The 50977-nt window shown below is 62.7% G+C and carries 75 protein-coding genes (2 of these 75 cut by a window edge); 53 read left to right on the forward strand and 22 right to left on the reverse strand.

Features of this window, described 5'->3' with window-relative positions; genetic code table 11:
• Positions 1-620: the 5' portion of a LexA family transcriptional regulator gene (locus AC3ANW_RS08595; RefSeq protein ID WP_488344765.1), read on the reverse strand. The gene continues 97 nt to the left of window position 1, outside the view; the window shows 620 of its 717 coding nt (coding positions 1-620); the start codon lies at positions 618-620; its stop codon lies off the left edge, out of view.
• Positions 621-706: 86 nt separating this feature from the next.
• On the opposite strand from AC3ANW_RS08595, the gene AC3ANW_RS08600 reads away from it, so the two are divergent.
• Positions 707-949, forward strand: a complete 243-nt coding sequence (locus AC3ANW_RS08600) for a helix-turn-helix domain-containing protein (RefSeq protein ID WP_488344766.1) — start codon at positions 707-709, stop codon at positions 947-949.
• A 128-nt stretch (positions 950-1077) separates the two neighbouring features.
• Here AC3ANW_RS08600 and AC3ANW_RS08605 read toward each other — a convergent pair whose 3' ends face one another.
• Both AC3ANW_RS08605 and AC3ANW_RS08610 read right to left on the reverse strand, forming a co-directional pair.
• Positions 1078-1317, reverse strand: coding sequence for a hypothetical protein (locus AC3ANW_RS08605; protein ID WP_488344767.1), 240 nt, complete (start codon positions 1315-1317; stop codon positions 1078-1080).
• A gap of 180 nt (positions 1318-1497) precedes the next feature.
• Complete coding sequence (locus tag AC3ANW_RS08610) at positions 1498-1722, reverse strand: hypothetical protein (RefSeq protein ID WP_488344768.1); 225 nt, start codon at positions 1720-1722, stop codon at positions 1498-1500.
• Between the two features lie 187 nt (positions 1723-1909).
• Here AC3ANW_RS08610 and AC3ANW_RS08615 point away from each other — a divergent pair, with 187 nt between their 5' ends.
• Genes AC3ANW_RS08615 through AC3ANW_RS08645 form a run of 7 tightly spaced genes read left to right on the forward strand, consistent with a single transcriptional unit; the run spans position 1910 to position 5010 of the window.
• Positions 1910-2116, forward strand: coding sequence for a hypothetical protein (locus tag AC3ANW_RS08615; RefSeq protein ID WP_488344769.1), 207 nt, complete (start codon positions 1910-1912; stop codon positions 2114-2116).
• Positions 2117-2142: 26 nt separating this feature from the next.
• Positions 2143-2340, forward strand: coding sequence for a hypothetical protein (locus AC3ANW_RS08620; protein WP_488344770.1), 198 nt, complete (start codon positions 2143-2145; stop codon positions 2338-2340).
• Positions 2341-2370: 30 nt separating this feature from the next.
• Positions 2371-2640: a hypothetical protein gene (locus tag AC3ANW_RS08625; protein ID WP_488344771.1), complete on the forward strand. Its 270-nt coding sequence runs from the start codon at positions 2371-2373 to the stop codon at positions 2638-2640.
• On the forward strand, positions 2630-3016 hold the full coding sequence (locus AC3ANW_RS08630; protein ID WP_488344772.1) for a hypothetical protein: 387 nt from the start codon (positions 2630-2632) through the stop codon (positions 3014-3016). Before AC3ANW_RS08625 ends, AC3ANW_RS08630 begins: the two co-directional genes overlap by 11 nt.
• Positions 3013-3378, forward strand: a complete 366-nt coding sequence (locus AC3ANW_RS08635; RefSeq protein ID WP_488344773.1) for a hypothetical protein — start codon at positions 3013-3015, stop codon at positions 3376-3378. Before AC3ANW_RS08630 ends, AC3ANW_RS08635 begins: the two co-directional genes overlap by 4 nt.
• Positions 3375-4373 carry a DUF1376 domain-containing protein gene (locus AC3ANW_RS08640; RefSeq protein WP_488344774.1) on the forward strand — a complete coding sequence of 333 codons (999 nt, stop codon included), beginning with the start codon at positions 3375-3377 and terminating at the stop codon, positions 4371-4373. The genes AC3ANW_RS08635 and AC3ANW_RS08640 overlap by 4 nt, the downstream gene beginning before the upstream one ends.
• The gene (locus AC3ANW_RS08645) at positions 4360-5010 is read left to right on the forward strand and encodes a DUF6475 domain-containing protein (RefSeq protein WP_488344775.1); all 651 of its coding nucleotides are present in this window, start codon (positions 4360-4362) and stop codon (positions 5008-5010) included. The genes AC3ANW_RS08640 and AC3ANW_RS08645 overlap by 14 nt, the downstream gene beginning before the upstream one ends.
• 1 nt (position 5011) lies before the next feature.
• Here the strand turns inward: AC3ANW_RS08645 and AC3ANW_RS08650 are convergent, their stop codons facing one another.
• The gene (locus tag AC3ANW_RS08650; protein WP_488344776.1) at positions 5012-5224 is read right to left on the reverse strand and encodes a hypothetical protein; all 213 of its coding nucleotides are present in this window, start codon (positions 5222-5224) and stop codon (positions 5012-5014) included.
• A gap of 81 nt (positions 5225-5305) precedes the next feature.
• Between AC3ANW_RS08650 and AC3ANW_RS08655 the strand changes: the two genes are divergently transcribed.
• The 9 genes from AC3ANW_RS08655 (at position 5306) to terL (ending at position 10206) form a co-directional block, all read left to right on the forward strand.
• Positions 5306-5644 carry a hypothetical protein gene (locus tag AC3ANW_RS08655; RefSeq protein ID WP_488344777.1) on the forward strand — a complete coding sequence of 113 codons (339 nt, stop codon included), beginning with the start codon at positions 5306-5308 and terminating at the stop codon, positions 5642-5644.
• Positions 5641-6162 carry a DUF1367 family protein gene (locus AC3ANW_RS08660; RefSeq protein ID WP_488344778.1) on the forward strand — a complete coding sequence of 174 codons (522 nt, stop codon included), beginning with the start codon at positions 5641-5643 and terminating at the stop codon, positions 6160-6162. The genes AC3ANW_RS08655 and AC3ANW_RS08660 overlap by 4 nt, the downstream gene beginning before the upstream one ends.
• The gene (locus AC3ANW_RS08665) at positions 6159-6668 is read left to right on the forward strand and encodes a nuclease domain-containing protein (RefSeq protein ID WP_488344779.1); all 510 of its coding nucleotides are present in this window, start codon (positions 6159-6161) and stop codon (positions 6666-6668) included. Before AC3ANW_RS08660 ends, AC3ANW_RS08665 begins: the two co-directional genes overlap by 4 nt.
• Positions 6665-7069 carry a hypothetical protein gene (locus AC3ANW_RS08670; RefSeq protein WP_488344780.1) on the forward strand — a complete coding sequence of 135 codons (405 nt, stop codon included), beginning with the start codon at positions 6665-6667 and terminating at the stop codon, positions 7067-7069. Before AC3ANW_RS08665 ends, AC3ANW_RS08670 begins: the two co-directional genes overlap by 4 nt.
• Positions 7069-7212 (forward strand): hypothetical protein, encoded by a 144-nt coding sequence (locus AC3ANW_RS08675; RefSeq protein ID WP_488344781.1) that lies wholly within the window; start codon positions 7069-7071, stop codon positions 7210-7212. The genes AC3ANW_RS08670 and AC3ANW_RS08675 overlap by 1 nt, the downstream gene beginning before the upstream one ends.
• Before the next feature lie 68 nt (positions 7213-7280).
• A complete protein-coding gene (locus tag AC3ANW_RS08680; RefSeq protein WP_488344782.1) occupies positions 7281-7694 on the forward strand; it encodes a hypothetical protein in 414 nt (137 codons plus the stop codon).
• Between the two features lie 38 nt (positions 7695-7732).
• Positions 7733-8320: a putative metallopeptidase gene (locus AC3ANW_RS08685; RefSeq protein ID WP_488344783.1), complete on the forward strand. Its 588-nt coding sequence runs from the start codon at positions 7733-7735 to the stop codon at positions 8318-8320.
• 42 nt (positions 8321-8362) lie between these two features.
• Entirely contained in the window at positions 8363-8809 is a 447-nt protein-coding gene (locus tag AC3ANW_RS08690; protein WP_488344784.1) for a DUF2280 domain-containing protein, read from the forward strand.
• Positions 8810-8835: 26 nt separating this feature from the next.
• Positions 8836-10206, forward strand: coding sequence for a phage terminase large subunit (terL, locus tag AC3ANW_RS08695; protein WP_488344785.1), 1371 nt, complete (start codon positions 8836-8838; stop codon positions 10204-10206).
• Positions 10207-10213: 7 nt separating this feature from the next.
• Here terL and AC3ANW_RS08700 read toward each other — a convergent pair whose 3' ends face one another.
• Together AC3ANW_RS08700 and AC3ANW_RS08705 are read right to left on the reverse strand one after the other, a co-directional pair.
• Entirely contained in the window at positions 10214-10576 is a 363-nt protein-coding gene (locus AC3ANW_RS08700; protein WP_488344786.1) for a hypothetical protein, read from the reverse strand.
• Entirely contained in the window at positions 10573-10989 is a 417-nt protein-coding gene (locus AC3ANW_RS08705; RefSeq protein ID WP_488344787.1) for a hypothetical protein, read from the reverse strand. Before AC3ANW_RS08705 ends, AC3ANW_RS08700 begins: the two co-directional genes overlap by 4 nt.
• Here AC3ANW_RS08705 and AC3ANW_RS08710 point away from each other — a divergent pair.
• Together AC3ANW_RS08710 and AC3ANW_RS08715 are read left to right on the forward strand one after the other, a co-directional pair.
• On the forward strand, positions 10988-12385 hold the full coding sequence (locus AC3ANW_RS08710; RefSeq protein WP_488344788.1) for an anti-CBASS protein Acb1 family protein: 1398 nt from the start codon (positions 10988-10990) through the stop codon (positions 12383-12385). The two genes, AC3ANW_RS08705 and AC3ANW_RS08710, sit on opposite strands and share 2 nt — an antisense overlap.
• The gene (locus AC3ANW_RS08715; protein WP_488344789.1) at positions 12382-13311 is read left to right on the forward strand and encodes a phage minor head protein; all 930 of its coding nucleotides are present in this window, start codon (positions 12382-12384) and stop codon (positions 13309-13311) included. Before AC3ANW_RS08710 ends, AC3ANW_RS08715 begins: the two co-directional genes overlap by 4 nt.
• 8 nt (positions 13312-13319) lie before the next feature.
• Here AC3ANW_RS08715 and AC3ANW_RS08720 read toward each other — a convergent pair whose 3' ends face one another.
• A complete protein-coding gene (locus AC3ANW_RS08720; protein WP_488344790.1) occupies positions 13320-14108 on the reverse strand; it encodes a hypothetical protein in 789 nt (262 codons plus the stop codon).
• 68 nt (positions 14109-14176) lie between these two features.
• Here AC3ANW_RS08720 and AC3ANW_RS08725 point away from each other — a divergent pair, with 68 nt between their 5' ends.
• The 7 genes from AC3ANW_RS08725 to AC3ANW_RS08755 are packed head-to-tail and all read left to right on the forward strand — an operon-like array spanning position 14177 to position 19453.
• A complete protein-coding gene (locus AC3ANW_RS08725; protein WP_488344791.1) occupies positions 14177-15490 on the forward strand; it encodes a hypothetical protein in 1314 nt (437 codons plus the stop codon).
• Between the two features lie 3 nt (positions 15491-15493).
• A complete protein-coding gene (locus AC3ANW_RS08730) occupies positions 15494-15952 on the forward strand; it encodes a hypothetical protein (RefSeq protein WP_488344792.1) in 459 nt (152 codons plus the stop codon).
• A gap of 9 nt (positions 15953-15961) precedes the next feature.
• Positions 15962-16960 carry a major capsid protein gene (locus AC3ANW_RS08735; RefSeq protein ID WP_488344793.1) on the forward strand — a complete coding sequence of 333 codons (999 nt, stop codon included), beginning with the start codon at positions 15962-15964 and terminating at the stop codon, positions 16958-16960.
• 10 nt (positions 16961-16970) lie between these two features.
• Positions 16971-17417: a hypothetical protein gene (locus AC3ANW_RS08740; RefSeq protein ID WP_488344794.1), complete on the forward strand. Its 447-nt coding sequence runs from the start codon at positions 16971-16973 to the stop codon at positions 17415-17417.
• Positions 17414-17782 carry a DUF7370 family protein gene (locus AC3ANW_RS08745; protein WP_488344795.1) on the forward strand — a complete coding sequence of 123 codons (369 nt, stop codon included), beginning with the start codon at positions 17414-17416 and terminating at the stop codon, positions 17780-17782. Before AC3ANW_RS08740 ends, AC3ANW_RS08745 begins: the two co-directional genes overlap by 4 nt.
• A 16-nt stretch (positions 17783-17798) precedes the next feature.
• Positions 17799-18101, forward strand: coding sequence for a hypothetical protein (locus tag AC3ANW_RS08750; RefSeq protein WP_488344796.1), 303 nt, complete (start codon positions 17799-17801; stop codon positions 18099-18101).
• Positions 18101-19453, forward strand: coding sequence for a hypothetical protein (locus AC3ANW_RS08755; protein ID WP_488344797.1), 1353 nt, complete (start codon positions 18101-18103; stop codon positions 19451-19453). The genes AC3ANW_RS08750 and AC3ANW_RS08755 overlap by 1 nt, the downstream gene beginning before the upstream one ends.
• Positions 19454-19589: 136 nt before the next feature.
• Here AC3ANW_RS08755 and AC3ANW_RS08760 read toward each other — a convergent pair whose 3' ends face one another.
• Positions 19590-20378: an HNH endonuclease signature motif containing protein gene (locus AC3ANW_RS08760; protein ID WP_488344798.1), complete on the reverse strand. Its 789-nt coding sequence runs from the start codon at positions 20376-20378 to the stop codon at positions 19590-19592.
• Between the two features lie 105 nt (positions 20379-20483).
• Here AC3ANW_RS08760 and AC3ANW_RS08765 point away from each other — a divergent pair, with 105 nt between their 5' ends.
• The 7 genes from AC3ANW_RS08765 to AC3ANW_RS08795 are packed head-to-tail and all read left to right on the forward strand — an operon-like array spanning position 20484 to position 25505.
• Positions 20484-20825 (forward strand): hypothetical protein, encoded by a 342-nt coding sequence (locus AC3ANW_RS08765; protein WP_488344799.1) that lies wholly within the window; start codon positions 20484-20486, stop codon positions 20823-20825.
• A 24-nt stretch (positions 20826-20849) separates the two neighbouring features.
• Positions 20850-21221 (forward strand): hypothetical protein, encoded by a 372-nt coding sequence (locus AC3ANW_RS08770; protein ID WP_488344800.1) that lies wholly within the window; start codon positions 20850-20852, stop codon positions 21219-21221.
• The gene (locus AC3ANW_RS08775; protein WP_488344801.1) at positions 21218-21565 is read left to right on the forward strand and encodes a phage tail termination protein; all 348 of its coding nucleotides are present in this window, start codon (positions 21218-21220) and stop codon (positions 21563-21565) included. Before AC3ANW_RS08770 ends, AC3ANW_RS08775 begins: the two co-directional genes overlap by 4 nt.
• Before the next feature lie 9 nt (positions 21566-21574).
• The gene (locus AC3ANW_RS08780; RefSeq protein ID WP_488344802.1) at positions 21575-22033 is read left to right on the forward strand and encodes a phage tail tube protein; all 459 of its coding nucleotides are present in this window, start codon (positions 21575-21577) and stop codon (positions 22031-22033) included.
• Between the two features lie 9 nt (positions 22034-22042).
• Complete coding sequence (locus tag AC3ANW_RS08785) at positions 22043-22387, forward strand: hypothetical protein (RefSeq protein WP_488344803.1); 345 nt, start codon at positions 22043-22045, stop codon at positions 22385-22387.
• A gap of 3 nt (positions 22388-22390) precedes the next feature.
• Positions 22391-22951, forward strand: a complete 561-nt coding sequence (locus tag AC3ANW_RS08790) for a DUF6246 family protein (protein ID WP_488344804.1) — start codon at positions 22391-22393, stop codon at positions 22949-22951.
• Complete coding sequence (locus AC3ANW_RS08795; protein ID WP_488344805.1) at positions 22944-25505, forward strand: tape measure protein; 2562 nt, start codon at positions 22944-22946, stop codon at positions 25503-25505. Before AC3ANW_RS08790 ends, AC3ANW_RS08795 begins: the two co-directional genes overlap by 8 nt.
• Before the next feature lie 3 nt (positions 25506-25508).
• Here the strand turns inward: AC3ANW_RS08795 and bamE are convergent, their stop codons facing one another.
• Positions 25509-25910, reverse strand: a complete 402-nt coding sequence (gene bamE, locus AC3ANW_RS08800; RefSeq protein ID WP_488344806.1) for an outer membrane protein assembly factor BamE domain-containing protein — start codon at positions 25908-25910, stop codon at positions 25509-25511.
• Positions 25911-26044: 134 nt separating this feature from the next.
• Here bamE and AC3ANW_RS08805 point away from each other — a divergent pair, with 134 nt between their 5' ends.
• The 11 genes from AC3ANW_RS08805 (at position 26045) to AC3ANW_RS08855 (ending at position 34763) form a co-directional block, all read left to right on the forward strand.
• Positions 26045-26440 carry a hypothetical protein gene (locus AC3ANW_RS08805; protein WP_488344391.1) on the forward strand — a complete coding sequence of 132 codons (396 nt, stop codon included), beginning with the start codon at positions 26045-26047 and terminating at the stop codon, positions 26438-26440.
• The gene (locus AC3ANW_RS08810; RefSeq protein ID WP_488344392.1) at positions 26440-26922 is read left to right on the forward strand and encodes a DUF1833 family protein; all 483 of its coding nucleotides are present in this window, start codon (positions 26440-26442) and stop codon (positions 26920-26922) included. The genes AC3ANW_RS08805 and AC3ANW_RS08810 overlap by 1 nt, the downstream gene beginning before the upstream one ends.
• Before the next feature lie 20 nt (positions 26923-26942).
• Positions 26943-27356, forward strand: coding sequence for an NlpC/P60 family protein (locus tag AC3ANW_RS08815; RefSeq protein ID WP_488344393.1), 414 nt, complete (start codon positions 26943-26945; stop codon positions 27354-27356).
• On the forward strand, positions 27341-29800 hold the full coding sequence (locus AC3ANW_RS08820) for a host specificity factor TipJ family phage tail protein (RefSeq protein ID WP_488344394.1): 2460 nt from the start codon (positions 27341-27343) through the stop codon (positions 29798-29800). Before AC3ANW_RS08815 ends, AC3ANW_RS08820 begins: the two co-directional genes overlap by 16 nt.
• Before the next feature lie 85 nt (positions 29801-29885).
• Positions 29886-31745, forward strand: a complete 1860-nt coding sequence (locus AC3ANW_RS08825) for a hypothetical protein (protein ID WP_488344395.1) — start codon at positions 29886-29888, stop codon at positions 31743-31745.
• A gap of 8 nt (positions 31746-31753) precedes the next feature.
• Positions 31754-32083, forward strand: a complete 330-nt coding sequence (locus tag AC3ANW_RS08830) for a hypothetical protein (RefSeq protein ID WP_488344396.1) — start codon at positions 31754-31756, stop codon at positions 32081-32083.
• The gene (locus AC3ANW_RS08835) at positions 32080-32289 is read left to right on the forward strand and encodes a DUF7940 domain-containing protein (RefSeq protein ID WP_488344397.1); all 210 of its coding nucleotides are present in this window, start codon (positions 32080-32082) and stop codon (positions 32287-32289) included. Before AC3ANW_RS08830 ends, AC3ANW_RS08835 begins: the two co-directional genes overlap by 4 nt.
• Positions 32282-32785 carry a lysozyme gene (locus tag AC3ANW_RS08840; protein WP_488344807.1) on the forward strand — a complete coding sequence of 168 codons (504 nt, stop codon included), beginning with the start codon at positions 32282-32284 and terminating at the stop codon, positions 32783-32785. The genes AC3ANW_RS08835 and AC3ANW_RS08840 overlap by 8 nt, the downstream gene beginning before the upstream one ends.
• Positions 32782-33141: a hypothetical protein gene (locus AC3ANW_RS08845; protein ID WP_488344399.1), complete on the forward strand. Its 360-nt coding sequence runs from the start codon at positions 32782-32784 to the stop codon at positions 33139-33141. The genes AC3ANW_RS08840 and AC3ANW_RS08845 overlap by 4 nt, the downstream gene beginning before the upstream one ends.
• Before the next feature lie 360 nt (positions 33142-33501).
• Positions 33502-33876, forward strand: a complete 375-nt coding sequence (locus AC3ANW_RS08850; protein ID WP_488344400.1) for a hypothetical protein — start codon at positions 33502-33504, stop codon at positions 33874-33876.
• Complete coding sequence (locus tag AC3ANW_RS08855; RefSeq protein ID WP_488344401.1) at positions 33873-34763, forward strand: hypothetical protein; 891 nt, start codon at positions 33873-33875, stop codon at positions 34761-34763. Before AC3ANW_RS08850 ends, AC3ANW_RS08855 begins: the two co-directional genes overlap by 4 nt.
• A 37-nt stretch (positions 34764-34800) precedes the next feature.
• On the opposite strand, the gene AC3ANW_RS08860 is transcribed toward AC3ANW_RS08855, so the two are convergent.
• Genes AC3ANW_RS08860 through AC3ANW_RS08870 form a run of 3 tightly spaced genes read right to left on the reverse strand, consistent with a single transcriptional unit; the run spans position 34801 to position 35671 of the window.
• Positions 34801-35262, reverse strand: coding sequence for a hypothetical protein (locus AC3ANW_RS08860; protein WP_488344808.1), 462 nt, complete (start codon positions 35260-35262; stop codon positions 34801-34803).
• Positions 35244-35477 (reverse strand): hypothetical protein, encoded by a 234-nt coding sequence (locus tag AC3ANW_RS08865; RefSeq protein ID WP_488344809.1) that lies wholly within the window; start codon positions 35475-35477, stop codon positions 35244-35246. Before AC3ANW_RS08865 ends, AC3ANW_RS08860 begins: the two co-directional genes overlap by 19 nt.
• Positions 35474-35671: a hypothetical protein gene (locus AC3ANW_RS08870; protein WP_488344810.1), complete on the reverse strand. Its 198-nt coding sequence runs from the start codon at positions 35669-35671 to the stop codon at positions 35474-35476. Before AC3ANW_RS08870 ends, AC3ANW_RS08865 begins: the two co-directional genes overlap by 4 nt.
• A 268-nt stretch (positions 35672-35939) precedes the next feature.
• Between AC3ANW_RS08870 and AC3ANW_RS08875 the strand changes: the two genes are divergently transcribed.
• The 3 genes from AC3ANW_RS08875 (at position 35940) to AC3ANW_RS08885 (ending at position 37856) form a co-directional block, all read left to right on the forward strand.
• Positions 35940-36179 (forward strand): hypothetical protein, encoded by a 240-nt coding sequence (locus AC3ANW_RS08875; protein WP_488344811.1) that lies wholly within the window; start codon positions 35940-35942, stop codon positions 36177-36179.
• A 25-nt stretch (positions 36180-36204) separates the two neighbouring features.
• Complete coding sequence (locus AC3ANW_RS08880) at positions 36205-36879, forward strand: SOS response-associated peptidase (protein WP_488344812.1); 675 nt, start codon at positions 36205-36207, stop codon at positions 36877-36879.
• Between the two features lie 812 nt (positions 36880-37691).
• A complete protein-coding gene (locus tag AC3ANW_RS08885; protein WP_488344813.1) occupies positions 37692-37856 on the forward strand; it encodes a hypothetical protein in 165 nt (54 codons plus the stop codon).
• Positions 37857-38358: 502 nt separating this feature from the next.
• Here AC3ANW_RS08885 and AC3ANW_RS08890 read toward each other — a convergent pair.
• Together AC3ANW_RS08890 and AC3ANW_RS08895 are read right to left on the reverse strand one after the other, a co-directional pair.
• On the reverse strand, positions 38359-38526 hold the full coding sequence (locus AC3ANW_RS08890; RefSeq protein WP_488344814.1) for a hypothetical protein: 168 nt from the start codon (positions 38524-38526) through the stop codon (positions 38359-38361).
• Between the two features lie 167 nt (positions 38527-38693).
• Complete coding sequence (locus AC3ANW_RS08895) at positions 38694-38843, reverse strand: hypothetical protein (protein ID WP_488344815.1); 150 nt, start codon at positions 38841-38843, stop codon at positions 38694-38696.
• Between the two features lie 132 nt (positions 38844-38975).
• Between AC3ANW_RS08895 and AC3ANW_RS08900 the strand changes: the two genes are divergently transcribed.
• Both AC3ANW_RS08900 and AC3ANW_RS08905 read left to right on the forward strand, forming a co-directional pair.
• Positions 38976-39686 (forward strand): phosphatase PAP2 family protein, encoded by a 711-nt coding sequence (locus AC3ANW_RS08900; protein ID WP_488344816.1) that lies wholly within the window; start codon positions 38976-38978, stop codon positions 39684-39686.
• 57 nt (positions 39687-39743) lie between these two features.
• Positions 39744-40427, forward strand: coding sequence for a GntR family transcriptional regulator (locus tag AC3ANW_RS08905; protein WP_488344817.1), 684 nt, complete (start codon positions 39744-39746; stop codon positions 40425-40427).
• Positions 40428-40477: 50 nt separating this feature from the next.
• Here AC3ANW_RS08905 and AC3ANW_RS08910 read toward each other — a convergent pair whose 3' ends face one another.
• On the reverse strand, positions 40478-41461 hold the full coding sequence (locus AC3ANW_RS08910) for a Bug family tripartite tricarboxylate transporter substrate binding protein (protein ID WP_488344818.1): 984 nt from the start codon (positions 41459-41461) through the stop codon (positions 40478-40480).
• Positions 41462-41650: 189 nt separating this feature from the next.
• Between AC3ANW_RS08910 and AC3ANW_RS08915 the strand changes: the two genes are divergently transcribed.
• From AC3ANW_RS08915 to AC3ANW_RS08925, 3 genes are read left to right on the forward strand one after another with little or no spacing between them, the layout of a single operon-like run.
• Positions 41651-42583 (forward strand): NAD(P)-dependent oxidoreductase, encoded by a 933-nt coding sequence (locus AC3ANW_RS08915; RefSeq protein ID WP_488344819.1) that lies wholly within the window; start codon positions 41651-41653, stop codon positions 42581-42583.
• Positions 42584-42596: 13 nt separating this feature from the next.
• Positions 42597-42950: a RidA family protein gene (locus AC3ANW_RS08920; RefSeq protein WP_488344820.1), complete on the forward strand. Its 354-nt coding sequence runs from the start codon at positions 42597-42599 to the stop codon at positions 42948-42950.
• 8 nt (positions 42951-42958) lie between these two features.
• Positions 42959-43741 (forward strand): class II aldolase/adducin family protein, encoded by a 783-nt coding sequence (locus AC3ANW_RS08925; protein WP_488344821.1) that lies wholly within the window; start codon positions 42959-42961, stop codon positions 43739-43741.
• Positions 43742-43756: 15 nt separating this feature from the next.
• Here the strand turns inward: AC3ANW_RS08925 and glgC are convergent, their stop codons facing one another.
• Complete coding sequence (glgC, locus tag AC3ANW_RS08930) at positions 43757-45061, reverse strand: glucose-1-phosphate adenylyltransferase (RefSeq protein WP_488344822.1); 1305 nt, start codon at positions 45059-45061, stop codon at positions 43757-43759.
• A 153-nt stretch (positions 45062-45214) separates the two neighbouring features.
• Here glgC and AC3ANW_RS08935 point away from each other — a divergent pair, with 153 nt between their 5' ends.
• Positions 45215-46528, forward strand: a complete 1314-nt coding sequence (locus AC3ANW_RS08935) for a M16 family metallopeptidase (RefSeq protein WP_488344823.1) — start codon at positions 45215-45217, stop codon at positions 46526-46528.
• Positions 46529-46552: 24 nt separating this feature from the next.
• Here the strand turns inward: AC3ANW_RS08935 and AC3ANW_RS08940 are convergent, their stop codons facing one another.
• From AC3ANW_RS08940 to AC3ANW_RS08965, 6 genes are all read right to left on the reverse strand, one after another.
• Positions 46553-47536: a Bug family tripartite tricarboxylate transporter substrate binding protein gene (locus AC3ANW_RS08940; RefSeq protein WP_488344824.1), complete on the reverse strand. Its 984-nt coding sequence runs from the start codon at positions 47534-47536 to the stop codon at positions 46553-46555.
• A gap of 85 nt (positions 47537-47621) precedes the next feature.
• Positions 47622-48305: an AroM family protein gene (locus AC3ANW_RS08945; RefSeq protein WP_488344825.1), complete on the reverse strand. Its 684-nt coding sequence runs from the start codon at positions 48303-48305 to the stop codon at positions 47622-47624.
• Positions 48302-49231: a DUF1177 domain-containing protein gene (locus AC3ANW_RS08950; RefSeq protein WP_488344826.1), complete on the reverse strand. Its 930-nt coding sequence runs from the start codon at positions 49229-49231 to the stop codon at positions 48302-48304. Before AC3ANW_RS08950 ends, AC3ANW_RS08945 begins: the two co-directional genes overlap by 4 nt.
• A complete protein-coding gene (gene pepE / locus AC3ANW_RS08955; RefSeq protein WP_488344827.1) occupies positions 49228-49950 on the reverse strand; it encodes a dipeptidase PepE in 723 nt (240 codons plus the stop codon). The genes AC3ANW_RS08950 and pepE overlap by 4 nt, the downstream gene beginning before the upstream one ends.
• Positions 49951-49975: 25 nt before the next feature.
• Complete coding sequence (locus tag AC3ANW_RS08960; protein WP_488344828.1) at positions 49976-50755, reverse strand: IclR family transcriptional regulator; 780 nt, start codon at positions 50753-50755, stop codon at positions 49976-49978.
• Between the two features lie 92 nt (positions 50756-50847).
• Positions 50848-50977 carry the final stretch of an aspartate/glutamate racemase family protein gene (locus tag AC3ANW_RS08965; protein ID WP_488344829.1) on the reverse strand. It continues 542 nt past the right edge of the window, so the window shows 130 of its 672 coding nt (coding positions 543-672); the start codon falls outside the window, past its right edge — the gene reads right to left on this strand; the stop codon is at positions 50848-50850.

Raw genomic sequence — 50977 nt, forward strand, 5'->3', positions numbered from 1 at the left:
TTGTCCGACACCGCCAAAATTGACCCGTCTTGCCGGCGGCTCAGCCTCTTCACCAGCAGTTGACCGTCGCAGCGGAATGCATAAAAGCGGCCGTTGATGACCTCCTGAGAAGCCTTGTTGACGAGCAAGATGGCGCCATCATCGATGGTGGGCTCATTGCTGCGTCCGGCCGCCTGCACGATCACCGCATTCTTTTGGCTAACACCGATGCTGCGTAGGTAATCACGGCGAAATGAGAGGCTCGATTTTCGGCCTTCCACAAATACCAGTCGGCCGTGGCCATTCGAGAATGAGACATCTGCGCGCTCAATCGCCACGAAATCGTCATCGTCGTTGTCCGAGGCGACTGCAATTAGTTCGTCAGCTATCGACGCCAGGCGCGGGCTGAAGTCCGCAATGCTGCAGTTCAGTCCCTTCGCGAAGCCCTTGGCGGCCTTCATGCTGAGCGCTGATTTTCCATTCAAGAAAAAGCCGACGGCAGATTGCGAGCCCACGTCGAAGGCCTCGCCAAAGGTGGCCTGGGTGTAAGGGCCCTTGTTCTTGTCCCAGAGCGCTCTTAGGCGTCCTGCTTCCGCCAAGTGTTCAGCCGTGATGGTTGCGGCGCGGGTACTTGTTTTCATAGGGCGCGGATGATTGCCGCCCGCATCCGAATAACAAACAAGCGGCACTCTTGACGCGCAGAACAAGTGCCGCTAGTATTTGGCGCATGCATAACCTCAAAGCCATCCGAGATCGCCTCGAAGTCACCCAGCAGGCCATGGCTGATGGTCTGGGGTGCACGCAAGCGAACGTCTCCTTGTACGAGCGCGGTCAAACGCTTCCGCCGGTTGTCGGCCAGCGGTTGATCGACTACGCCAAAGCGCGAGGCTTGGAGATCACTTTCGATCACCTCTACGGCACCACGCAACTCCCCGCTGCCGAGCCCTCCCTGGCGAAAGAGGGGGTGTGAGATGCGCGTACTGATCGTCCGCTGGCTGCTGCCGGCAATTGACAAATTATTGGCCGAGCGCATGGCAGATAGCTCTGGGGCGCTCCACCAGGCCGCCAGAAAGGCTGCTTGGAAGCGGGATACCGGCCCTATCCCAGCAGACGTCCTAGCAATGACGTCATCGCAAATTGTTGCCCGCGCTGAAAGTCTTCGGCGCCAAGCGCTTCGAGAGGCTCTCGACCAAACGCCGGCATTGCGCGATGGAGTTCCGCTTTGAAGTCGTCCTGCACTTCTATCGGCAGGCAGCGAAGCAGTGCTGCCAATGCGATCTCCAGTGCTTCTGCGCGACCTTGTTCGAAAGTCCGCTGGAATGAGTCGTGCGCTTCCATTTTGTCCACGCCTCGCGGCGTCCGTGTTGTGGTAACCGGACTCTACGCCGCGGGTGCGTGGGCACCAATCGTTGGAGGGGCCTGACCCATGGCTGCCTTCCTCGGCCTCACCGCCATCGTTGCCTGCACCGCCGCAGTCCTGGCCGGTGCAGCCTGGAAGCCCTAAGCCATGGACCTCGTTCAGTCCGCCGGCACCGGTGGCGGCCGTGGATACGCCATTGCACGCAGCCGCAAGTTCTCGTCGTGTCGGCGCTTGTCCCACACCTCGATGCGGGCTTGGTCGTTTGCCGTCAGCTGCAGAAAGGCCATGTCCGCCTGCCTGGCTGTCAGGTCGTTCTGCCGCTCCAGCGCGACCGCGATTCGTTCGAGGTTGTGGCAGATCAGCGTTTCTTCGTGCGGAGTCATCGGCGTACTTCGGAATGCGCGACAGATTGCCGCCGACCCATTCTGCGCCGCGCCATTTGCCGTCTTGGCCAAGCAGCCAATCAAGCGCTTCGACCCGCTCTTCGTGAGCGCTGAGTCTTTTCTGTTTTCCGCCGGCGGGGCCGCATCGGTCCGCCCCGCTTACCCCACCAATTTTTGAGGCCCTGACATGTACGCCGACCCCACCCACATCCGCGCAAAGCGCGTGAATCTCTCGCTGAACGAAACCGAGGACCGCTTGGCCGAAGCCGCGGCAGAGTTCAACGGCATGCAGAAAAGCGCGTTCCTGCGGGAGTTGGTGCTGGAGGGTTTGCGTCGTGTCCACGGTGGCAATTCTCAGCAGGGCAGTTCCGAATTGCGAGCGCTTGCTTCGTGACTCCTGCGTAACGGAAATGATCCGCAGTGCGTCAGTCCCCACCACCGAAAACGAGCGCCGTCGACCTGACGGACGCAGAAGCCGCAGCGCTGTCGCAGTACGCAGTCGCCCGCGGCATCACGGTCGACCAAGCCGCAACCGAACTTGCCCAGGAAACGCTGGAGCGCCGGTATCGCCGTGCGCCTGTGCCGGGCGCTCGCGTGCTGCCAATTCGGCGGCGTTGAGTACTTTTGCGTAACGGAAAAGCGTCAAACATGAACACGCTCACCACCGCCGGGCAACGCCTGGACAGCTGCGCGCCTACCGAATGCCCGGTGTGTGTGCGTGACTTCTACATGCCGAATGACGACGAGGACGACGTTTACGGCGACTCGCTCAACGACCCGGCAGACCAGATCCACGCGGCGGCGCATTGCTGCCTTTGGAAAGACCGCGATCACGCCGCCCGCGTGCGTATTGCAGCACGGGTGGAGGCTGGATCGACCTGGGCCGAAGCCATTGAAGGAGAAAACCATGCCGATTGAGCACGTAAATATCCACGGCAAGGCGTGGAGCCCCTCGGCCGCATCCACCACCCCCACCAAGAAACCAAAGGCCGAAGCCCCAGCAGAGTTTCACAAAGGCTGGCTGGTCGAAGGTATTCCGCCCGGCGCCAAGGAGGAGGCCGAGCAATTGCATAGCAAGGCAGCGGCGTCGACTCGAGCCAATGGCGGTATCGCGCAGGATTTTGACGCTGAGGCTTGGCTCATAAATGCCAAGGTCAAGCGCGTGCGCTCAAAGCCTTATGAAACAGCTGATGGCGCCGCTGCTTGCCGGTCACTGGCTGAGAAAAGCGGCTGGCTGCGTGTGCGAGTAGTCGAGTCAAAGAAGGTTGCTGCCAAGGCTGTGGCATTCGCATGACCCTGACCAGTCACCAGTATCAACTGGGCATGCCGCTGCCCATCCCGATGGACGCCGCGCGTGCCGCTGGTGTCGTCGGCGCCACCCTAGCAGCGGAGGAGGCCGAGGGCGTCTGCCCGAACTTCGCCGAGCGCGCCTACCGATTCGTCCTCGACTACATCGCCCAGCACGGCCCGATCTCCGGTGAACTGGTGACCCTGGCCTGCGTGGCGGCCGGCATTGATCCTGGCGAGCGGCGGGCCTTCGGCTCCATCTATGCCCGCGCCTTGCGCGAGAAAGAAGTGCGTGTTGTGGGCTCTGTCCCGCGCATGTTCGGCCACGGCACGGCCGGCGGCAGCATTCACGCGAGGAACGCCGCTTGAGCGATCACCCCGCGCCGCTGACGCCTGCCGGCTGCGACCTCCAAGACTTCCCGTTTATGCCGCTGGACGTTGCGCGCCTGCGCGACTCCGACCTGGCATCGGATGAAACGCCGGAGGCTTGCTGGGCAGCGGTGCTGTTGTGGGCCGCATCGTGGCATCAGGTGCCCGCCGCATCCATACCGGACAACGACAACTGGATCGCCAAGCAGGCGGGCTATGCCCAGCGCGGAAAGATCGACAAGGGCTGGAAAGACGTGCGGCCTGGTGCGCTGCGCGGCTGGGTGCTTTGCGCCGATGGCCGCCTGTACCACCCCGTCGTGGCGGAGAAAGCCCGGGACGCATGGCAGGCGAAGTTGGAGCAGCGGTGGCGCACTGAGTGTGGCCGCATCAAAAAACACAACGACCGCCACGAAGGCGCGAACGTGGACAAGCCCACCTTCGAGGAATGGCTGTATCTCGGCTGTCCCACGGGACAACCTCTGTATGTCCCTAGGGACAAGCCCCCCGTGTCCCAGAAAAGTCCCGCAGAAACGCCCTCCAAGAGACAGGGAGAGGGACAGGGACAGGGACAGGGAGACTCTTATTCCGTACCTGACGGTACGGACGGCGGGGCGCCGTCACCGACACCCCCGGCACCGCCTCCACCAGCCCCAACACCGGCACCCAAGCCGGCCAAGACGCCCGAGGAGTTGGCGAAGGCGGAACTCTGGCGCGCCGCCGTCTCGCTGCTGGACGGGCAGGGTATGCCGGAGCCACAGGCCCGCGCCTTCATCGGAAAGCTGGTCAAGGACCACCCCCACGGCGACACGGTGATGACGGCCATCCGCAATGCCGTTGCCGAACAGCCGGCCGATGCCCGCTCATGGCTCACCGCGACCTGCCAGCACCTCGCCGGCCAACGCCGCCAACCCAACAAACAGGAGGCCCTGGAGTCTCGCGGCCAAGCCGTGGTCGACGCCTGGGCGGCCCAAGGAGAAGCTGATGCAACAGCGTGAAAAGGCCGCGTTCGGCCAACTGGTCAAAGACGTCATGGCGTACTACCGCCAGGACACGAGCGGCTTCCTGCTCGACACATGGTGGGGCGCCTGCCAAGGCTTCGCGCTGGAGCAGGTGAAGACCGCCATGCAGCGGCATGCCACCGATGCGGAACACGGCCAGTTTGCCCCGAAGGTGGCGGACGTCGTTCGCATCCTGTCCGGCACGGCGACAGACCGCGCCGCACTTGCCTGGGGCAAGACGCACGACGCCATGGCCCGTGTCGGCGCGTACACCGATGTCGTGTTCGATGACCCGGCGATCCATGCAGCGGTAGAGGACCTGGGGGGCTGGCCGAAGCTGTGCCGCACAGAGATTGCCGAACTGAGCTACCTGCAGCACCGGTTCCAGCAGTCCCACCGCGCATACACCGAGCGCCGCGATTTCGACTACCCGCGCCGACTGCCGGGTGACCGCTCGCCGGACCACGAATACGAAAAGAAGGGCGTTCCGTTGCCGCGCCCAGCGCTGATCGGCGACCCGGATCGATGCCGTGCGGTCTATCACGGTGGCGGGTCTGCCAAGACCGCGATCACCTACACCTCGGTCGCGGACCTGGCTATGCGCGGCTTGCCGACGTTGGGAGGTCGCCAGTGAATCAAAGTTTTGTGAACCAGCTCACCACGCCTGGGAAGCCAGCCATGACAACCAGGATTGCCGCGGCAATGACCAAGCCGGCGACCATCCACCAGCCATATCCACGCCCAGATCCATTACGGTCATACGAGTCGCCCCACGCGTCCAAAACGGCCAGCGTTTCGTCGCGTTCCTTCAGCGGATTGCCATGCAGGGTGGGCTTGGTTTCGGACATCGATGTTTGTGACTGTGTCGTCTGTTTGGCACCCGATGTTAGTGCACACGTAAATTTTGATGAATTCGGCGAGGCGACGGCATGAAAATCGTCGTCCCACTCAAAACCGGCACAGGCCAGAACGACCGCGAGCATTTCCGCGCCCGGGCCCGCCGCGTGAAGCACGAACGTCTGGCCGTGGCATGGATGCTGGCTGTGCACAAGCCGCCCACCGGCCCTGTCACTGTGACGCTGTGCCGCGTCTCGCCCGGCAACGGCCTGGATGCACATGACAACCTGCGTGCCAGCCTGAAAGGACCGGTTGACCAGGTGGCCGAATGGCTCGGCCGCGACGACCGCGATCCATCCATCACCTGGAAATACGACCAACGCCGCGGCAAGCCGGGCGAATGGAAAGTGGAAATCGAGGTGACGCCGTGAGCGACATCACTCTGGTCCGCCAGGAAGCAATCGAAATCAGCGAGGAGGAACGCGCTATCGCCCGCCGGGTGATCTTCGGAATCATCGACGGGCTGGGCGAGACCGGCCGGCGCCAGTGGCGAGGCCTTTGGAATCGCATCTTCAAGCTCGAGCCCGGCGAGATGGTCGATATCAAGACCCACCAGGCCAGGCTGGGCTGGTTCCACCGCAAGCACATGGCTCTGGAGCAGGCCGTATTCGAGGGACAGGAAAAGTTCGAGGCCTTCGAATCTTTCCGCACATGGCTGAAGGTCGGCAGCGGTTTCGTGGACTGGTTCCCGGGCCCGAAGGGCGGCGTCATTCCCGTGCCGAGGTCGATCAGCTATTCGAAGTTGGAGCAGGGCGAGATGGAGGCCTTCCACCGGGCTGCCGTCGAGTTTCTCCGCACCGAGCACGCCGGCAAGACGCTGTGGCGCCACCTCACGCCGGCGCAACGGATCGAGTCCATCGAAACCATCCTGGGGAGTTTCCGCGAATGAGCTTCAAACGCCCATCAGCCCGTGTGCGCCAGGTCGATGAACCCGGGCGCCTATCCATCGCTTTCACGCCCACCCAGCGGCGCGCCGTTTTTGGCCCCGCAACGCTGCGGGCTCAGCCCAAGACCGTCGCGCGCCGCAACTCGCATCTCCTGGCCATGGCACGCGGCCGCGCGTGTCTGCTGCAGGTGCCCGGCGTCTGCAACGGTGACCGCGAAACCACCGTCGCGTGCCATTCCAACCTGGCCGAGCACGAGAAGGGCGGCCACCGCAAGGCCGACGACTGCTACTCGGTCTGGGGCTGCGCCCGCTGCCACACCTGGCTCGACAGCAGCTACAGCGCCACCGGCGAAGCGCGCGAAGCCGCCTTTATGACCGCCCACCTTCGCCAGGTGAACGTCTGGCGGCTGCTGGTAACCCTTCAAACCATCCCCGAAGCCGACCGCCGCGCCGCGCAGTGGGCGCTGGACAACCTCAACGCCACGCCCGTGGCCCTGGACCTCCCATGACCACCGCTCGCACCATGTCCTTCGCATCGGACAGCGCACAGGAAAAGCTGTGCACGATCCTGGCCGCGTTAGAGTCGCGCGACCTCGAGGCTCTGGAGTTGGCCACGACTCTCGGCGTGAGCCGCAGGTTGATCTACCTCTACCTGCATCACCTGCAAGACACCAAGCGCATACGAGTTGCCAGAACGCTAACGCGGCAGGGTCGCGTGACCGCCGTCTACGCGCTTCTCGATGCTCCACGCGAGGCTGTGCAATCGCCCGCGGTGCAGCCTTGGCAGATGCCTACCCCAGAGGCGGTGGCTGCCGTGCGCCGGCGCCTACTCGCGCAGCACAGCGCCAAGCCGCGGCCGGCACAACGGCACGCCTTTGACAGGATGCTGTTCGGTGAGGCCGGCGCCTGATGGATTGCGAAGACTGCACTCAGGCCGCCCGCGAGCAGTGGGACTGTTATTCCAACGGCTGCGCCGGCTGCGAAAAACGCATGGTCGACGCCATAGCGGCGGCACGCGCGGACGAAGGTCCAGCAGAAGAATGCCCGTCATGAAAGTCCGCGGCAGGATGGTTATGCGCGTCTCTCTAGCATCTGCGTTGCTCCGCAAAAGGACGGGCAGGATGTTCTTTGATAGCCGGCAACTCGCATTCGACTTCGTCGTCCCAGTAGACGAGGAACGCGCGCCGGCTGCCCCAACGCACACGCACGACGACAGCCACGACGAATGGCCGGTGCAGAGGAGCATCGTCAGCGCAGCGGCAGTGAAACGCGAGAAATGCAGGGCGCCTGCATCGGTGTTCGATCTGGCCCACCGCCCCGTTACCGTGAAGCTGGAGGGCCACGACACCAGGGCCGCGATCTACCGCACCACCACCCACGACGGTGTGACCCGCTGCGTCAGCGTCCGCGAGCAGGACACCCAGGAGTGGCAGGAGAAGGAGCAGGCCCGCCGGGCCCGCCAGCGCCCACCGCGCCCCACAAAACAACGATTCAAGATGAGGAACAGCCGGGTATGGGCCGACGAACCGAAGTGAGGGTAGGGCAGAGCCGCCCGCTTCCTCCTGCATCCTTAATGGACAACCCGTGCACCGCGTTGGCGCCGGCTCCCGAGGTGTTGGAGTGGATCACCCGCGAGGTGTTGAACGAAGGAGGTTCTATCTACAACCCGGACCACCGCCACATCCTCGACGCCGACCTGCAGGTGCTGTGGGCCAACGGCGGCTTCGCCAAGCAAGGCCGCTCCGTCATCGGCCAGACCGAACAGGTGATGTTCCGCGCCGGGGGCTGGCAGAAGGCCCGCCAGGAGCAGCAGATGCGGGAATGGTTCGGCGACACGCCCACCTTCTTGATCACCTTCGACGGCCGGTACGCCCAGGAATGCACCGACACCGACTGGTGCGCGCTGGTCGAGCATGAGCTGTTCCACCTGGCTCACCTGAAGGATGCGTTCGGAGCGCCGTCGTTCACGAAGGACGGTCTTCCTAAGATCGGGCTTCAGGGCCACGATGTCGAAGAATTCGTTGCGGTGGTTCGCCGGTACGGTGCGGGCGATCCCAACGGCGCGATCGCACAGCTGGCAGCCGCAGCCAGGGGAGTGCCGGAAGTCAGCCGCTCATCCGTCGCCGGGGCGTGCGGGACTTGCCTGCTGCGGGCCGCGTAACCCAGACCCGGCCCGTACCAAATGGCACAGCTCACTGAACCCATGAAGATGGCCATCGTCCAAGGACTGGCCTGCTTTGACACGCCCTCCGAGGTCGCCACCACCGTAAAGGAAGAATTCGGAGTCACGGTCACCCGGCAGCAGGTGGCCGGCTACGACCCTACGAAGGGTTCGTGCAAGGGTATGGCGAAGAAGCTGCGAGAGATATTTGCAGCCACTCGCAAGGCGTTCCTCGATGATGTTTCAACTATCCCGATCGCGCAGCAGGCCGTACGCCTCCGCGCGCTACAGCGTGAGTTCGAGCGGGCCAAGTCGCGCGGAAACTCGGCGATGGTGGCGCAGCTGCTGGAGCAGGCAGCGAAGGAGTGCGGCGGCGCGCTGACAAACCGGCGCGAACACACCGGGAAGAACGGCGGCCCCATCCAGCAGGCCAACCTTACGCCGGCCGAGTTCGCCGAGACAGCGCGCCGCATCGCTGCCGAGGTGTGAGGCGCGAATTCACGGCCGGGGAGGCGATGGCCGCCGCCGAGATGGCGCGACAGGACCTGTATTTCTTCAGCAGGTGGATGTTCCTACGCCGCAAAGGCTTCACCTGGCAGCGGGCTCGGCACCACAAGCTGATCTGCGATGCGCTCATGCGGGTCTACCGCGGCGAGTGCAAACGCTTGGTGATCAACGTCCCGCCGCGTTACTCCAAGACCGAGCTCGCGGTGGTGAACTTCATCGCCTGGGCGTTCGGCAAGGTGCCTGACTCGGAATTCATCCATGCCAGCTACAGCGCCGACCTGGCTATCAACAACAGCGCGGGCGTGCGCGGCGTGGTGCAGCACGAGGTCTACGGCGAAATCTTCCCTGAGGTGGAACTGGCCACCGATGCACGTCACCACTGGAAGACGACCAAGGGCGGCGTGATGTACGCGGCCGGCACCGGCGGCACCATCACCGGCTTCGGCGCCGGCAAGCACCGCGAAGGCTTCGGAGGCGCGATCATCATCGATGACCCGCACAAGGCCGATGAAGCGCGCTCGGACGTCATGCGGCAGAACGTCATCGACTGGTTTCAGAACACGCTGGAGAGCCGGAAAAACAGCCCCGAGACGCCCATCATCGTGATCATGCAGCGGCTGCACGAGAGCGACTTGGCCGGCTGGCTGCTGGGCGAGGAACCAGGGGTGAAGCCGGGCGGCAATGGCGAGGTGTGGGAGCACGTCTGTCTGCCAGTGTGGAACGAGGACGGCACGCCGCTCTGGCCCGAGAAGCACAGCGCCGACGTACTGCGCGCGATGGAGAAGGCGGCGCCCTACGTGTTCGCCGGCCAGTACCGTCAGAGCCCGGCGCCACCGGAGGGTGGGGTGATCAAGCCCGACCTGATGACCGTGGTCGACGTCATACCGCCCGGCGTGGTCGAGTGGTGCCGGGGCTGGGACTTGGGTGCATCAGCATCCGGCGACTTCACCGCAGGGGTGAAGGTGGGAAGAATGCAGGATGGTCGGTATGTGATCGGCCATGCCGTGCGCGAGCAATTCGAGACCCACCAGCGGGACATGCTCATGAAGAACACTGCTATGTCCGACGGCCGGGCGCTGAAACAGAGCATTCCGCAGGATCCTGGGCAGGCCGGCAAGAGTCAGGTGGCCGCGTTCGCCAAGCTGCTGGCCGGCCACGCCGTGCACTTCAGCCCGGAGTCAGGCGACAAAGTGACCCGGGCCACGCCCCTTGCCAGCCAGATCAATGCGGGGGCGGTGCTGCTGCTGAAGGGTGGCTGGAATCAGCAGTTTATTGATGAGTGCCGGCTGTTCCCGAACGGGAAATATGATGATCAGGTAGACGGCGCGGCGCGCGCGTTTAATGCGTTACTGCATCCTCAGGCGGGGATATTTTTATAGAATCGGTTTACGGGCCAGCTGTATTTTTAATTTTTTCAATCAGTTGGTTTATGGTAATGGATTTCCCGGCTTGTCTTACCGTATATACGAGCCATCCCACGCTTAGTATTAATGCTACAACGAAAACACCTTTCAATGATTCTTTTCCCAAGCCAAGCGCATCTTTGAAGTCGGTGGTGGCAAAGGTGAGGCAGAGCGTTAAAAGGGTCGCTGCCGGCGTTTGCCAGTTTTTACGCTGATCGCATAGCGAAATGTGCTCGGTTAATTCGATTTTTAGCTTATCTTGCGTTATCTGAATGACGGTTTGGCTGGTGTTTATATGAACAGCGCTTACAGATATCGCAGTAGGCGTTACAGGAGTAGGGCTCATGCTGCGATAATTTTTTCTGTAAACTGAAGTTCCATTTTATTGGTGTCGACGATTCTCTTTCCGGCGGCCATTAAATAAAGGCGTAGGCCTGGCTTGTTTGCTATTGCGACGGGGTTTGGAAAGCATGATCCTTGGGTGTTTGTCCAATTATTGAGCGTGATTCTGTAGTCGGCTGGGGGGCCGCTAGTCTCTGCGCCGGGTGTTGAGGCGGCATCATTAAAGCGAATTGTCATTTTCATTGCCCAGCCACAGTCGCTAAGGTCAATAAATGCCTCTTCTGACGCCTTGAGAATAAGCGTGTACTGGGCGACCAATTTTTCGCCATTTATTCTTACCACTGGAAGCTCCGGTTTCTTTGTAAGGCGTTCTTGCCTTGTATGCGGCATCCTGCCGTCCCTAGCATTGTCGGGCATGACCCAGCAGCTAGCCACCAACAGCCTCGACCTGATCCGCGCGCGTGAGAGCGTGATGGCCTCGTATGGCAGCATGGACGCCAAACGTCCCACTGCCTGGCAGCAGTACGGCTACAAGGCCACGCTCTCATTCGAGGACTTCAAGCAGGCCTATGACCGCGGCGGCGCAGCCCACGGCGCAGTGCATCGCCTGCTCGATGGCTGCTGGCAGAAGCTGCCCCGCATCAAGCAGCCCAAGGCCGACAAGGAGACCGCATGGGAAACAGCGGTGGGCAAGCTGCTCCGCTCGATCAACGGCTGGCAGAAGCTGCGTGACCTCGACCGCCGCAACCTGGTGGGCCGGTACGCCGCGCTCATCTACCGCATGGCCGACAGCCAGCCGCTCAGCGCCCCGCTAGCGAAGGCGTCGAAGCTGGTCGACCTGATCCCGGTGTTCGAAGACCAGATCAAGGTCACCAAGTGGGACGAGGACGAGGACTCCGACCGCTACGGCCAGCCGCTCACGTACCAATACCTCACCCGGCCCATCGGCGCCGTCGACACCCAGGCCCAGCCGGCGACCTGGCGCGACGTCCACCACACCCGAGTGCAGATCCTGGCCGAGGGCAGCGTGGGCGACATGTTCGAAGGCGTGCCGCTGCTGCGGGCTGGGTTTAACAACCTGGTCGACATCGAGAAGCTCAGCGGCGGCGGTGCGGAATCGGCTCTGAAGAACAGTGCCCGGACCATCGTTTTCCAGTACGACCCTACGTCGTCGGTGGCGGCCATCAACACGACGAATCCAGACGGCAGCATCTCTACCAAGTCGGTGCGTGAGGTCCACGAAGAACAGACCCGCTCCCTGAACCGTAACCAGGATTCTTCCATCGTGCTGCAGGGCGGGGAGGCGACTACGCTGCAGACGACGGTGTCAGATCTGTCGCCGCAGTTCGGCATCGCCGCCAACCTGTTCGCCGCGTCCATCCGCGTGCCGTTCACGATCCTGTTCGGCCAGCAGACCGGCCGCCTGGCCAGCGATGAGGACAAGGCCGACTTCGGTGCCCGGTGTGCATCGCGCCAGGCGAACGACTTGACGCCCATGCTCGAGGAGTTCATCCGTCGCATGCAGGCCGCGGGCGTTATCGATGCCGGCGACTTCGAGGTGGAATGGCCGCCGGTGAATGCGCCGAGCGATCTGGACAAGCTGACCAACCTGGGCAAGGCCACCGCGGCCATGCAGCAGGCCTTCCAGTCAGGCCTCTCGGAGCCGCTCTTCGACGCCAACGAGCTGCGGCAGATGGTCGGCTTCGAGCCCCGGGCGGATGACGGCATGCCGGAGGAGGGCGACCTTGGTCCGGAAGACCCTGAGGCCGATCCCGCCGCTGATCCGAAGGGCGCCACGAAGACCAAGCCGTGACCGAGCGCGTCCGAAACCCGGTGATCCCGGGCAACCCCCGCGAGCGCACCGGTAGCAGCGGCATCCTGCGGCGCAGCCTGGCCGAGATCAACCGCCGGTGGCGCGGCCTGCAGGTCGACGTGCTGGCGGTGTTTGCTCGGATCCCGGTCTACCAGCTCAACGAGGACGACAAGGGCTCGGAGACGCTGCCGCCGGTGCGTTACGGCGCTACGCCCCAGGTGCTGAACCAGACCACGGCTGACCTGCAGGCGGCGCTTGATCGCTGGGTGCTTGATGGCCGCCAAGCCGATTACGTCGCCTGGTGGGATGTCTACTCGCAGGAGGCCGCCCAACTCGGCACGGCGCAGACGGTCGCCAACCTCACGCAGCTGTCGGCCAGCTACGCCGCCACGCGCACGCTGCAGTCGGTGGTGTTCAGCCAGCCCTACCGCAACCGCGCCGATATCGCCCGCACGCTGGCCCGCGAGCATTGGACGGGCCTGACCGACAAGGCCCGCACCGACCTGGCTGGCGTGATCGGCCGCGCGGTGGTCGACGGCAAGAATCCGATGGCCGTGCGGACCGAAATCATGCAGGTGCTGGATGTTTCAAGGTCGCGGGCCTCGCTGTACGCCCAGACCGAAATTACCGGCACGCTGCGGGAGGCGCGCTGGGCCGAGGCAGACGACGCAGAGGCCGAGCTGGGCATCAAGACCGCCATGCTGTGGACGTCGGCGCTGATCCCGACGACCCGCGCCTGGCACGCCAGCCGCAACGGCAATACCTACAGCACAGCGGAGGTGCGGGCCTTTTACGCCACGAACGGCAACCGCTACCGGTGCCACTGCGCGCAGACCGAGGCGCTGCTGGACGCTGACGGAAAGCCCATCCTCACGAAGGCGCTGCAGTCGGCGATGGCCAACGAGCGGAAGGCATGGCTCAGATGATGATTCATTTACCGGGATAACGCCTGACCCATCTTTCTTGCCAAGGATCCGGTGTTTTGGAAAATTAACTGTGCTTCGTCTACGGTAAAGACAGTTTCCACATGCATTGTCGAGTTACGCACTGCATCTTTAGTTGCATGCATGTGCTGCATTATGTCCTGGAATAGCCCGTAGTCTTCCCAAGATGGGCCACGACTAAGGATCTCTGCACGCAGAGCAGCTATTATAGCTCCCCAATTTCCATTCGTATTCAACTCAATCCCGAGATGCACTGCGATTTTTTTAAGACAGATTTCAAGCACTCGCATGCAATGAAAAACAGCTCCGGTAGCACGGCCGTATCCTAAGCATTTCGCGGCTTCGTCAATATCAAACGCGGTTTCGACTACGGATTCTCGAACTTCAGGCCAAATGGGCGCGGGAGGGTTGATAAGCCTTTGCTGCGGCGGGGAAAGTGAGATCGCGCCATATATGGCGGCTTCAGTCTTTATGCACATAATTAGCGAATTCAAAACATTTTTGAACATTCCGATTCGCTCCGCTGTGAATTGGCATTCACCTCCTCCATTGGTTTGAAAAGAACGTGCTAATTCGCTTGCATTAGTTGCAAGGGCCGAGCTGGCGCTCCATCCCAAAGGAGCTGCGATCTGCGAGAACCAAAATAAGGCGTCTGTCAGTTCCGTAACCGATTCTGCGGGAAGTCGAAAATTGCCGCCGCTTTCGGTCGTTAACAGTTGGTTAAAGCTCGAAAATCGGCCGACTTCAGAGATCAATCGTCCTAAAGGTATGTCAGTCATAAGAGGGAGGAACAAAGCCCAACTGTAGCTCCCTAGCATCAGCCAGCATCTCCACAAGGGGCATGCACATGGCAGGCAAGAATCAGAAGCGGGTCCACATCCGCAGCGTCGTCAACGCGGCGAACGTCTCGAAGAGCGACGGCAAATACATCATCCGGGACGTCTGCGGCGCGACGGACGACATCGTGATGAACCGCCGGCTGTACCCGGCCGCCGAGCTGGCGACGGGCGCGCCCAGCCTGACCGGCAAGCCCGCGCCGGCCGGCCACCCGAAAAACGCCGCCGGCCAGCACATCAGCGCTGCCAACGGTGAAGCCTTGGCCTCCGCTTGGATCGGCGCCTACTGCACAAACGTGCGCCATGAGGCGGGCCGCACCCTGACCGATGTGATCGTGAACGCCGAGCAGGCCCAGGCGTCGGTTGCCGGCCGGTCTCTCATCGAGCGCCTGGACGCCGCCATTGCCGGCACCAATGCCGAGCCCATCCACGTCAGCACCGGTGTGTTGCTGCGGGAGGTGGCTGCCAACGGCGAGAGCCGCGGCAAGAAGTACGACTCCATCGCCACCGAGCTGCAGTACGACCACCTTGCCATCCTGCTGAACGAGTCGGGCGCCGGCACGCCAGGCGAGGGCGTCGGCATGTTCCTCAACTCGGCCGGCCAGCCCGAAGAGGTCGAGACGGTCGAGGTGAACGCCGCACCGGATGACCTCCGCGGCAAGGGCCTGGCCGGCTGGCTCCACAAGCTGCTCGGTAACGGCTCCGAACTGTCGTTCGACCAGATCGATACCGGCCTGCGCAACCTGCTGCCCGAGGGCGGCTGGCCGCGTGAGGTCTATGCCCGTGAGTTCGTGTGGACTGACCGCGACGGAGGTCTGTGGAAGCAGGGCTATGCGGTCTCCGCAGATGGCTCCCTAGCATTTGTCGGCGAGGCCATGGCGGTGAAACGCAAGGTCGATTACGTACCCATCACCAACTCCCAAAAGGACGACCAAGTGAAAGAAACCATCATCGCCGCGCTCAATGCAGCCGGCATTAGCGGTGTCGCGGCGATGACCGACGCGCAGCTGCTCGCTTCGTACGAAGCCGTGAAGGCCAAGCCCCATGTCGACGCGCTCAACGCCGAGAAAGAAAAGCTGATCGCGGCCAACAGCCAGATCGCCGGCTTCGAAGCTGAGAAGACCAAGGCTGAGAACGCCGAGCGCGACAAGCTGGCCGAAAAGCTCGCGACCAACTCCTCGCTGAGCGCTGACGACTTCAAGGCCATGCCCCTGGCCCGCCTGAAGGAACTGGACGCCAAGGCCGCACCGGTGGTGATCGGCAACAGCGCGAAGAACTCGGCCAACGAGTTCGACGGCTACGACATGAACAAAGTGGAGGCATAAGCCATGAACCGTGTTTTCCGTTCCGGCAGCGGCGTGCCGCGCCCCCGCACCATCTCCGACAAGACCGTGTCCGGCGCGCTGCTGCCCGGCACCGCCGTATTCATCGGTGCCACCCAGCTGACCCAGGCGACCGCCGTCAGTGGTGGACGCCTCGGCATCCTGGGCGACCGCGACTTCTACTCGTCCGGCGGCATTGGCCTGGCCACCTCGCCGCTGCTGACCCCGTACGCATCGGGCGAGACCGGCATCGCCTACCTGCCGAAGCCCGAAGACGAATACGCGATGGCACTGGCCGCCGGCACCTACACCACCGGGCAGGAACTGACCGTCGCTGCTGCCGGCCGCTTGGCTGCAGCCGCCTCCGGGAACATCGTCGTCGCCCATTACGACCAAGCCGGCAAGACGGTCGCCGCTGGTGAACTGGCCGATGTGGTCATCACCAACTTCTACACCAAGGCCTAAGGGGTCAACATGCTCAAGTTCACCGAAGACCAACAGGCCCGAATCAAGGCCGCCCGTGTCAGCTTCAACGCCCGGGCGACCGCCATGGCTGCCAACGCTGCCATGCAGATCGAAGGTAACTCGCTGGCGATCCCGCTGGACGCATGGCGCCGCATCGATACCCGCGCACAGATGCTGGCACGCAGCCGCCTGCCGATCTTCAACCGCCTTGCCCAGGCAAGCACCATCCCGGTCAGCATCGCCGACTTGGTGAACTACTACCCACAGATGGGCGACTCCGGCGAAGTGCTGGTGTCGATGGACGGCCGCAACGCTGCCAAGGCCGACGCGCCCGAGATGACCTTCGCTGGCACCCCTGTGCCCATCCTGACGTCGAACAGCCGCATCGGCTGGCGCCAGATGGAAGTCATGCGCAAAGGCGGCGGCATGTTCGACACCGCGGCCATCGGCAACAACCAACGCCGCATCGCCGAGAAGATGGAAGACATGGTGCTGAACGGCCTGTCGTCCATCAACGTCGGCGGCAACACCATCTACGGCCTGCGCAACCTGCCGACGCGCAACACCTTCGTGCATGGCTTCGCGCTGGCTACCGCCACCGGTGCTCAGTGGCTGACCATGGTCAAGCAGGCCATCGCCGCCGCGCTGGGCGACAACCAGTACGGCCAGATCACCCTGTTCGTCAGCCAGGGCGACTACACGGCAGCCGACACCACCGATTACGCCACCAACTACAGCGGCACGATCCTGGAGCGTCTGCGCGCCATCAGCCAGATCAAGGAAATCCTGCCGGCTTCGTCGCTGCCGGTGAACGAGCTGATCGGGATCGTGGATCTGGACGCCGGCGAATGGGGCGGCATCCTGTCGGCCATGCCGCTGACGACCCGGCCCAAGACCCGGATCGAGCCGGAAGACGACTATGTGTTCGGCGTCATCGCAGCAGCTGCCCCGCAGTTCCGCAGCGACTTCGCCGGCCAGTCGGCTTTCATCCACGGCACCCAGGCTTAAGGAGCGCGCCATGCTGTACGAAATCAAGTTTCTGAAGGCTCCTTGGCCTGCTGGCGCCAAGGTGGGCGATGTGGTCGATATGCCCTACCTGCCCGCCTGGGCGCAGGGCAAGTGCAGCATCGCTCCGGATGGTGTTCGGGCGACCGTCGAGTTTCCGGAGCCAGTTGCGCCGGACGGGGTGAATCGACCGCTGACCGGTGCCGGCCAAGCGCTGCCGACCATTGAAGCGATCGCTGCCGACATTGCCGACCTCCGCGAAAAGCTGGCTGCTGCTGAGCAGGCGAAGGACGATCTGCAGCTGCAACTGCAGGGCGCCGCCGAAGCCTTTAACGAAATGTCGGAGGCCCGTGATGCAGCGGAAAAGGAGGCGGCTGACCTCCGCGAAAAGCTGGCTGCTGCTGAGGCTGCTGCAGTCGATGCGGCAGCCAACGGCAACACGACTGCGAAGAAGAAATGATCACGGCCACGCAGGCCCAGGCGTATCTGAGCGACTCGCTCGGCGTCAGCGTGCCGTTTTTTATCGTGGAGGCTGCGGTGGCCACCGTGGCAACCGTCGAGCAGCGCATGGTCGAAGCCGGCTACGACGCCACCAGGCGCCTGCTGATCCAGACCTATGCGGTGGCCATCATCGCGGCGGCCGGCGCACCCCGGCGCATCGCTTCTCAGGGTGCTCCCTCCGGCGCCTCGCAGAGCTTCAAGAACTTTGATAACAGCCTGACCCAGTTGCGCCGCACGCTGGCCGGCCTCGACACGGCCGGCATTACCGGTCCGCTGGTCGGCGCTGACCCGGCAACCAACACTCTTTTCATGGTGGTCTGCTGACCGCCGGAGCCTCCACATGCCTGACCTCTCTCAGGGCTCTCAAGCCAAAGTGTTCCTGCCTGCGGGCCGGGTGTTGCGGGTTGCCGCGGCCGGTGTTGCTACTGTGAAAGCGGATGGATCTGCCCTGGTGAACGTGACGTCCAACACGCAGGACTTTGGGCCGTTCCCGACGGTGATCCGCCACCGCGTCATTGCCGTCTCCGGACCGTGCAGCCACCACATCGTGTCCCGTGACATTCGTGAGGTGGTCGTGGCGGCAGCAGTCCCGCCCGACGCCGACGGTCGTCCCGACGGCACCATTTATCTGCCGAGCGCGTAATGGGTGCGAGCGTTAAGAAAAGCGGCGTTTATGCCGCAATGGCCGGGATGTTCGTCAAGGCTGCAGGAGCTTATCTAGGCGTCCTACCCTCCGTGATGGCTCTTCCGTCAGGCATCTTGCGGGACTTCACAATCACTCGCGTTGCTCCGGGTGTTTACGCAACTTCTGCCACGGCGGAAAACCTGAAGCCGACCGGCGGGGTCGTAAAGCAGTATTGGACGGATTCCGTCAATGGCGTGAATACAAATGCCGGCACGCAGGCGGCTCCACTGCTGAACGTTGGCACCGCGCTCGCCAAAACTGATGCAGATGTTCTCGACATTGTGATGGTCGCCCCGCCTTCGCGCATCCTCTGGGGCGCACGCGGCACCGGTGGCATCAGCCCCACTAAATCTGTGATCTTGAGAGCCTCAGACGGTGGACGCATCTGGATCAGCAAGCACACCCTGCCGGTCTGGACTAAAGACGCAACGTACAATTTCTACAGCACGCCGGGTGCGACAGGTACAGCGAACACCGGGCCGGCAATCGATCTTCGCCAGGCTGTCCTGAACGGCACGGAAGAGCTGATGCTTACGGCTGTCGCAAGTCTTGTGTCCATGCAAACCGCGCCGGCTGGTTCGTATTTCCACGACACCACCGCAGGCGTAGTGTATGTCCGTGCGCACGACGACCGGAATCTGGTGGGCGATGCGTACATGCAGGTGCAGAACAGCGCCGCGGGCAACAACGGCGCAGCAAACGTTACTGCAGCGGCCACTGCGGGATTTACCTTCTGGGCGTCTCAAGTAACGTTTGTCGGTGGAAACGCCTTTAACGCCACCAACCTGCAGACCGCAGTCGGCATTCGAGGCCGCCTGGTTATGGACCGTGTAAACTTCATAGGATCAGGCGGTTCCAACGGACTGGCAATTACGGGGGCCTATGACTACTACTCGTTCTATGAGCGTCTGTCGTGGAACTTCCGTGATGCCGAGAACATCCATGCGAATGCTTCGGGCGTGACGCATGCGAGCTATTTCTACAGCACGGTGCTGTCACGAAACGGTTACAGCGGCACCGCAACAGACAATGCGACCACGGGGCATGAAGGCTGCACCGCGCTCATGATGATGTGCAAATACGGTGGCAGTGATGGCCGTGTGGTGGCATTCATCGACGCATCCCGTTTTGTGATGTACGGCGGCGAGGTGCGCCCATCTGCGCGAACCGATGTTGCCAGTGCCAGCGTCCAGATTGCCGGCACTGGAGCGGCGTTCCTGTACGAGGTCAATGTTCTGCCGGCACCTGGCGTCCCCATTGTTTTGGATGCCAGCAGCGGCGGAACAATGGACTGCTATGGCATGGCATAACGGCATTGGCTAAATCTGGCGTTGTGAATTCCAATCCTATGCCGGCATAAATGCACACCCTCACCGCAGAAACCGGTGAGGGCGGGACGACGCAAGCAGTCAATGTTGCTCCTTAATCTATCCGCCTGCGGAGATATTACGCACGTCTGAAATGACCGAATCCGCCTGGATTTTCGAGGTCTGGGCGGTCTACTATCATTCCCCAGCCGCCCCTACGGTTGTCAATCATTAGCGACCCCACGCTTACACCTACTGGCGTGTCTCTGATCATTTCAACGAGCTGCCCGTCGCGAATAAAATACCCGTTCGCCTTTCCGTCTTCAAATGCTCCACGAGCCACTTTTAGTTCTGTATTCGTGAGCATCATTTCCAGTGCTATTTCGCCGGCTGCGTCCCGAAGCGTTATCGTAGATCCAATGTACGTGTAGTCCCAAACTTGGGTGGATACCGTCACCTCACCTTCTAAAATCTGCAAACGGCAATGGCCGTTAGCATCGATCTGCACTAACGACGGAGAAACCCAGCCGTCCACCGCTGTTATGCTTATCAAAGACATTCCATTTACCCATAGCACATGGTACTGACCATTGCCATTTGGAAACGTGGTGTACCCCAGGTTCGATCCTAATGTTACGGCGAAACTAAAATCTTTTGGTAATGCATACCCAGCGGTATGACTTCTTGTTTTATTAAAGGGTTCATTGCGCCACTTGCGAACAAATTCTGCGGATATCTTTCCCGTCGTCTTCATGCCATGATGTTGTTCACATAGCAGCGCCAAGTTATCCAGCTCGTGCTTTTGGACGACGTTGTATTCTTCTATGTGGTCATAGTGAAAAACCGGACTGCCGCATATGACGCACCCGAAGTAGCAAGCTTGCCGAACAGCGCGCTTAAGTGGTAGGGGTATTGCAGCTCGGTCCATTCATTACTCCGTTTGAAATTAGATTTTCAGGCGTCGCGCTATTCCGGCCGGCAAGCGTACCCTGTGGCAGTGCATTAGTGGGCGCTTATTCGTAGCATCTGCTGAATGTCCTCAGCCGCCCACTTCAGCTACACCTCCCGCGCAACCATCTGGCCCAACCTCGGTCGTGACGACTGGACCGGCCTGAGCACCTACGGCCCGCCCCAGACGTTCGCCTGCGACTACACCGCAGAGTCCGAACGCATGACCGATGCCAAGGGCATCGAGTTCACAACTCGGCAGGTGCTTTTCACAGAGCTTTCGACCGCCAAGCAGGGCGACATGGTGCTGATCGGGGCGTCGGCGGTGGTCAGCCCCATCCAGGCCGGCGCCCTGGAGGTGCGGGCGGTGACGCGGTGGGCCGACACCTTCCAGAACGAAGCGGACGACTACAAGATCATGTCGTAGGCCAGTCTTCCTAGCATTCGTTGGATGGCTTTCAACGGCGTCAAAATCAACAAGGTCAGGCTGACCAACAACCTGCCGAAGTTCGTCTCGGAGGTTGAGCGCAAAGCCGCGCGGTCGGTTTTGCAGTCGCTGATTCTGGGCGGCTCCGAAGCCAGTATGCTGACGCCCATCGCCACCGGCAACCTGATCAACAGCCGATACAACCAGGTGACCAAAGAGGGCACCAAGATCGTCGGCAGCACCGGCTACACCGCGGACTACGCCATCCCGGTCAACGACCCGGATGTGAAGCAGAAATTCCGCCGCCCCACGGCGAAAAAAGAGTTCCTGCGCCTGGGCTTCGAGAACGCCAAGCCGCTGATCGATGCCGTCATCAAGGGCACGCTGAAGACATGAGCGCCGCCGACTCCCTGCGCGACTTCATCGCCCCGCTGCTGCTGGGTTGGCGCGTCCAGTTTGGCCGTTGGCGCGATGACGGCGGCGGTTACCGCTACGCGATTCTGCGGCCCGCAGGTGGCCTGCCTGCAGAGCTTGTCCGCCGGCCGGCCTTCACGCTGACGCTGGTCGGGGCCGAAAACGAAGAGGTGTCTGTCGCCTCCAATGCCGCCGACGCCGTCATTGAAGCCATGCGCGCGAGCAGCGGCGACCTGGTCTTCATGCAGCCGGCCGAGCCGGTCTACCAGGCCACCGATGACGGCCGGTCTGTTTTCGAAATCGCCATCTCGGCAATTACCAACTGAGGAATCACTATGTCTGGAGCTTTTACCGGCCGCGACACCGTCATCAACTTCGCGATCGCGCTGCCCGATGCCGACCCGGCCGGGCTGACCTTCAAGCGGCTGGGCATGATGCGCGGCAAGTCCATGAAGATCAGCTGGGACACCGTCGACACCACTGCCGACCAGAGCCCGGCCTTCACCAAGACCAACCTGGTCACCTTCAAGTCGGGCGAATTCTCGGGCGACGGCGTCAGCTACGACGACGACGTCTACAGCCAGAAGGATTTCAAGGCGCACGCCATCAGCCCAGGTGTGGAAACGAACAACCAGCCGATGGTCTGGCTGCAGATGATCGATCCGGACGGCGACATGTACCAGGGGCCTTTCATCATCAGCGAATGGTCGGATGACCGGCCTTATGCCGATGCTGCCACCTGGAGCATTTCCGGCATGAGCAATGGCGAAATCGCCTACGTGCGCGCAGATTAAGGAACCGACATGGCTGCCATCTCTTCCATCAACGCTGGCCAGGCTGGCGTCTTCGCTGCGCCAATCGCAACGCTCTCGGCCGACGACATTATTTCGTTTAAGCCCACCAAGAAGCAGCTGCTCGTGCTGACCAACACCACCGGCGGCGCCCTGAGCGCAACGCTCGATGGCACGGCCGCCACCACCGTCGCCGTCCCCGGTGTGGGCAGTGTTTCTGTCGCCGCCGGCCTGGTCATCCCCCTGGCCGCGGGCGAGTCGAAAGCCGTGGTCTTATCCACGGTCAGCGCCTACTGCAAGGGCGTAGTGCACCTGCTCGGCGGCGCGGGCATCAAGGCCCAACTCTTCGACTTCTGAGCCATGTTGGTCGAATCCGGGTTCGTCCGGGCCATAACCCCGGACGGCTCGGAATTCACTTTCGCGCCGTCGTTTGGCCGCATCGCCACGCTGGGGGATCCCCAGGCCATCGTCGCGCTGTACGTCGGCCTGTTCGGCGCCGACGCTGAAGCCAATGCCCGCTATGTGCTGGGCTGCCTCTGCGAACAGGACGACCCGACCGCGCTGCTGGGCTGGATGCAGCCAGGCGAGGGCGCCGCGCTGAAGTGGCATGCAGGCTCGATGCCCCTCTCTGAGCAGGTGTTTATTGCCCGCCACCTCATGCAGCACGGCATCGCTGGCAAGGCCCAGCCAGACGGTAAGGGCGACGGGAAATACTCTGACCGCTTCGACGCCGCCGAGTACGTCTCCGCCGCGCGCGTGCACTTGGGCCTGTCCAGCGCCGACGCCGAGGCCCTGTCGATGACCGAATTCCAGACCATGCTGGAGATGAAGTTCCCCGAGCAAAACAAGAAGCGCGACGTGCCCAGCCGCGATGAATACGCAAAGGCGTTGACGAACCTGCAGGAGAAACGACGTGGCTGAAAAAGTCGGTGAGATTTACTACGACGTCACGCTGGACACCGGCAAGCTGCTGGTGGAGGTCCGCGTTGTCACCGACCAGCTCGACAAGGTCGGGAGGGAAGTCGACAAGCTGCCCAGCAAGTTCAACGCCGTAGCCGCCGCCGCAAAGGCGCTGGCCGCCGCATTCGCCGTGATCAAGGCGGCGCAGCTGGCCGATGAGATCCGGCTGATGGCGGCCCGGGTGGAGGTGGCCGCCGGCAGCATTGAATCCGGCTCGGCCGCAATGGCCCAGCTCATCGCGATCAGTCGCACCACGCAGACCGCTGTCGCCGGCAACATCGAAGTCTTCACCCGGCTCAACCAGTCTCTCCTGCAGATGGGCGGCACGCAAAGCGATACGCTGCGCATCACGGAGCTGTTGGGCAAGGCGATCAAGGTGTCCGGCGCGTCGGCGGTCGAAGCCAAGGCCGCAATGCTGCAGTTCGGCCAGGCGCTGGGTTCCGGCAAGCTCCAGGGTGACGAGCTGCGCTCCCTCATGGAGAACGCGCCCTACCTGATGCGCCAGCTGGCCGATGGCATCGGGGTTCCAGTGGGCGCGCTGAAAAAGCTGGGCGAAGAGGGCAAGCTGACATCCGACGTGGTGGTCAACGCGCTGAGTTCTGCGGCTGGCCGGATCGAGGCCGACTTCGCGAAATTCCCGCAGACCGTCGGCGGCGCATTTCAGGTGATGATGGACGCCGGAGGGCGCGCCAATGAAAAGCTCGACCAGCTGACCGGCACAAGCACCGTTCTCACTGGTGCGTCGCAGGGCCTTGGCCAGGTGCTGGAAAAGCTGGCCGACCAGTTCGGTGCCGTGAATTCGGAGGCCGGCACCCTCGGCCGCAACGCTGCGGTGAAGACCTGGGCGGACGAGACCCGCAACGCTCTGTCCTATGTGGTCGATGCGGCCGACATGGTGTGGCAGACGCTCAGCGTCCTGGGCCGGAACGTCGCGTTCGTGTTCACCGGCATCGGCAAGGAAATCGGCGGCATCGGCGCGCAGATCGCTGCGGTGATGCGGGGCGACTTCGCGGGCGCAAAGGCCATCGGCAAAGAGATGACGACCGACGCCGCCCAACGCCGCGCAAAGCTCGATGCTGAAGACGCGAAGACGTTGGCCAAGCGCAAGCTGTTCGGTGAGCAGATGCGCGAGGCATGGGTGCAGGGCGCAGGCGGCGGTCGCGGGTCGATCAATCCGACGGCTGCACCCTCAAAGCTCAAGGCGGTGCCCGGTGCGGCCGACAAGCCCAAGGCCGGCAAGAAGTTCGATGCCGACGGCTACCTGTCCGGCCTGTCCGCCGCAGCGGCCACCGAGTGGGACCGCGTCGGGATCATCGAACAGGAGGCGCTTCGCAAGAACGCCGAGCACCTGGCCGCCGGCCAGATTACCAAGAAGCAGTCGGAAGATGCGATCACGCTGATCACCGAGAACGCCCGCCAGGATCGTCAGAAGATCATGGACCGGGAATTCGATGCCGCGGTGAAGGACGGCGAGCGCCGATTCGATGAGCAGAAGCGCGCCGAAGAGAAGATCAACGCCGAGCGTAAGGCCGCGCTGGAATACGCTGCCAGCCTCACGCGGGCCATCAACCCGGTCGACGCCCTGCGGCAGGAGCTTGAGGCAAAGCTGGACCTGGTGAAACAGTACGAGACCATGATGGCGGCGGCCGGCGTCGATGCTACGGCGCAGGGGGTGGCGGCGCGCACGCAGATCCAGAACGAGTATGAGAAGCAGCGGCTCGCTTTGGCGGAGGCCTCTTTCCGTTCGCAGAGCGAATCCAATGCCCTGGTGGTCGACTCGCTCAACGCGCTCAGCAGCACTGGCGCGAGCGCCATCGTGGGGCTCATCAACGGCACGATGACCCTGTCCGACGTGATGCGCAGCCTGGCCAACACGGTGACGACCGAGGCCGTCGGCGCCCTGATCCGCGTCGGCATGGAGATGGTCAAGAATTCCCTGCTGGCGAACACGCTGGCGTCTGCCGACCAGGCGAAGAAGGCGGCGATGGGTGCCGTCTATGCGGCCAGCGTCGGAGCCCAGGTCGCAGGGATGAGCGCACTGGCTGCGCAGAATGCCTTCGCCGCGACCGCCGCGATTCCGATCATCGGCCCCGGCCTCGCGCCGGCCGCAGCTGCCGCCGCAGGGGCTGCAGCCGCCGCGATCGGTGCGCCTGCCGTTGCCTCGGCCCCGCTGGCAGGCGCCAGGATGTATGGCGGCGGCGTCAATGCCGGCGGCATGTACCGCGTGAATGAAACAGGCGCCCCGGAAATGTTCACTGGCAGCAACGGCCAGCAATACATGCTGCCGACCAAGTCGGGCCAGGTTACGCCGGCAGATCAGGCAGGAGGCGGGGTGCAGTGGACGATCAACATCAACAACACTGCGGCAGGCACGCAAGCAACGGCCTCAGTGAACCCTGATTCAAAAACCGTTGAAATTGCCGTGGCCATGGTTGCAAACCAAATCCAAAACAGGGAAGGAAAGGTTTGGTCGGCCCTTAAAGGCACGACCAACGTGCGCGGCGCGGGCTTGTAAGCGCTACTTGCGAGGCTGGTCCAACACAGCCGATGGCTGACCAGCGGCGAGCCCGGTGCCGGTGCCGAAGTTGCTTGTGCTGCTGCTGGTATCCAGAAGGCGGTCGGCGGCATCAAAACGCAGGGTCATAGTGTTGGAGTTGCTGTCCGCGCCACCCACGAAGGCGCCCACAATGGGGATGAGCGTTTCCGGCCGCACGCGCGATTCGTAGTGGCTGTAGATCACGATCGACGTGTTGTCGGCCAACCGCATCTGCATGGTCGGCTTGCCCAGTACGGCCATGGCCTGGGCCTTGGTGGTTTCGCCCGCCTTGAATGCGGCCACTTGTTCGTCGGTGACTTTGACGCCGCTGGCGGCACAACCAGCTAGCGTCAAGACGAAGAGGGTGGTGGCGAATTTCAGCATGTGGGCTCTTGTTGGATGGTCGGATGATAGATGGGCGACTCCCTAACATCCCCCAGGTGCCAGTCGCCTACCCCTCAACCCTCCCACTTCTCCAGCGCGCGGCGAAGAGCCGAACCCAGCCGGCTGCGTTCTCGATGGCTGACCCTCGGCGTGGGCCCGGCTTTGCGCAGGCTTCGGGAACCGATACGCCCGTCTTCTGGGTCGCGCAATTCAAGTTCAGCACGGACCAGGCGGTGGCCTTCCAGCTGTGGTTCACCCAGCAGATCGCGCGCGGGCTGGACTGGTTCACGATGCCGATCAGCACCGAATTCGGCCTGCAGACCTTCCTGTGCCGTTTCCTGGCTGACGGTCTCGGCGACGCAACCGAAGACGGCGGCGTGTGGACGTACAGCGTCAAGCTGATGACGCGCAAGCAGCTGATCCCGCAGAGTTTCATCGACGCGCAAGACATCATCCTGGGCCTGCCCGACTGGCGCGGCTGGGCAGAGTTCCTCGACCGCACGGTGAACGAAGCGCTTCCGGAGGCCTGATGGACCGAAAGGAATTTTGGTCCTCGAAGAGCCCGCTGCCGGTCTATCAGACGGTGGTCTTCGAACACCCGGCCTGGGTCTCGCCGTTCCGGCTGGTTGCCGACCAGTTCGAGTCTGTCACGCTCGGCGGCCAGGTGCACCAGCCGGCGCCCATGACGATCAAGCCACCGGACCAGTCGGGCGATGCCACGGCCAAACTGACCCTGGCATTCCCCCGCATCGTGGTGGGCCGCGAGTTCAAGAAGCAGCTGCGCATGGTGCGGGCCTATGGCACGCGCGATCCCATCCGGTGCACCTACAGCGTCTACCTGGATGACCTGACCACACCGGCCATCACCTGGCGGCTGTACGTCTCCGATGCGGGCGGCGTGACGTTCAACACCGACTCGGTGCAAGTGTCGGCCACTTTGGACAATCCCATGCGTCGATCGGCCGCGGTGATCTACACGCCTGACGTCTTCACGGGTCTCGAGCTAGTCTGACGTTCGTAGCATCTGGCAGGGTGGAAGCACTACTCACACCCGACCAATTCGCCGCGCGCACCGTCGGCATCCCGTGGGTCCGCTGGCGCTCCGACTTCGACGCCTGCGACTGCTACGGGTTGATTGTCCTGTGGTTCCGCCATGTGCTGGGCGTCGACCTGGGCGCCGTGCCGCAGACCGACATTGCCGAAGGATTCAGCCAGGCCACCGGCTGGATTGAATGCCCACCCGAAGCAGGCGCCACCTGCTGGATGGCCTGGCGCGATGGTGCCCCATCACATTGCGGTGTGCTGCTCACGAGCGACATGGTTCTGCACGCGCAGGAGAACGATCGGCAGCCGCCCGGCAGCGTACGGGTAACCCGCCTCTCCATGATCGAGCGCGCGTATGGCCGCCTCACTTTCTACCGGTACGCGCCTTGCTCACCATCCTGAATGACCCGGCCGGCGCTTCCGGCCGCCACCGCCACCCGTGGGACTTCACCGTCTCCATCCAGGCCAACATAGAACGCCATCTGCTCGCTGGCGGCGAATGCAAGGTGCTGGCCAACGGCTGCGAAATCGACCCGGCCACGGATCCGTTGATGGACCGCTACCCGACGATCGCCGACTTCATCACCGTGCAACGCCGACCGGAAAGCGGCGTTGAACTCGGCTGGTGGGTGCTGGCTGCGGTGGTGGCTTCGGTCGCAGTCACCTTTGCCCTGATGCCCAAGGTCGCCGGCACCACCACCGGCAACGACAGCCCCAACAATCAGCTGACGGCCCAGACCAATCGGCCGCGCGCCTACCAGGCTATCCCAGACGTCTACGGGTTGCGCCGCGTCTGGCCCGACATCATCCAGCCGGGCACCGTCGAATACATCGACAACATCAAGTACGTCACGGAGTGGATGTGCGTCAGCCTGGGCAAGGGCACCATCACCGCAGTCAACTACGCCGAGACGCCGATCGGAGACATCGATGGCGCGAGCTACGAACTGTTCGAGCCGGTCCCGTCCGGCGGCTATCCCGAGCTGGGAGCCACGACGCTGCTCGACGTGCTGGAGACGTTCGAAAGCGACGAGGTGAACGGCCAGGAGCTGGGGTACGCCGTCCCTTATGCGAATGTCATAGCCGTCGGCAACTATGTCGCGGTCACTGATGAAGATTCTTTCACGATCACCGTCCCCAATGGGAGCCACCTCGACCAGCTGAAGAGCATGGCGCCCGACGGCACGGTGTCGGTGGCCTTCACTGTTGAAAGCGGCGGCGAAGATGGGCCCGTCATCCGCAACCTGACGGGTGTTCTGCTTTCGTATGAGGTTGTCGGCAGCTCCTGCGTTTTCACGATCTCGAGCGAGACCTGGACGGAAGACGAGACGTTCGCGGGCGTCGGCCTCACGATCACCCTCGACCGCGTTACCGAAATCACGCTCGGCCCGTACACGCTGCCGGTGACCGCCTCGCGGATGCGCTGGAACACGGTGTTTCTCCGCGGCCTCAAAGGCTCGGTCGACATCCGCGCCGAGTGGTGGCGGGTCGACAGCAATGGCGCTGAAGTGGCCGGCACCCGGCAGAGCCAGATCAACACCTATGCGGCGGACAGCTACGACCAGCAGTTCCGCACCACCGATGTGGTGCCGTTTGGCGGGAATGGCCGATACCAGATCCAGTTCACCAGGTTGACGCCACAACTTGGCGATGGCGGCACTGATGTGGCAAAGCTAGAAGAGCTATACGCGGTCCGCCACTACCCGACCAAGGTGCTGCCAGGCGTGACCGTGATCCGGGTGACCACCAAGGCCACCACCGAGGCCACGGGCTTCAGCGATCGGAAGTTCAACGTGCGGTGGGCGCGCCATGTCCGGACGCTCACGTCCGATGCTCTCAGCGCATCGCGCAACTTCGGCCGGGCCATGGCGCACATATGGACCTTGGCCGGAAACAGCATCACCGAGCTCGACACCGACAAGCTGGCGGCGATCAATGGCGAACATGGCGAGGACGCTTACGTACTGCGTTTCGACGCCAGCCTGGACGATGCCGACATGAGCCTGGGCGAGCGCATGCAATTGGCGGCCGATTCAGCCCGTTGCGCGCTGTGGCGTGATGGCCAGAAGTGGACGGTTACCCGCGACCAGGCGCGCAGCTATCCCGAGCTGCAGCTGGATTACCGAAACCTGGCCGCCGGCGGCGAATCGGCCATCAGCTATGCCGCGCATCTGCCTGCCAGCAATGACGGCGTGGAGGTCGAATATGTGGACGAGACCACACAATCGAAGAAGGCCTATGTCCGTCTGGACATATCCACCGGCGCCGTGGTCGTGGGCGAATCCGCCAATCCACTGAAGATCAAGATGGCCGGCTGCACGACGCTGTACCAAGCGAACGACCGCGCCCAACTGGAAGCCCGCAAGCTGCTGTACCAGCGCGAGAGCGTCAGCGACACTGCGCTGAACGACGCTGCATCGCTGGGCGTGGGCAGTCTGGTCCGATGGATCGACCCCAACGACTTCGCCGGGGACGACGGCCTGCAGGCGGGCGAGGTGCTCGCGATCAGCGGCAACTTCATCGCCACCAGCGAGCTGCTGGACTGGAAGGGCCAGGCGGAGGGCCGCATCTTGTTCACCGGAGCCGACGGCCGGCATATCGGATCGCCGCTGCCTTGCTATCCGGCCGGCGACCTGGTGGAAGTCGCTCCGCTGCCGGCTGGCGTCTATATCGCCGACGCCGAACGCCAGCTGGGCAGTCGCTACGCCTTCGCGGTGGGCCTGACGGATGCTGAGGTGGAGTCGGCCGGCCTGTACGTGGCCACCTCGATCAAGCCCAACTCAGCAGGGGAGTTCGCCCTGGCGCTGGCGCAATACGACGGAAGGGTTTACGCAGCGGACAGTTAGCAGCGACCCACTCCGAACCTATGGGCGACTTCCGCGATTTTCGCGGCGGTCGCTTTTGCACGCCCCTACCTAGCATCTGTTGTCCATGACGACACCAACCACTAGCCAGGTCCCGAGCACGGCTCCTCAGGACTTGCTTTTCAATGCCGAAAAGCTGGATGAGGTAGTCAATGCTCCGAGTCCAACATTTCGCGATCGGTTCGGCCGGGTTAGGCAAACGCTCTCCGGTGTTTTCACTTGGATCGTCTCCGAAGCTCAGATCGTGCTGGGCGGACTGGGGTATTTGCCGCCTGTAGCCTACGCGGCTGGCATCTTGATAAACAACTCCCGAAAGACCGTCACTTTCGGCGGTGTCACCTTTGCGGCCAATGCCGACGCGATTCCTTTCACCACTTCCGGGACTTTCGAGGCCGACAAGTTCCGCGTTGTTCAGGGCGCCACCTGGACTGATCTGGGCTTGCCAGGCGCTGCCGACCGAGTCGCTTTTGCGCGCGCCGCCGCAGGTGCTGTGCCTGGCGATGTGGGCAGCGAGCTGCGTCAGACGGTCAGCGTCAAGCAATGGGGCGCGAAGTGCAATGCGTACTTTAAGAACGATTCCGGCTTTTGGCAGGACGAAGGTTGCACGGTCCCGGCTACCGATGACACGGCTGCTGTGCGCGCTGCGGCTGTCTGGGCCATCGCAAACCGCATGGATATCGAGGTGCCAGGCAAGTGCCTGATCCGCGACAGTATTTACGTCAATCAGCCCGAGCCGGCCCGTACGTTTCTTCGATATTTCCGGGTTAAGTCGATGTCGGGTGGTGGCCTTGTCACCGACCGACCGATCAAGCTTTTTTCTTCGACAGTGGCGGGTTTTGTTGCCTCGCACCTGCTGTCGCTGGTCGATCTGACCTTTGAAACGCACATTGCGGATCTTGATGCGCACGTCTTAGACGTCGACAAAATTCTTCGGGCCGAATTCCGACACTGCGACTTCGTCAAGGTGAAGGCTTTCAAGGGAGCAAGTGACTTTGGCGTCGATGGCGGCGGCCAACCGGTCGAAGGCTACGTGCAGTCCGTTTACTTCTACGGTTGCAACGCTCGCCATTGGAAAGGTCGCTTTGCGTTCGGACCACGCTCTTACGACGTGCAAGTCATTGGCGGCATGTATGAACAAGGTGACGGGGATGCATTCGTCCTGTACGAAACCCGGGGCTGTAAGTTCTTCACCATCATCGAGGGCCTGGAGAATGGCACGGCTATCGTTGCCACGCGCGCACGCGGCATCGATATCTGCCTTTACGCCGAGAAGAACCGCTGCGACATCGACCTGCGGAGCGTTGAAGCTGGCGACACCGCCGGCAATGAGGCTCGAGCTGTGTGCATTCACGGCAGCTACTTCGTCAACAGCATGGGCCTTCCGCACATTCTATGGGGCGCCGCAACGGCCTGCGTCAGCCTGGCGAACTGGGGAACGGACGCGACCCACGTATTGCACGACCTGCTCCCCAATTCTCAGGTCGAGATCAACGACAAGATGGACGGTGGGGCGGCCACTTCCAATCGTGATGCCATCGCTCACCGCGGCATCCGCCAGAAGGCCAATTACACCGGACTCTCGGTGCGCACGACGGATTCCCCGTCTTACACCGTCTCCCAACTGGACTGCGAGTACACCACCGCTGGCAACCACGTCACGCTCTACCTGTCTTGCGTGCTGACCGCGACGGCAAATACGACGGCTGGCTATTTGTGGTTGTCCGGCTTCCCGTATGACATCAAGGCGGCGGGCCGCGCGTGTGGCACGGCTCGAATCAACGGCGTCATGTATCCGATGGCGACTGTCAGCGTGCCACCCATCAGCGCGCTTTCCATCGAACGAATCATCCCAGCTCTCACCGCCGGCCAGTCTGTGGCGGTCATGGCCGAGATTCTTTACATCTCCGCTGCGGACACCACCACCTAAGGCAAGCAATGACTATCTCCAACAACACGAGGCACCAGGTGAAATTCGACGGAACCATCAACCTGGGGCACGTCCTCAGTGCCCTGGCAATGTTGGCCGCTGGCTTCGGCGCGTACAGCAATCTCGACAAGCGAACTGACATGAACACAGCGGCAATCACGGCCGCCGCAGCAGACAGCACCGCCAGCGAGACCCGCCTGATGGCAGCAATTACCGAGGTGAAGAACGCCCAGGCTGACACCAGCAAGAAGCTGGAAACCATTCAAGTAACCGTCGCCGTGTTGCGCGACCGGACTTCCACGCCGGCACCCCCGGCCTATCACGGAGAAAAACGATGAAACTAATCGACGACTGGAAGGCCATCGCACCGAAGCTCTGGAGCGTTCGCCTGTCTCTGTTGGCCGCAGCCGGATCGGCCGCCGAGGCAGCTTGGCAGACCTATGCGACCGGCCAGAAGCCTGTCATCGCGCTCATCACCATGGCGGTGTCGCTGGGGGCTGCGGTGTCTCGCATCGTGGCGCAGCCGGGTTTGTTCGATGGCTGAGGTTCGGCAGCAGCCTAGCTTCAAGGGCAGGGCTGCCGTGGCCGCTGCGGCGGTGGTCGTTGCTGCCGCCATCGCAGCACCGGCCGAAGGCCTCTACACAAAGGCCTACCGCGATCCCGTGGGCATCCCGACGATCTGCATGGGTTCGACCCGTGGCGTGCGGATGGGTGACACGAAGACGATGGCTGAGTGCCAGGCGATGCTGACCGTAGAGATGCGCGAGGCAATCGACCAGGTCGAACGTTGCAGGCCCGGGCTGCCGGTGGGTGTTCTGGCAGCGTTCGGTGACGCTGTCTACAACCTCGGCCCGGCCATCGCATGCGACTCGATGAACTCGACCGCCGCCCGCTACCTGCTTGTAGGCGACTACCAGGGTGCTTGCTACCAGTTGCCGCGCTGGAACAAAGCGCGCGTCATGGGCGTGCTGGTGAGCTTGCCGGGCTTGACGAAGCGCCGCGGCGTTGAAATGGATGTGTGCCTGAAAGGGCTGGCATGACTACCGGCCGCGTCATCCTCCTTGCGTTTCTCGGCATGGCCATGGCCTTCGCCGCCGGCACTTGGTACGGCGCCGGCGTTGGCGAGGACCGCGAGTTCGCCAAGCGCGCCCGTGAGGACGCCATCGTCGCCAGGGCAGGGGAGGCCGCGCAACAGGCCGCTGCCAAGGCCATCGCCGCTAATCGACCGCGGCTGGTCACCATCAAGCAGGAGACGGAACGTGAAATTCAGACGAACACTATCTACGCTCAGTGCCGCCATTCTCCTGAGCAGCTGCAGCGCCTCAATGAAGCCCTCACCGGCCGGGCCGTCGGCGCTGGTGGTGGCGAGTTGCCCGGAGTTGGCGCCGCTCAGTGATGACAGCTTCGGGACCACGACAGCGAAGCTGATGGAGGTGGGCGGGCAGTACCGTGAGTGCCGCACCGCAGCTCTCGGAGGCACAGAAGCGTTGTCGAAATGAGATAGGCCGCAGGCGCAGCCTACATGCGGCTGTACGCACATCAATACCGCTATAAGTTTTTGATGCGCCCTACACCGTAGATTAGTGGATTGCAAGTGCGATTGCTGACGTTCGCAAGCGCGAGGCCTGCGAAAACGAGTTGATAGTGGCCTCGTCGGGCGTGTAACGCCTCCGCAGTGAACAATTCGGGATTGAATCCAGTCGGTGTATGTAAGGGATGTGTTACAACCGGGCGGTCATTGCTGCCAATTATAGATATGAAGACCCTCCAGGAATTAAGTTCTGATGGATTTACCAATAATGGCGCGTCTCGTTATCATACAATTATTAATGATTATGCTGATGAGCTTTATGAGCGCTCCCTTCGGACGGCTGATTTGGCAAAAGAAAAAGCTATGGCGAGGGAGGTTACTTTTGACCACGTTCGACAGGCTGCTGAATTAATCAAGCATAAATCTCCCGAGGTTCCCAGGCATTTAATAGTGATGCAGGTTGTTGAATCGGCATTAACTGTTGGTGTTGGAGTGACTGGTGGATTGCTTCCTAATCTGTTTGCGATGGGGGGGTTTCTGTTTTGCTTCGTAGGTGCTAGTTGCTTGTTTATTTGGAGAACTTACGGGGGTTCAAAATGAAAATTATTTACACCGAGTCGGGTGAGGCTCAACTCAAAACGTTTTTGAAGTCGCGGCAAGCAACTTTAGAGAAAATTTTTGTAGAGAAAAAGGCGGCTCCAGGAGATAAATTTGTTGAGGTGACCGGTAAAGATGTACTTGAAGCGGTTGCGCAGCTGGGCGAGGTAAAAGCCCGCAGGCGAAGCAGTGTGTTGTTGCTTACTGGCTGGGCCTATATGAGCGGCGGCGTGCTCGCGATAACAGGTGGCTTGTTTTTCCCGTATTTGAGAGAGATGTTAAAAACAAATCCAGTCCAGTTGGGGACACTGGTTGTAGGAATTTTTTCCGTGCTTTTAGGATACTTTGCGGTACGGATGAACTCGGTAAATACGCGCCGCAGGTTGGAGGATCAGTTGGAGGTGAGTGAACAAATTGCTGCCGCTGCCGCAACAATAAATCCGTTATATTTTTCCGAAATGAGCCAAGAGTCATTGCGGATTTGGCACAAGCCTGCACACATGATGAGTCGTGAGGAGATCGAGCTTGCTACTGATCAAAGCATGGCGCAAACCTATGTAAGTCCTGGGTCCAAGAGAAGTAATAAAAATGTTGCTCCCCGTGATGGGGTTGATCTTGATAAACTAAATAAAGAAATTTTTGCGAAGTACGGCGTGTCGCCTGGCCGGCAGCATCTTCTTGCATCAGTATATCTGGCGGAACTAGGGCCGGAATTTGTAGCTTCGGCATCGGATGCTGATCTCAAATCTGCATTTGACAGTATGGTGGGGCAAGGTTACTTCAGTACTGGGTTGAGGAGCAGCAAAGTTGCATCGCCCAACGGCGAACTAACTGCTAATGGAGTCGCGACATTGAAAGAACTCGCTCAAAACTATCGAATAATCGACTAGTTCATTGGGACTTCTTTGATTTTCAAAGTAATGCCGATCAGAGGCGACGGGTGGGGGTCCGCAGCAAAGTTTGTCGCACGCTTCGCACTTCAAACCATGCACCTGGCACTGGCCCCAGCCCCTCCACGCCAGCCCCATGCGCCCGCGGCATCGCCGACACCCACTCATCCGCCAGCCGGCGCTCAGTCTCAGACAACTCTTCCGGCTCGCTTTCCCTGGCCATCGAAAAAGCCCGGAAGGCTTGGACCACGCCGAGCGCGCCGCCCAGTGCCCGCTCCATCTCCTTTCGATACCGCCACGTTGCCGCCGGCACCTCGTGTGTCATGTCGCCCCAGTAGTCTTCCAAGGTGATGCTGATCAGCTTGCGTGCCCAGGCGGTTTGAGCGTCACCGCGGTGGTCGATCTTGTCCACCGTCCGGCCGCGCGTCTCCGCTGCAGCCATGGCGATGGCATCCAGCACGTCATCGATGTTGCGTTTGATCAGAACGGGACCGGACATTCCACCAACTCCACGGGGCCGGCGCCCTGGTAAATCACCTCACCGGTGGCCGCAACGCGCACCGACCAGCCTTCTGGTGCCCGCACCACCTGGTAGGCATGGGGCTCCAGCGGCAAGTGATTCGCCTCCGGCCAAGTCGCCATGATTCCTGGGTTGACGGTGTCACCCAGTTCGGGCGTGCGGAGCAGGGTGGGGTAGGGAATAAAGCGCTTCATTTGGGTCCTCCGGTTTCAGGTAGGCGGACGGAGATGCCTGCCGGCAGCCGACCCGTCCAGGTGGTTAGGCAAAGCCACATCTGTTCATGCTCGTAGATGCCTTCGGCCACGCTGCGCAGTTCAATGCCGCGCAGGATGAAGCCGTTGGCCACTGTGTGAAGAAAGGTCGGCTCGAAGAGGAAGATCTGTTTCACCCAGCGCTCAGCCACGCCTACCTTTGTCGACACCACTGCTTGGCGGATAGTCCTGCGGAAGTTGTTCTCAGCAGCGTTGACGCACTCGATTTCGAGGCGCCCATGCACAGGCTCCGGCCACGCCTCGGGGCGTAGCCTCAATCCGTCTCGGCGAAGTTGAATGACATGGCAAAGCACTGTTCAAATATACAGTCTTTCCATGCGGTAGCGGTTGGTCACGTTCTAGGCCTCGTCAGGCTTCAGAGTTGGCCCAACTCTTGGAACTCTCATGACTTTTCGTGCATACGTGACCGAAGGCGAGCCGGGTGCTTTCTATTGGGCATTGTTGGAGGCAGACGGCTATGCCTGCGAGCCGCACTACGAATCAGGCTGCGACTTTCCAACATACGCCGCCGCACTCAACGCGGCAGCTATGGCGCAGCCGGCGGATTGCCAGCCGGATGAAATCGACGCGGGCTACCAGCTTGGGACTGCGAATGGCTCGGTTGCAGCGGCGAGGCTCGGCTGAAATGTGTTCACGTTACGAAGCTCCATTGCGTCAGCTTCTGCAGGCTGGCTTCCCCGGCGCCGCCACACCGCAGCCGTGGGACAAACCAGAAGTCTGGCCAGGCTACGCCGCGCCCTTCATTCGCAGGCCACCCGAAATTGATGCCGGTGATGAGGCGGTGCCGGCGCTGCAGGTCGACGTTGGCAGCTTCGGGCTGATTCCGTTCTGGGCGAAGGACGACACCATTGCGAAACGGACGTACAACGCCAGGTCAGAGACCGTCGCCGAAAAGCCGGCGTTCCGCGATGCCTGGAAAAGGGGGCAGCACTGCATCATTCCAGCGGTGGCGATCTACGAACCGGACTGGCGCAGCGGGAAGGCGGTGCCGACCCGGATAACGCGCACCGATGGCGAATTGCTGGGCATCGCCGGCCTGTACGAGCGACGGAAGGGTGCGGACGGCAGCTATGCCTTCAGCTTCACCATGTTGACGCTGAACGCCGACGACCATCCGATGTTCAACCAGTTGCACCGGCCAGATCCAAAACGGCCCGTCGAACTCCAGGACAAACGCATGGTCGCCATTCTGCCCCGGGGGTTGTACGACGCCTGGTTAGATGCGCCGGCCGTGCAGAGCATGGATTTCATGCGGATGTTTCCGGCGGATCGGCTCACGGCCGAGCCCAGGCCAAAGGCGCCGCCGTCGGCACCTGCCGCATAGGCCGCAGGGCACAGGAACCCATATTCAGGGAGGGATGCAGCGTGCTGTCTCGACGCGTTGCCGAAGTATTCAAATCTCCTGACAAACATGGCGGGGCCCTATATGAAGCGAATGCACAAAGTGGCTGCTAAAAGCAGGTTGGTTTGTCAGACTGTTTTGCAGAATGGCTAGTAAAAACAACGGGTTACGTTGTTTTGCCTACCCTCATGGGGTGCAAGGGGTCGTGAGTTCGAATCCCACCACGCCGACCATATATTCCGCAAGGAAATCCAACGGGTTACGTTCACAAGACGTAGCCCGTTTTTATTTTTGGATCCACTGGCGTGTGCGGGTGCCGTAGGGGGAGTGACGGCTCAGCGATAGGCATCGAAGCGCCTTCTGTACTTTCCGCTGCAACTCGTCCGTAAAAGTTTTTCCCGATCTGACATGTCTGCCTCCTGAATACATGGATTCGATGTGTCCAGGAAACCTGGGGACGCCCGCAACCGATGCCTTTTGCGCCCCGATCACGCTTTCAGCCGGAATGCTGTGATGTTTCTGCCTGTGAGGCAGATTCTGGGTTTGAAGGGATCTCCGCCTTACCGCTTCCTGGGTCGGTGAAGAATTCAAATCACTCTTACCTGCGCGCGCGCTCATCCATGCCATGCGTAGTGTCTGGGATTTTGTTTTCGTTGGGAATCTGTCCGAGGCGAGATGTCAGTTGGAATACCGACACGGCGCGATGCGCTTGGTCTGGCTGCTCGAATGCCTGACGCCACAGCGTTCGTGGAGATCCCTGCCAGGGCTGGTATGCGGCGTAGCACAGCGCAAACATGAACCACATTATCGGCAGAGCGTACAAATACATTGCCGGACCGCGGAGCAAGCGTCTTGCCGTTGACTTTGCGATCAACTTATTCCACGTGGATAGTTTCACCGTGACGACCTGCCGCTCAACCAACAAATCCGAGGCAATCCGTAAAGTGCCGGCCGGATGAATGTAGTTTCTAAAAACGTCCACCTGCCCATCTTATGGTGAAAAGCGGGGTGGATGGCAGGGCAGCACGCTAGCAGGAGGTAAACCCCGGCTGCTCGAGATTCGCAACAGATAACCTTGAACCCCTTTTATGTTTGCGGCGTCCAGCTCTATTCGGATCCTTCCGTATTTCTCGGAACGGAAGTGAATGGCAAAGCCCAAGGCACTGTATATGCATGCGACCCAGCAAAAGGCGTATGCCGCCCAATTGGTCTCGATTTCGCCAAACGAAGGGCTGACAGCGAAGGTGAAATTTGTTCCGGACAAGATGACGAGAACGCTGCTAGTGGCCAGCAGCGTAAGGCGGTACCAGCCAAAGCTTCCGGGCCGGTCTGTCGGATTAACGATCTCGGGATTTGACAATGTCGGGCTCTCGTGAGATTCGACTGTACTGCGACACTTCGACACACGAAACCGCAAACGAAAAAAAGGCCGCATGCGCGGCCCATCGGTGGGGGTGAAACTCAGGAGCCAGGGTCCGCGTCTTTTTCAGCGCCTGTGTCCTCATGTTTCATCGCTGGCTTTTGACCAGGCTGAGGCACATGTACCGAACCAGGAGCGATTTCCTCGCCGTGGTTCTTCTTTTCTTGCTGCACTTTTTTGTCGTGCGCGACATTGCGTGGATCAGTCATGCATTCATTCTGATTCCGGCCGGCCTAGGCTACGTGGGATGGCATGCCGTCATTCGGTGGGATCCAAGGCGGTGCTTCGTCGCCATCAGGCAACAGGTGCGCTCGGCGTGTTCGGCCTTGAAACGGCCACGCACCTTCAGCCAACGCCTGCCGGTGAAGTGGAGAACTCAGGCGGTGGTAACGCGGCGAATGGCCTGGTTTGCCGGTGGTCGGCGCGGCTCGGTGGTCTTCTTTCCCGCAGCCTTGGCGAGTCCACAGACCACGAGGCCGGAAAAGCTGCACATCACGATCATTAAGGAAGCAAGGGCGAAGATCATGGAGGTCTCTTTTCTTTGTAGTTGCTACGAAAACAGATGCTGGCGGTCCGTTGGTAGTCAAGGCTTCTTGTCGCTGCAAGGTTAAAAGCAGCATGCTTAAATTCCGCTGAATCGCACCTGTCTGTCACGCCATTGACACTGGGCGCATCGGCGCTGATCTGCAAGAGGATTTGTTCTAAAGGCACATTAGGGGAAACCCAATGCAATATGCTCGCGGCGGTGATTCCGACACCCATTCCCCTGACTCCCCATACGGCTCCGCACTTCCTTCTGGGATTGGGCGATAGCGGTCTTGCCGCCCCTATTGCCGCCGCCGTCGCGATGCTTCTTGCCTTCGGCAGCACGACCCGCCGGCTTGCCTGCGTATTCACCTTGGCCTTCCTTTGCGTCGCCGGAATCGTGTTCGCAACCAAGCTCGGCCTGTTCGGCTGGGACGAGGGAATCGATGCGTTTTCCTTTCGAGGGCCGAGCGGCCATGCGACCTTGTCGGCATGTGTCTGGCCGGTTGTGGCATGGCTTCTCTCGAGCCGGGCCGGAGCCGCCTTCAGAGGCGTGGCCATCGCGGTTGGTTTCGGGTTTGCCTTGGGCGTGGCCTATGTCCTGGTCGCCTACGGATATCACACGCTTTCGGAAACGGTAGCCGGAACGCTGCTCGGCGGATGCGCCTCGATGCTCGTTCTCCGGGTTTCGACGGCCGTGGCGCCGCCTGCCAGTGTGGTGATGTTTGCGGGTATGGCAGTGGCCGCCTGGTTCGGCTTCCAGCACGGACACCCGCTGGCGCCGCTCGAAAACCTCAAGTACAGCATCCACGCGATGGTTCATCACACACGTTCCACTCCTTAGACAGTTCTGTCTTCCGCTTGGTATACTGGCCTGGATCAGCTAAGCAGGGAGACGGAAATGGCCGAAACGACATCCGACAGCATCGTCGAAGTGGTGTATGAAAAGCTGAAGACGATGAGCGTGCGCTACCAGTTCAAGCCCGGCGAGCGGCTGAACGAGGGTGTGCTCGCCAAGGCGCTGGGCGTCAGCCGCACACCGCTGCGCGAGGCTTTGACCCGGCTTTTCGCCGAAGGGCTGCTGCTTTTCGTGCCGGGCAAGGGTTTCTTCTGCCGCAAGCTCGATGTAAACGAAGTCTTTTCCCTGTACGAAATGCGCCGTGTCATCGAGGTCGAGGCGTTGCGTATCTCCATCGAACGCGCCACGGACGCTGACATCGACTCGCTGTTGGCCTTCCTCGACCAGACAGGTCCCGAGCCAGGCGACCGAACGGTGGACGAACTGGTGGATCTGGACGAAACCTTCCACGAAAGGCTGATGGCCATGTCCGGCAATGCCGAGATGCTGCGGGTGCTGCACAACATCAACGCGCGCATTCGTTTTGTCCGCTGGATCGACATGGACCGCTGCGACCGGCGGGTCAGCCAGAACGACCACCGCGAAATCCTGCTGGGCCTGAAGGCGCGGAACATCGAGACCTGCGCCCCTGTCCTGACGGCGCACATCAGCCGCCGCCTGGACCAGATCTCATCGGTCCTCAAAGAGGGCTATGCCCAGATCTACATGAGCGCCTTGCCCGCCTGAGAGCCTGCATTTGCGGCGTCGGCCCGACGCGGGCCGGGCAGGGGTTCCGGTCAGTCGACCTGGGCGCCCGATTCCTTCACGATCCTGGCCCAGCGCACCATGTCGGCCTGCTGCACGCGGGTGAAGGCGGCGGGTGATCCGTCCTGGATCGGCGCGATGCCCTGGCTGGTCAGCCATTTCTTGAAGTCGTCGGTGTTGATGGCGGTCAGCACCGCGCTCGACAGCTTCGCCTGCACAGCGGGCGACATGCCGGCGGGGCCGAACAGTCCATACCAAGTGGTGCTTTCGAAGCCGGGCAGGCCGCAGGCCTCGGCCACGGTCGGCACGTCCGGCAGGGCGGCGATACGTTGCGACGAGGTGATGGCCAGCGCCCGCACCTTTCCGGACTGGATCACCGGGATGCTCGGCGAACTCTGGTTGAAGAAGAAATCGACATCGCCCGCCATCAGCGCCGTCATCGCCGGGCCCTGGCCGCGGTAGGGCACATGGGTTGCGCTGGTCTGGCTGGCGCCGCTGAACTGAACCGCGGCCAGGTGGCCAGACGCGCCGTTGCCGGTGGAGGCGTAGTTCAGCGCGCCCGGTTGCTTGCGCTCGGCAGCCAGCAGGTCCTTGCAGGTCTTGATGTCCGGATGTTTTTCCGGGTTGACCAGCAGCACGTTCGGCAGGTCGCCCAGCAATGCGATGCGGGTGAAATCCTTGACCGGGTCGAAACCCAGCTTTCGGTAAAGCGCCGGGTTGATGGCGTGTGTGCCCGCGGTGCCCAGCAGCAGGGTGTAGCCGTCGGGTTTTGCCTGGGCGACGTAAGCCGACGCGATGTTGCCGCCGGCACCGGTCTTGCTGTCGGCGATGAACGGCGTCTTGAGTGCCGTGCCCAGTTCGATGCCCAGCTTGCGGGCGTAGAGGTCAGTGGCGGCCCCACCAGGAAAACCTCCGATGATGGTAATCGGCTGGCTCGGCCAGACGTCCTGCGCTAAGGCCAGGCTGCCGAAGCTGAAAACCGAGAGGACTGCCGCGCAGACATGACGCAATTTCATGAAGTTTCTTCCAGGCTCCGAAGCAGAAGAGACGGTTCGCTGCACTGTCGCCGCGTCCGTGTTCCGTTCTGAATACAGACTATAACTATTGATGTGTACGCAGACAAGAGTTATAGTCTGTGTACCGATTTTGGTGCGACTGCCCCGGTTTGGGGCGGCCTCCGGACGGGTTCAACCAATAGCAAACACATGAACAATCCAGCGACCAGCCAAGCCTGTTTCATCGATGCGAATCCGAGTCTCGCGGCAGTTTTTGCGCAGCTTCACCGGCCGGCGGAATTTCCGCTGGTCGTCAATGCACAGCCTGAAATCAAGCCGGCCGACCTGCCCGGAGTGCTGTCCGGCTCGGCCATCGCCATCGTCGATCACACCGCCGTACCGACCGACATCGCCCGGGCCTGCCACGGACTGAAGCACATCGTGTTCCTGGGCACCGGCGCCCGCAGCTACATGAACCCGGAAGCCCTGGCCGAGATCGGCATCACGGTCCATACCATCAAGGGCTACGGCGACACAGCGGTCGCCGAATGCGCGTTCTCGCTGATGTGGTCGGCCGCCAAGGGTTTTGCCCGCATGGACCGCGAAATGCGCGTTGGCAACTGGCTGCGGACCGAAGCGGTCCAGCTGACCGGCAAGACGCTCGGCCTGGTCGGTTTCGGCGGCATCGCCGATGAGCTCGCCCGCCTGGCGCTGGGCGTCGGCATGAAGGTGATCGCCTGGAACCGCTCACCCAAGGCGCGCGAAGGCGTCGAATTCGTCGACCTGGACACCTTGCTGGCGCAGAGCGACGTGGTATCGCTGCACCTGCTGCTCAACGACGAAACCAAGGGACTGCTGTCACGCGAGAAGATCGCAGGCATGCGCGACGGCGCCATCCTCATCAACACCGCCCGGGGAGCGCTGGTCGATGAAGACGCCATGGTCGAAGCACTCGAATCCGGCAAGCTGCGCCACGCCGGTCTGGACGTGTTCACCGTCGAGCCGCTGCCCGCCGGCCATGTGCTGACCACTTTGCCCAATGTGACCCTCTCGGCGCATTCGGCTTTCCGCACACCGGAAGCCACCGCCAACCTGGTCGGCGCCGCGCTCGACCACTGCCGCCGCATCGTCGCCCCGGCTTGAGGAGAAAACCGACATGACCGACATCATCCGCATCGACCAGAACGCCCGCCGCAGCCGCGCCGTCGTCGCCGGCAACCTTGTTTTCCTCGCCGGCCAGGTGGCCGACGACAAGTCGCTGGACATCGCCGGCCAGGCCGCCCAGGTGCTGGCCAAGGTGGACGACCTGCTGGCCCAGGCCGGCAGCGAACGTTCCAGGCTCCTGACCGCGCAGATCTGGCTTTCGACGATGGACGACTTCGCCGGTTTCAACGCCGTGTGGGACGCCTGGGTCGTGCCCGGCCAGACGCCGACCCGCTGCTGCGGCAAGGTCGAGCTGGCCGACCCCGGCTACCGGGTCGAGGTCGTCGTCACCGCGCTGAAGGGTTGAAGGCCACCATGATCTCCACCACCGATCCCCATCGCAACCGCAAGCCGCGCAACGTTTCCGATGCCGAATGGGAAGTGCGCTGCCAACTGGCCGCCGCCTACCGGCTGGCGGCGAAGTTCCAGCTGACCGACCTCATCTACACCCACATCTCGGTGCGGGTGCCGGGCCGGCACGACCAGTTCCTGATCAACCCGCACGGCTGGTTCTTCGACGAGATCACCGCCTCGAGCCTGGTCAAGATCGACGTCGACGGCAGGCCGGTAGACGACGACCGATTCGAAGTCAACGCCGCCGGTTTCACCATCCACAGCGCGCTGCACCAGAGCCGGCCCGACGTGGAATGCGTGGCCCACCTGCATACCAATGCCGGCATGGCGGTGGCGGCGCTGCAATGCGGTTTGCTGCCGCTCAACCAGATCAGCATGCAGTTCTACAACCGGGTGAACTATCACGACTACGAAGGCATTTCGCTGGACCTGGACGAGCGTTCGCGCATCGTCGCCTCGATGGGCGAGGCGCATTACCTGATCCTGCGCAACCACGGCCTGCTGACCACCGGCCGTTCGGTAGCCGAAGCCTTCACCCGCATGTTCTACCTGAACCGTGCCTGCGAGATCCAGGTGCAGACGCTTTCGATGGGCCAGCCGTACACGCTGCCGTCGCCGGCGGTTTGCGAACACGCTGCCAAACAGCATGACGATTACGCGTACCTCGACACGGTTCATCTAGACCGCGAATGGACCGCGCTGCTGCGGCTGGTCGACCGCGAGGGCGGCGACTACCGCTGCTGATCCGCATGCCGCCGGTCAGCGGGGTCCGCCTTCCAGCCGCTGCAGCATTTCGCGGGTGATCAGCACCACGCCGCTGTCGGTCCGCTCGAACCGTGCGGCGTCGGCAGCGGCGTCTTCGCCGACCACCATGCCGTCGGGGATGACACAACCGCGATCGACCACCACCTTCGACAGCCGCGCGCCCCGGCCGACCTCCACGTCCGGCAGCAGCACGGCCTGCCGCACCTCGCAGAACGAATGGATGCGCACGCTGGAAAACAGCACCGACTCGACCACCTTCGAGCCCGACACGATGCAGCCTCCCGACACGATGGTGTTGACCGTCATGCCGCTGTTGCCGTCGCTGTCGACCACGAATTTGGCCGGCGGCAACTGGCGCTGGTAAGTCCAGATCGGCCAGTCGGTGTCGTAGATGTCCAGTTCGGGCGTGATGGAGGCCAGGTCGAGATTGGCACCCCAGAAAGCGTCGATGGTGCCGACGTCGCGCCAATAGGCCGGCATGTCGGGCCGGCGGGCGCCGCTGGTCACGCACGACATGCTGAACGGATGCGCCAGCGCGCGTCCCTCGGCGACGGCGCGCGGGATGATGTCCTTGCCGAAGTCGTGATCCGATCCGGGGTCCAGCGCATCGTCTTCGAGCAGCTTGTAAAGGTACTGCGAATCGAACACATAGATGCCCATGCTGGCCAGGGCAGTGTCCGGGTGGCCGGGCATCGCGGGCGGATCGGCGGGTTTTTCCAGGAAGGCGGTGATGCGGCGCTCGTCGTCGATCGCCATCACGCCGAATGCGGTTGCCTCCATGCGCGGAACCTCGATGCATCCCACGGTGCAGCCCATGCCGCGTTCGGCATGGTCCTTGACCATGATCGAGTAGTCCATCTTGTAGATGTGGTCGCCTGCGAGGACCACCACGTAATCGTGTTTGGTCGAGCGTGTCTGGATGATGTCCAGGTTCTGGAACACCGCGTCTGCCGTGCCGCGGTACCAGTGCTGTTCTCCCACCCGCTGCTGGGCCGGCAACACGTCGACCATCTCGTTGAGTTCGGCGCGGAGAAAACTCCAGCCGCGCTGCAGGTGGCGCATCAGGGAATGCGATTTGTATTGCGTCACCACCGCCATGCGGCGGATGCCGGAGTTCAGGCAGTTCGACAGCGCGAAATCGATGATCCTGAACTTGCCGCCGAAATACACGGCCGGCTTGGCGCGCCGGTCGGTGAGTTGCTTGAGCCGTGACCCGCGGCCGCCGGCCAGGACCACGGCGATGGTGCGGCGCACCAGCTGGTGCGCCTGAAGGGTTTGTTGTGTCTGGGGTGTGTTCATCTGCGTCCCTGTCTCATCCGGTTTTATTGCATTTCGTGTTTGGCAATGACCCGTCGCCTACCTTCGATGCAGTCTGATCATGGAGCGCAAGCAGATGTACCTGGGGCAGTGCATTCCCTCAGTCGGTTGCGAGGTGTCGGGCGACAATACGAGATGATCAAAGAGAAGCAGTCGGGGGTCGTCGTCCGCACCCTCCGCAATGGCGTGCGCCTCCTGGCCTTGCCCATGCCCCATGTGCAAAGCGCCAGCGTCGGGGTTTTTTTGCGGGTGGGTTCACGCGACGAGACGGCCCGGACCAACGGCATCAGCCACGTGCTCGAACACATGGCCTTCAAGGGCACCGACACCCGCTCGGTGCAGGCCATCAACCTCGATGCGGAACGCCTCGGCGCGGACGTCAACGCCTTCACCGGCAAGGACACCACAGGCTACTTCATGACGGGTCTCGGCAAACATGTCGAACCGCTGCTGCGCATGACGGCCGACATCGTGCTGAACAGTACCTTCCCGCAACACGAGTTGCAGCGCGAACTCGACGTCATCCACCAGGAGGCGATCGAGTACGAAGAGGACCCGGAAGACGCTTCCAGCGACCTCCTGGACCGCGCCATCTGGGGCGACGACCCGATGGGCATGCCGGTCATCGGCACGGTGGGCAACATCCAGGGTTTCGTCCGCGAAGACCTGGTGCGCCATGTCGAGCGCCATTACGTGGCCGAAAAGACGGTGGTGGCGGCTGCGGGAAACTTCGATGTCGAGGCCTGGATGGCGGTCGCCGAAGAGCTGTTCGGCGCAATGCCTCGGTCGACCGGAGCCCCGGTCTGCCTGCCGCCGGCACCGGCTGCCTATGTCGGCCATTCGCTGGCGCGCCGGTTTACCCAGGTGTCGCAGGTTTTCGTGAACATCGGCTACCCGCTGGTGCCGCCACCGGGGCTGGCGCCGGAGTCCCAGAAGCGCTGGCGCCTGGCGGTGTCGCTGGCATCCAACCTGTTCGGCGACGGCATGTCGTCGCCGCTGGTGGACACGGTGCGCGAGCGGCTGGGCCTGGCGTACACCGCCTATTCGTCGATCGACATGGGCGATGCCTGGGCCAACTTCGTCGTCCACGCAGTCACCACGCCTGAAAAACTCACGCCCCTGCTGACGGAGACCGGACGCCTGCTGCGGGTGCAGGCGGCGGGCATCGATCCGGTGCATCTGGAGCGTGCCCGCAACCAGCTGACCGTCGCCAGGGTGCGCACCGCCGAACGACCTTATGCGTCGATGGAGCAGGCGCTCGAAGAGCTGTTCGCCACCGGCACCGTGACATCGATGGCAGAGACGATCGAGCTGATCGACGGCATCACGACGGACGAAGTGCGCGCGGTGTTCGAACGCATGCTGACCCACGCGCCCGCGCTGGCCATGACGGGCAAGGGCGTGGGCCCTCGCAGCGTCAGGCAATTCGCGGCATGCCTGGTGGCGTGACGCCCCCCGGTCGGGCAGCGCCGCTCATTCCGGCTTGATGTTGGCCGACTTGATGGTGGCGGCCCACTGGCGGCGGTCGTTGTCCAGGAAGTTGCCGAACTTCGCTGGCTCCATGCCGGCCACCGGCTGCGAACCCAGGCGCGCCATCTTTTCGATGGTGCCGGGCTGCCTGACGATTTCCTGCAGCGCTTCGTAATAGGCCAGCAGGATGGGCGCCGGCAGGCCGGCCGGCGCGAACACGCCTTGCCAGGTCGGCATGTCGAAGTTGGCCAGGCCCTGTTCCTGCAGCGTCGGCACGTTGGGCAGTTGCGGCGCGCGCTGCGCGCTGGTCACGCCCAGGGCCTTCACCTTGCCTTCGTTGGCGAGTGCGGCGGCAGTGGTGATGTTGTCCATCGTCATGGCGATGTGGCCGCCCAGCAGGTCCGATATGACCGGCGCCGCGCCCTTGTACGGAATGGCTTCCATCTTCACGCCCAGGCGGTGCAGCATGGCTTCGGCGATCAGGTGGTTCGAAATGCCGATGCCGGCGATGCCGTAGCTGGCCGACGGCGTGCGGGCCACGTAGGCCTTGAACTCCTGCAGGTTGTTGGCCGGCACGTCCCTGTTGACGATCAGCACGTTGGGCTGCGAAGCCACCATGGTGATGGGCGTGAAACTGGTCGGCTTGTAGGGCGTGCCCTTGGGGTTCAGCTCGAAGGTGATGGCCATCGAGCCGGCTGCCGCGATGCCGATGGTGTAGCCGTCGGCCGGCGAAGTGGCCAGGCGGCCGGTGGCGATGTTGCCGCCGGCACCGGCGACGTTCTCGACGATGACCGGCTGGCCCAGTTTCTGGCCCAGGGGCTCCGCGATGAGCCGAGCCAGCACATCGGCCGAGCCGCCCGGCGCGAAGCCGACCAGCAGCTTGACCGGGCGGTCGGGTTTCCAGCCGCCCTGTGCGTTGGCGGCACTGAAAGGGGCGGCACAGGCCAGCAGCGCTGCGCTGGCGACGATGAGACGGCGAGACAACATGATTCGATTCCTGAGGGAAGAGGGTGAAGGTCGGAAAACGCTGGGAGCTGTCTCTTGTTTTGAATGCGGAAACTCGGTTTGCCGGTCAGGCGAGCAGTTGCGCCAGGGCCTGGGCGACGATGCCGTTCGACAGCAGCGTCGGCCGGCCGGAGGCCCGTGCCACGGCGGCGCGCATCGGCTCCGTGTAGCCCATGCAATGCATGACGATGAAGTCGCAGCCCGCCAGCGACCTGCCGGCCCGTTCGAAGGCGGCGGTGGCCAGCGCGGCATCTCGTTCGTAGGGCGATGCGTGGTCGATTTCGGCCGCGCAGGGCAGCGGTTGCGCCAGGTGCAGGGTGGTGGTCTGGGCTGCCAGCGGAACCAGTACACCAACGCGGCTTGCGTGATGCGCCAGCGCGGCGGTGAACTGGTCCACCAGTTGCTGCGGCTCGATCACCAGCGTGCGCAGGCGAGGCAGTGCGGTGCCGGTGCAAAGCGGCACCAGGAGGTCGTAGCCGGCGGCGTCGGCCTGGCGCATGACATCCGCCAGGCGGACCTCGGTGGCGTGTTTGTCCAGTTCGATGGAGCCGCCGTCGCGCAGGCGGGTGACAAAACGGTGTTCGCCGCCGTCGCGCGGTGCCAGCGCCCGCCGGGCGGTGTCGTCCAGCGCGTCGAGCGCGCCGAATTCATCCACCTGCACATGCGAGCCCAGCAAGGCGGTCATGGCCGGCACGATGTCGACCCTGGGCGATTCGCCGATGGTGAAGAAGGCGACCCGGCGGTTTTTCATGCGGCGGCGCCGGTTTCCTGTCCCACGGTCTGCAGGTGGGCCAGAGAGCCGTAACGCGACTGCAGCTGCGCCCAGTGTTCGGGGTTGAAGAAGGGCAGTGCGCCCTGGCCGAACAGCTTGGCGATCTCGATGCAGAAACGCATCGCCACGTCGGCGTCCCAGGCGTTGGTCACGCCGGTGGCGCAGCCGGGCACGGTGGTCTGCGCGGTCAGCGCCACGCCGACGACCGGTGCGGCGGTGACGATGGTCGGCTGCATCAGCGAATTGACATGCGGCAGGCCGTTTTCATAAGGCGTGATGTCCTGCGTGGTCAGCGGCAGGGTGACCGGCAGTTGCCCGCTGACCCAGCCCATGACGTCCAGCATCAGGTCGGGAATCGGCAGCAGATAACCTTCCTTGGCGACCGGCGTCAGGGCCACGCCGCGGTGGTTGACCAGCCGGTTGCCTCGCGTGGTGTCGACCGACAGGATGGCGTCCATCCGCGGGCTGACCTCGTGCGACATCATTTCGCGCATGGGGAACGGCGACCGCATCATCGGCACCGGATGGTGCGGCCGGGTACCGGCGCGCGGGCAGATGTGGGTGTGGACATGCACGCTGGCGGGCAGCGTGTCGCCGCGTTTCGCCATGTCCATGATCTTGGCGGCGGCGGCCAGCACCACCACCGCGCCGTCGCTGTCCGAGACCAGGCCGGACACCGTGGGCCGTGCACCGATGCCGCCCAGCCGGCCGACCAGGCCCAGGCGCGGAGCCGTCAGGTCGGCGCCGGGAATCTCGATGGACAGGAAGTCGGTCGACGCCTCGCCGCGCTCCAGCCGGGTGACCTTCACTTCGCAGTTGCCGATGGCGCGCAGGTGTTCCGCCACTTCCTCGCCGGTGACATGGGCAGAGGACAGCAGTTCGATGGTTTCGCTGACGTGTTTCATGGGCTCTCGGGCAGAAGGAAGGGGCCGGCGTCCAGCAGGGCGGGATCCTGGTCGCCCAGGAAAAGGCGGCTTTGCGTATCGCCCAGCAAGTGGGCGTCGTGGCCGTTCACCCACAGGCCGCAGCCTTCGGGCAGGCCCAGCACGGCGGTGCGAGGGTGCAGCACGGTGAATTCGCGCAGTCGCTGCCGGCGTGTCTCGCCGCGGTGCCCCGGCGGATGCATGTCGGTGTAATGCGCGTTGATCTGCAAGGGAACAAGGCCCATCGCGTCCAGGCCGCCGGGGTCGGCCACCGGCATGTCGTTGGTGGTGTGGATGGTCGGACAGGCGACGTTCGAACCTGCGCTCCAGCCCAGGTAGGACGCACCGCCGCTGCGCACCCGTTCGGCGATGGCGCCGAGCAGTCCGCGCGACCGCATGTGGCCCAGCAGCGCGAAGGTGTTGCCGCCGCCGACCAGGATCAGGCGCGCGGCCTTGACCGCGTTCACGGCCGCCGCCGGGTCGGCTTCGCGGTGCACCGAGCGCACCTTCAGGCCGACCGGCGCGAGTGCGTCGGCGACCAGTGTTTCGTAATCGTCCCAGCCGCGGGTCACCCCCGCGAAGGGCACCAGCAGCGCCTCCCCGTCGTGGGCCCGGGCGGCGGCCCAGTCCTGGATCCACGGCAGCGCGTGTGTCAGGTAACCGGCGTCGCTGGAGGAATTGCTGAGCAGCAGGAGGTTCATGGGTGCCAGACGCAAAAGGAAGAAATCAGAGGGCGGCGGAACGCCAGAAAGGGTCGCCGATGCGCCGTCCCAACGTACCGACCGCATCGACCATCAGCCGCTGCCATGCCTCGGTCTGGCGGTTGTCGGCATGGCGGGCGGCGGCGAAGGAAATACAGAGACCGCGCAGTTCGCCGTCGCGCGGGTCACGCACCGCGGCGGCGATGGCGCCGATGCCCGGCATGGCGCCATCGACCACCATCGCATGGCCGGCGGCACGGACCTGGTCCAGGCACGCCATCAACGCGCCGACATCCGCCAGGCCGGACTGGCCGGTGGGCGGCAGTGCGAGCGCCGGGTCGGTGCCATAAAGCGCGCCGATTTCGTTGGCATCCAGCCGGGCCAGCAAGGCGCGGCCCATGGCGGTGCCCGGCGCAGCGCGTCGGGATCCGGGCGACGACAGCACCTGCACCGGCGTGTCGCCGTTAAGGCGTTGCAGCACCACCGTCTCGGCGCCGTTGAGCGCCGACAGATAGGCGGTGACGCCGCTCTCGGCGGAGATCTGCTGCAGGGTTTCCCGGCAGGCGTCGTCCAGCGGGGTCGCCGCATAGGCGCCGCGCGCTGCGCGGGCCAGTAGCGATCCGGCACGGTAGCGGCGGGTTTCGGCGTGCTGGTCCAGCAGGCCGTAGCGGGCCATCTGGTTGAGCAGGTGGGACGCGGAACTCTTGGCCAGGTCGAGGCGGGCGGCTGCCTCGGTGAAGCTGAGTTCTTCGGTACCGTCCGCAAAAAGCTGCAGCACCCGCTGGACGTTGTCGAGAATACTCATCGGTTCGAAAAAACGGAACTAAAGTTCGATATTTTCGTAATCTTAACCAGTGGCGCTGCCGGCCACAAGGCCGGTAGCCGACGTCGTGTGGATCAGGCCGGGTGCGGCGCCGCGCGTTCGCCCGCCAGCAGTTGTGCGGTGGCCGCCTCGATGCCGTCGGTCAGCACCGTCGGATAGGCCAGCTGCGGGCGCAGCCCGGCAAAACCCGCGCCGCCGAGGATG

It is taken from the genome of Xylophilus sp. PBN-3R (genome assembly GCF_057747805.1).

Bases quoted from the DNA above. Each gene is read 5' to 3' on its own strand.
- AC3ANW_RS08775 (WP_488344801.1), top strand. From the start codon at position 21,218: ATGAGCGCCGCCGACTCCCTGCGCGACTTCATCGCCCCGCTGCTGCTG.
- AC3ANW_RS08625 (WP_488344771.1), top strand. From the start codon at position 2,371: ATGAACACGCTCACCACCGCCGGGCAACGCCTGGACAGCTGCGCGCCT.
- AC3ANW_RS08805 (WP_488344391.1), top strand. From the start codon at position 26,045: ATGGCTGACCCTCGGCGTGGGCCCGGCTTTGCGCAGGCTTCGGGAACC.
- AC3ANW_RS08840 (WP_488344807.1), top strand. From the start codon at position 32,282: ATGGCTGAGGTTCGGCAGCAGCCTAGCTTCAAGGGCAGGGCTGCCGTG.
- AC3ANW_RS08940 (WP_488344824.1), bottom strand. From the start codon at position 47,536: ATGTTGTCTCGCCGTCTCATCGTCGCCAGCGCAGCGCTGCTGGCCTGT.
- AC3ANW_RS08810 (WP_488344392.1), top strand. From the start codon at position 26,440: ATGGACCGAAAGGAATTTTGGTCCTCGAAGAGCCCGCTGCCGGTCTAT.
- terL (WP_488344785.1), top strand. From the start codon at position 8,836: ATGGCCGCCGCCGAGATGGCGCGACAGGACCTGTATTTCTTCAGCAGG.
- AC3ANW_RS08720 (WP_488344790.1), bottom strand. From the start codon at position 14,108: ATGACTGACATACCTTTAGGACGATTGATCTCTGAAGTCGGCCGATTT.
- AC3ANW_RS08690 (WP_488344784.1), top strand. From the start codon at position 8,363: ATGAAGATGGCCATCGTCCAAGGACTGGCCTGCTTTGACACGCCCTCC.
- AC3ANW_RS08635 (WP_488344773.1), top strand. From the start codon at position 3,013: ATGACCCTGACCAGTCACCAGTATCAACTGGGCATGCCGCTGCCCATC.
- AC3ANW_RS08865 (WP_488344809.1), bottom strand. From the start codon at position 35,477: ATGAAGCGCTTTATTCCCTACCCCACCCTGCTCCGCACGCCCGAACTG.
- AC3ANW_RS08740 (WP_488344794.1), top strand. From the start codon at position 16,971: ATGCTGTACGAAATCAAGTTTCTGAAGGCTCCTTGGCCTGCTGGCGCC.
- AC3ANW_RS08605 (WP_488344767.1), bottom strand. From the start codon at position 1,317: ATGGAAGCGCACGACTCATTCCAGCGGACTTTCGAACAAGGTCGCGCA.
- AC3ANW_RS08735 (WP_488344793.1), top strand. From the start codon at position 15,962: ATGCTCAAGTTCACCGAAGACCAACAGGCCCGAATCAAGGCCGCCCGT.
- AC3ANW_RS08905 (WP_488344817.1), top strand. From the start codon at position 39,744: ATGGCCGAAACGACATCCGACAGCATCGTCGAAGTGGTGTATGAAAAG.
- AC3ANW_RS08825 (WP_488344395.1), top strand. From the start codon at position 29,886: ATGACGACACCAACCACTAGCCAGGTCCCGAGCACGGCTCCTCAGGAC.
- AC3ANW_RS08725 (WP_488344791.1), top strand. From the start codon at position 14,177: ATGGCAGGCAAGAATCAGAAGCGGGTCCACATCCGCAGCGTCGTCAAC.
- AC3ANW_RS08790 (WP_488344804.1), top strand. From the start codon at position 22,391: ATGTTGGTCGAATCCGGGTTCGTCCGGGCCATAACCCCGGACGGCTCG.
- AC3ANW_RS08615 (WP_488344769.1), top strand. From the start codon at position 1,910: ATGTACGCCGACCCCACCCACATCCGCGCAAAGCGCGTGAATCTCTCG.
- AC3ANW_RS08745 (WP_488344795.1), top strand. From the start codon at position 17,414: ATGATCACGGCCACGCAGGCCCAGGCGTATCTGAGCGACTCGCTCGGC.
- AC3ANW_RS08630 (WP_488344772.1), top strand. From the start codon at position 2,630: ATGCCGATTGAGCACGTAAATATCCACGGCAAGGCGTGGAGCCCCTCG.
- AC3ANW_RS08755 (WP_488344797.1), top strand. From the start codon at position 18,101: ATGGGTGCGAGCGTTAAGAAAAGCGGCGTTTATGCCGCAATGGCCGGG.
- AC3ANW_RS08875 (WP_488344811.1), top strand. From the start codon at position 35,940: ATGACTTTTCGTGCATACGTGACCGAAGGCGAGCCGGGTGCTTTCTAT.
- AC3ANW_RS08760 (WP_488344798.1), bottom strand. From the start codon at position 20,378: ATGGACCGAGCTGCAATACCCCTACCACTTAAGCGCGCTGTTCGGCAA.
- AC3ANW_RS08960 (WP_488344828.1), bottom strand. From the start codon at position 50,755: ATGAGTATTCTCGACAACGTCCAGCGGGTGCTGCAGCTTTTTGCGGAC.
- AC3ANW_RS08780 (WP_488344802.1), top strand. From the start codon at position 21,575: ATGTCTGGAGCTTTTACCGGCCGCGACACCGTCATCAACTTCGCGATC.
- AC3ANW_RS08850 (WP_488344400.1), top strand. From the start codon at position 33,502: ATGAAGACCCTCCAGGAATTAAGTTCTGATGGATTTACCAATAATGGC.
- AC3ANW_RS08730 (WP_488344792.1), top strand. From the start codon at position 15,494: ATGAACCGTGTTTTCCGTTCCGGCAGCGGCGTGCCGCGCCCCCGCACC.
- AC3ANW_RS08665 (WP_488344779.1), top strand. From the start codon at position 6,159: ATGAGCTTCAAACGCCCATCAGCCCGTGTGCGCCAGGTCGATGAACCC.
- AC3ANW_RS08675 (WP_488344781.1), top strand. From the start codon at position 7,069: ATGGATTGCGAAGACTGCACTCAGGCCGCCCGCGAGCAGTGGGACTGT.
- AC3ANW_RS08765 (WP_488344799.1), top strand. From the start codon at position 20,484: ATGTCCTCAGCCGCCCACTTCAGCTACACCTCCCGCGCAACCATCTGG.
- glgC (WP_488344822.1), bottom strand. From the start codon at position 45,061: ATGAACACACCCCAGACACAACAAACCCTTCAGGCGCACCAGCTGGTG.
- AC3ANW_RS08915 (WP_488344819.1), top strand. From the start codon at position 41,651: ATGAACAATCCAGCGACCAGCCAAGCCTGTTTCATCGATGCGAATCCG.
- AC3ANW_RS08650 (WP_488344776.1), bottom strand. From the start codon at position 5,224: ATGTCCGAAACCAAGCCCACCCTGCATGGCAATCCGCTGAAGGAACGC.
- AC3ANW_RS08950 (WP_488344826.1), bottom strand. From the start codon at position 49,231: ATGAAACACGTCAGCGAAACCATCGAACTGCTGTCCTCTGCCCATGTC.
- pepE (WP_488344827.1), bottom strand. From the start codon at position 49,950: ATGAACCTCCTGCTGCTCAGCAATTCCTCCAGCGACGCCGGTTACCTG.
- AC3ANW_RS08655 (WP_488344777.1), top strand. From the start codon at position 5,306: ATGAAAATCGTCGTCCCACTCAAAACCGGCACAGGCCAGAACGACCGC.
- AC3ANW_RS08770 (WP_488344800.1), top strand. From the start codon at position 20,850: ATGGCTTTCAACGGCGTCAAAATCAACAAGGTCAGGCTGACCAACAAC.
- AC3ANW_RS08945 (WP_488344825.1), bottom strand. From the start codon at position 48,305: ATGAAAAACCGCCGGGTCGCCTTCTTCACCATCGGCGAATCGCCCAGG.
- AC3ANW_RS08750 (WP_488344796.1), top strand. From the start codon at position 17,799: ATGCCTGACCTCTCTCAGGGCTCTCAAGCCAAAGTGTTCCTGCCTGCG.
- AC3ANW_RS08600 (WP_488344766.1), top strand. From the start codon at position 707: ATGCATAACCTCAAAGCCATCCGAGATCGCCTCGAAGTCACCCAGCAG.
- AC3ANW_RS08705 (WP_488344787.1), bottom strand. From the start codon at position 10,989: ATGCCCGACAATGCTAGGGACGGCAGGATGCCGCATACAAGGCAAGAA.
- AC3ANW_RS08710 (WP_488344788.1), top strand. From the start codon at position 10,988: ATGACCCAGCAGCTAGCCACCAACAGCCTCGACCTGATCCGCGCGCGT.
- AC3ANW_RS08830 (WP_488344396.1), top strand. From the start codon at position 31,754: ATGACTATCTCCAACAACACGAGGCACCAGGTGAAATTCGACGGAACC.
- AC3ANW_RS08835 (WP_488344397.1), top strand. From the start codon at position 32,080: ATGAAACTAATCGACGACTGGAAGGCCATCGCACCGAAGCTCTGGAGC.
- AC3ANW_RS08895 (WP_488344815.1), bottom strand. From the start codon at position 38,843: ATGATCTTCGCCCTTGCTTCCTTAATGATCGTGATGTGCAGCTTTTCC.
- bamE (WP_488344806.1), bottom strand. From the start codon at position 25,910: ATGCTGAAATTCGCCACCACCCTCTTCGTCTTGACGCTAGCTGGTTGT.
- AC3ANW_RS08920 (WP_488344820.1), top strand. From the start codon at position 42,597: ATGACCGACATCATCCGCATCGACCAGAACGCCCGCCGCAGCCGCGCC.
- AC3ANW_RS08910 (WP_488344818.1), bottom strand. From the start codon at position 41,461: ATGAAATTGCGTCATGTCTGCGCGGCAGTCCTCTCGGTTTTCAGCTTC.
- AC3ANW_RS08645 (WP_488344775.1), top strand. From the start codon at position 4,360: ATGCAACAGCGTGAAAAGGCCGCGTTCGGCCAACTGGTCAAAGACGTC.
- AC3ANW_RS08610 (WP_488344768.1), bottom strand. From the start codon at position 1,722: ATGACTCCGCACGAAGAAACGCTGATCTGCCACAACCTCGAACGAATC.
- AC3ANW_RS08935 (WP_488344823.1), top strand. From the start codon at position 45,215: ATGATCAAAGAGAAGCAGTCGGGGGTCGTCGTCCGCACCCTCCGCAAT.
- AC3ANW_RS08885 (WP_488344813.1), top strand. From the start codon at position 37,692: ATGAACCACATTATCGGCAGAGCGTACAAATACATTGCCGGACCGCGG.
- AC3ANW_RS08855 (WP_488344401.1), top strand. From the start codon at position 33,873: ATGAAAATTATTTACACCGAGTCGGGTGAGGCTCAACTCAAAACGTTT.
- AC3ANW_RS08925 (WP_488344821.1), top strand. From the start codon at position 42,959: ATGATCTCCACCACCGATCCCCATCGCAACCGCAAGCCGCGCAACGTT.
- AC3ANW_RS08685 (WP_488344783.1), top strand. From the start codon at position 7,733: ATGGACAACCCGTGCACCGCGTTGGCGCCGGCTCCCGAGGTGTTGGAG.
- AC3ANW_RS08890 (WP_488344814.1), bottom strand. From the start codon at position 38,526: ATGACTGATCCACGCAATGTCGCGCACGACAAAAAAGTGCAGCAAGAA.
- AC3ANW_RS08670 (WP_488344780.1), top strand. From the start codon at position 6,665: ATGACCACCGCTCGCACCATGTCCTTCGCATCGGACAGCGCACAGGAA.
- AC3ANW_RS08845 (WP_488344399.1), top strand. From the start codon at position 32,782: ATGACTACCGGCCGCGTCATCCTCCTTGCGTTTCTCGGCATGGCCATG.
- AC3ANW_RS08785 (WP_488344803.1), top strand. From the start codon at position 22,043: ATGGCTGCCATCTCTTCCATCAACGCTGGCCAGGCTGGCGTCTTCGCT.
- AC3ANW_RS08700 (WP_488344786.1), bottom strand. From the start codon at position 10,576: ATGAGCCCTACTCCTGTAACGCCTACTGCGATATCTGTAAGCGCTGTT.
- AC3ANW_RS08860 (WP_488344808.1), bottom strand. From the start codon at position 35,262: ATGTCCGGTCCCGTTCTGATCAAACGCAACATCGATGACGTGCTGGAT.
- AC3ANW_RS08680 (WP_488344782.1), top strand. From the start codon at position 7,281: ATGTTCTTTGATAGCCGGCAACTCGCATTCGACTTCGTCGTCCCAGTA.